The sequence below is a fragment of the Methylosinus sp. is20ea genome, from assembly GCF_059718135.1.
The window spans coordinates 509,440-567,110 of record NZ_AP046088.1 but is presented as its reverse complement, the minus strand read 5'-3'; the positions used below and the strand labels follow the sequence as shown (position 1 = coordinate 567,110).

The 57,671-nt window shown below is 61.9% G+C and carries 42 protein-coding genes and 3 pseudogenes (2 of these 45 only partly in view); 22 read left to right on the top strand and 23 right to left on the bottom strand.

Annotated elements, in window-relative coordinates:
* The 8 genes from AC6IY7_RS02560 to AC6IY7_RS02525 all read right to left on the bottom strand — a co-directional run.
* Positions 1-6,706, bottom strand: the 5' portion of a protein-coding gene (locus tag AC6IY7_RS02560) for an amino acid adenylation domain-containing protein (protein ID WP_497781447.1). 1,925 nt of this gene lie to the left of the window's left edge; only the first 6,706 of its 8,631 coding nucleotides appear in the window; its start codon is at positions 6,704-6,706; its stop codon lies off the left edge, out of view.
* Between the two features lie 52 nt (positions 6,707-6,758).
* Entirely contained in the window at positions 6,759-7,652 is an 894-nt protein-coding gene (locus AC6IY7_RS02555) for a cupin-like domain-containing protein (protein WP_497781446.1), read from the bottom strand.
* Positions 7,653-7,897: 245 nt separating this feature from the next.
* Positions 7,898-8,122, bottom strand: coding sequence for an MbtH family protein (locus AC6IY7_RS02550; RefSeq protein WP_497781445.1), 225 nt, complete (start codon positions 8,120-8,122; stop codon positions 7,898-7,900).
* A 56-nt stretch (positions 8,123-8,178) separates the two neighbouring features.
* Positions 8,179-9,699, bottom strand: coding sequence for a diaminobutyrate--2-oxoglutarate transaminase (locus AC6IY7_RS02545; RefSeq protein WP_497781444.1), 1,521 nt, complete (start codon positions 9,697-9,699; stop codon positions 8,179-8,181).
* Between the two features lie 505 nt (positions 9,700-10,204).
* Positions 10,205-10,699: an RNA polymerase sigma factor gene (locus AC6IY7_RS02540; RefSeq protein ID WP_497781443.1), complete on the bottom strand. Its 495-nt coding sequence runs from the start codon at positions 10,697-10,699 to the stop codon at positions 10,205-10,207.
* 673 nt (positions 10,700-11,372) lie between these two features.
* Positions 11,373-12,617, bottom strand: coding sequence for a PepSY-associated TM helix domain-containing protein (locus AC6IY7_RS02535; RefSeq protein ID WP_497781442.1), 1,245 nt, complete (start codon positions 12,615-12,617; stop codon positions 11,373-11,375).
* Positions 12,618-12,691: 74 nt separating this feature from the next.
* The gene (locus tag AC6IY7_RS02530) at positions 12,692-14,914 is read right to left on the bottom strand and encodes a TonB-dependent siderophore receptor (protein WP_497781441.1); all 2,223 of its coding nucleotides are present in this window, start codon (positions 14,912-14,914) and stop codon (positions 12,692-12,694) included.
* An 81-nt stretch (positions 14,915-14,995) separates the two neighbouring features.
* Positions 14,996-15,343 (bottom strand): hypothetical protein, encoded by a 348-nt coding sequence (locus AC6IY7_RS02525; protein WP_497781440.1) that lies wholly within the window; start codon positions 15,341-15,343, stop codon positions 14,996-14,998.
* Between the two features lie 598 nt (positions 15,344-15,941).
* On the opposite strand from AC6IY7_RS02525, the gene AC6IY7_RS02520 reads away from it, so the two are divergent.
* The gene (locus AC6IY7_RS02520) at positions 15,942-16,619 is read left to right on the top strand and encodes a response regulator transcription factor (protein ID WP_497781438.1); all 678 of its coding nucleotides are present in this window, start codon (positions 15,942-15,944) and stop codon (positions 16,617-16,619) included.
* 413 nt (positions 16,620-17,032) lie between these two features.
* Positions 17,033-18,019 (top strand): sensor histidine kinase, encoded by a 987-nt coding sequence (locus tag AC6IY7_RS02515; protein WP_497781437.1) that lies wholly within the window; start codon positions 17,033-17,035, stop codon positions 18,017-18,019.
* Between the two features lie 312 nt (positions 18,020-18,331).
* Here the strand turns inward: AC6IY7_RS02515 and AC6IY7_RS02510 are convergent, their stop codons facing one another.
* Together AC6IY7_RS02510 and AC6IY7_RS02505 are read right to left on the bottom strand one after the other, a co-directional pair.
* Positions 18,332-18,595 (bottom strand): integrase core domain-containing protein, encoded by a 264-nt coding sequence (locus AC6IY7_RS02510; protein ID WP_497782765.1) that lies wholly within the window; start codon positions 18,593-18,595, stop codon positions 18,332-18,334.
* Positions 18,544-19,092, bottom strand: a pseudogene (locus tag AC6IY7_RS02505) (IS3 family transposase); the annotation flags it as partial. The gene AC6IY7_RS02510 and the pseudogene AC6IY7_RS02505, both read right to left, overlap by 52 nt.
* 437 nt (positions 19,093-19,529) lie before the next feature.
* Between AC6IY7_RS02505 and AC6IY7_RS02500 the strand changes: the two are divergent.
* The 3 genes from AC6IY7_RS02500 to AC6IY7_RS02490 all read left to right on the top strand — a co-directional run bounded on the left by AC6IY7_RS02500 (position 19,530) and on the right by AC6IY7_RS02490 (position 22,874).
* The gene (locus AC6IY7_RS02500; protein ID WP_497781436.1) at positions 19,530-19,964 is read left to right on the top strand and encodes an Rrf2 family transcriptional regulator; all 435 of its coding nucleotides are present in this window, start codon (positions 19,530-19,532) and stop codon (positions 19,962-19,964) included.
* Between the two features lie 142 nt (positions 19,965-20,106).
* The gene (gene hcp, locus AC6IY7_RS02495) at positions 20,107-21,771 is read left to right on the top strand and encodes a hydroxylamine reductase (protein WP_497781435.1); all 1,665 of its coding nucleotides are present in this window, start codon (positions 20,107-20,109) and stop codon (positions 21,769-21,771) included.
* A gap of 74 nt (positions 21,772-21,845) precedes the next feature.
* Positions 21,846-22,874, top strand: coding sequence for a 2Fe-2S iron-sulfur cluster-binding protein (locus AC6IY7_RS02490; RefSeq protein WP_497781434.1), 1,029 nt, complete (start codon positions 21,846-21,848; stop codon positions 22,872-22,874).
* 71 nt (positions 22,875-22,945) lie between these two features.
* Here AC6IY7_RS02490 and AC6IY7_RS02485 read toward each other — a convergent pair whose 3' ends face one another.
* From AC6IY7_RS02485 to AC6IY7_RS02475, 3 genes are all read right to left on the bottom strand, one after another.
* Positions 22,946-23,812 (bottom strand): phosphate/phosphite/phosphonate ABC transporter substrate-binding protein, encoded by an 867-nt coding sequence (locus tag AC6IY7_RS02485; protein ID WP_497781433.1) that lies wholly within the window; start codon positions 23,810-23,812, stop codon positions 22,946-22,948.
* Positions 23,769-24,872 (bottom strand): fatty acid desaturase, encoded by a 1,104-nt coding sequence (locus tag AC6IY7_RS02480; RefSeq protein WP_497781432.1) that lies wholly within the window; start codon positions 24,870-24,872, stop codon positions 23,769-23,771. The genes AC6IY7_RS02485 and AC6IY7_RS02480 overlap by 44 nt, the downstream gene beginning before the upstream one ends.
* Positions 24,873-25,291: 419 nt before the next feature.
* A complete protein-coding gene (locus tag AC6IY7_RS02475; RefSeq protein WP_497782764.1) occupies positions 25,292-25,735 on the bottom strand; it encodes a ribbon-helix-helix domain-containing protein in 444 nt (147 codons plus the stop codon).
* A 128-nt stretch (positions 25,736-25,863) separates the two neighbouring features.
* Here AC6IY7_RS02475 and AC6IY7_RS02470 point away from each other — a divergent pair, with 128 nt between their 5' ends.
* The 14 genes and pseudogenes from AC6IY7_RS02470 to AC6IY7_RS02405 all read left to right on the top strand — a co-directional run bounded on the left by AC6IY7_RS02470 (position 25,864) and on the right by AC6IY7_RS02405 (position 48,462).
* Complete coding sequence (locus tag AC6IY7_RS02470; RefSeq protein ID WP_497782763.1) at positions 25,864-26,211, top strand: type I restriction-modification enzyme R subunit C-terminal domain-containing protein; 348 nt, start codon at positions 25,864-25,866, stop codon at positions 26,209-26,211.
* A 39-nt stretch (positions 26,212-26,250) separates the two neighbouring features.
* Entirely contained in the window at positions 26,251-26,538 is a 288-nt protein-coding gene (locus AC6IY7_RS02465; protein ID WP_497781431.1) for an antitoxin, read from the top strand.
* A gap of 8 nt (positions 26,539-26,546) precedes the next feature.
* Entirely contained in the window at positions 26,547-26,954 is a 408-nt protein-coding gene (locus AC6IY7_RS02460; RefSeq protein ID WP_497781430.1) for a PIN domain-containing protein, read from the top strand.
* Positions 26,951-28,432 (top strand): restriction endonuclease subunit S, encoded by a 1,482-nt coding sequence (locus tag AC6IY7_RS02455; RefSeq protein ID WP_497781429.1) that lies wholly within the window; start codon positions 26,951-26,953, stop codon positions 28,430-28,432. Before AC6IY7_RS02460 ends, AC6IY7_RS02455 begins: the two co-directional genes overlap by 4 nt.
* On the top strand, positions 28,332-31,787 hold the full coding sequence (locus AC6IY7_RS02450; protein WP_497781428.1) for a hypothetical protein: 3,456 nt from the start codon (positions 28,332-28,334) through the stop codon (positions 31,785-31,787). Before AC6IY7_RS02455 ends, AC6IY7_RS02450 begins: the two co-directional genes overlap by 101 nt.
* A gap of 261 nt (positions 31,788-32,048) precedes the next feature.
* Positions 32,049-34,028: a hypothetical protein gene (locus tag AC6IY7_RS02445; protein WP_497781427.1), complete on the top strand. Its 1,980-nt coding sequence runs from the start codon at positions 32,049-32,051 to the stop codon at positions 34,026-34,028.
* A gap of 19 nt (positions 34,029-34,047) precedes the next feature.
* Positions 34,048-35,082 carry a M12 family metallopeptidase gene (locus AC6IY7_RS02440; RefSeq protein WP_497781426.1) on the top strand — a complete coding sequence of 345 codons (1,035 nt, stop codon included), beginning with the start codon at positions 34,048-34,050 and terminating at the stop codon, positions 35,080-35,082.
* A gap of 36 nt (positions 35,083-35,118) precedes the next feature.
* Complete coding sequence (locus AC6IY7_RS02435; RefSeq protein ID WP_497781425.1) at positions 35,119-35,430, top strand: hypothetical protein; 312 nt, start codon at positions 35,119-35,121, stop codon at positions 35,428-35,430.
* A gap of 250 nt (positions 35,431-35,680) precedes the next feature.
* Positions 35,681-38,560: a S8 family peptidase gene (locus AC6IY7_RS02430; RefSeq protein WP_497781424.1), complete on the top strand. Its 2,880-nt coding sequence runs from the start codon at positions 35,681-35,683 to the stop codon at positions 38,558-38,560.
* Entirely contained in the window at positions 38,557-40,593 is a 2,037-nt protein-coding gene (locus tag AC6IY7_RS02425; protein WP_497781423.1) for a trypsin-like peptidase domain-containing protein, read from the top strand. The genes AC6IY7_RS02430 and AC6IY7_RS02425 overlap by 4 nt, the downstream gene beginning before the upstream one ends.
* Positions 40,590-43,790: an AAA family ATPase gene (locus AC6IY7_RS02420; protein WP_497781422.1), complete on the top strand. Its 3,201-nt coding sequence runs from the start codon at positions 40,590-40,592 to the stop codon at positions 43,788-43,790. The genes AC6IY7_RS02425 and AC6IY7_RS02420 overlap by 4 nt, the downstream gene beginning before the upstream one ends.
* A 35-nt stretch (positions 43,791-43,825) precedes the next feature.
* Positions 43,826-44,887, top strand: coding sequence for an NlpC/P60 family protein (locus AC6IY7_RS02415; RefSeq protein WP_497781421.1), 1,062 nt, complete (start codon positions 43,826-43,828; stop codon positions 44,885-44,887).
* Between the two features lie 46 nt (positions 44,888-44,933).
* Entirely contained in the window at positions 44,934-47,003 is a 2,070-nt protein-coding gene (locus AC6IY7_RS02410) for a hypothetical protein (RefSeq protein ID WP_497781420.1), read from the top strand.
* 274 nt (positions 47,004-47,277) lie between these two features.
* Positions 47,278-48,462 (top strand): annotated as a pseudogene (locus AC6IY7_RS02405) (IS3 family transposase).
* A gap of 78 nt (positions 48,463-48,540) precedes the next feature.
* Here AC6IY7_RS02405 and AC6IY7_RS02400 read toward each other — a convergent pair.
* From AC6IY7_RS02400 to AC6IY7_RS02385, 4 genes are read right to left on the bottom strand one after another with little or no spacing between them, the layout of a single operon-like run.
* Complete coding sequence (locus AC6IY7_RS02400; RefSeq protein WP_497781419.1) at positions 48,541-49,122, bottom strand: ISAs1 family transposase; 582 nt, start codon at positions 49,120-49,122, stop codon at positions 48,541-48,543.
* A 52-nt stretch (positions 49,123-49,174) separates the two neighbouring features.
* A complete protein-coding gene (locus AC6IY7_RS02395) occupies positions 49,175-49,660 on the bottom strand; it encodes a sigma-70 family RNA polymerase sigma factor (RefSeq protein WP_497781418.1) in 486 nt (161 codons plus the stop codon).
* A 45-nt stretch (positions 49,661-49,705) separates the two neighbouring features.
* On the bottom strand, positions 49,706-50,053 hold the full coding sequence (locus tag AC6IY7_RS02390) for a cupredoxin domain-containing protein (RefSeq protein ID WP_497781417.1): 348 nt from the start codon (positions 50,051-50,053) through the stop codon (positions 49,706-49,708).
* A gap of 10 nt (positions 50,054-50,063) precedes the next feature.
* Entirely contained in the window at positions 50,064-50,993 is a 930-nt protein-coding gene (locus AC6IY7_RS02385) for a metallophosphoesterase family protein (RefSeq protein ID WP_497781416.1), read from the bottom strand.
* A gap of 208 nt (positions 50,994-51,201) precedes the next feature.
* On the opposite strand from AC6IY7_RS02385, the gene AC6IY7_RS02380 reads away from it, so the two are divergent.
* Positions 51,202-51,849, top strand: a complete 648-nt coding sequence (locus tag AC6IY7_RS02380) for an outer membrane protein (RefSeq protein ID WP_497781415.1) — start codon at positions 51,202-51,204, stop codon at positions 51,847-51,849.
* Between the two features lie 50 nt (positions 51,850-51,899).
* Here the strand turns inward: AC6IY7_RS02380 and AC6IY7_RS02375 are convergent, their stop codons facing one another.
* The 4 genes from AC6IY7_RS02375 to AC6IY7_RS02360 form a co-directional block, all read right to left on the bottom strand.
* Entirely contained in the window at positions 51,900-52,655 is a 756-nt protein-coding gene (locus AC6IY7_RS02375; RefSeq protein WP_497781414.1) for an HvfC/BufC N-terminal domain-containing protein, read from the bottom strand.
* Positions 52,652-53,476 (bottom strand): MNIO family bufferin maturase, encoded by an 825-nt coding sequence (gene bufB, locus AC6IY7_RS02370; protein ID WP_497781413.1) that lies wholly within the window; start codon positions 53,474-53,476, stop codon positions 52,652-52,654. Before bufB ends, AC6IY7_RS02375 begins: the two co-directional genes overlap by 4 nt.
* Before the next feature lie 118 nt (positions 53,477-53,594).
* A complete protein-coding gene (bufA2, locus tag AC6IY7_RS02365; protein WP_497781412.1) occupies positions 53,595-53,852 on the bottom strand; it encodes a BufA2 family periplasmic bufferin-type metallophore in 258 nt (85 codons plus the stop codon).
* Positions 53,853-54,098: 246 nt separating this feature from the next.
* Complete coding sequence (locus AC6IY7_RS02360) at positions 54,099-54,644, bottom strand: class I SAM-dependent DNA methyltransferase (RefSeq protein ID WP_497781411.1); 546 nt, start codon at positions 54,642-54,644, stop codon at positions 54,099-54,101.
* A gap of 3 nt (positions 54,645-54,647) precedes the next feature.
* On the opposite strand from AC6IY7_RS02360, the gene AC6IY7_RS02355 reads away from it, so the two are divergent.
* Positions 54,648-54,926 carry a hypothetical protein gene (locus tag AC6IY7_RS02355; protein ID WP_497782892.1) on the top strand — a complete coding sequence of 93 codons (279 nt, stop codon included), beginning with the start codon at positions 54,648-54,650 and terminating at the stop codon, positions 54,924-54,926.
* A 77-nt stretch (positions 54,927-55,003) separates the two neighbouring features.
* Here the strand turns inward: AC6IY7_RS02355 and AC6IY7_RS02350 are convergent.
* A pseudogene (locus AC6IY7_RS02350) lies at positions 55,004-55,294 on the bottom strand (tetratricopeptide repeat protein); the annotation flags it as partial.
* Here AC6IY7_RS02350 and AC6IY7_RS02345 point away from each other — a divergent pair.
* Positions 55,264-55,620 carry a hypothetical protein gene (locus AC6IY7_RS02345; protein ID WP_497782891.1) on the top strand — a complete coding sequence of 119 codons (357 nt, stop codon included), beginning with the start codon at positions 55,264-55,266 and terminating at the stop codon, positions 55,618-55,620. The pseudogene AC6IY7_RS02350 and the gene AC6IY7_RS02345 overlap by 31 nt on opposite strands.
* A 79-nt stretch (positions 55,621-55,699) precedes the next feature.
* Here AC6IY7_RS02345 and AC6IY7_RS02340 read toward each other — a convergent pair whose 3' ends face one another.
* Positions 55,700-57,671, bottom strand: partial view of a TonB-dependent siderophore receptor gene (locus AC6IY7_RS02340; protein ID WP_497781410.1) — the 3' portion only. The gene runs 131 nt beyond the window's last position; 1,972 of the gene's 2,103 nt are visible here — the last part of the coding sequence; the start codon falls outside the window, past its right edge; the stop codon is at positions 55,700-55,702.

The following is a 57,671-nucleotide window of genomic DNA, read 5'->3' as shown; positions in this document are numbered from 1 at the left end:
CGTCTGCGACGAGACGATCGCTCTTTGCGATCAGCTCTTCGAGCGCATGCTTGAAGTGCGCAGCCATGCGCTCGATCGTCGCGCTGTCAAACCGCTCTCGATCATAGGTCAGGCGGAGCGTGAGCGTTTCGCTCGGAATGGCGACGAACGTCAGCGGATAATTCGTATGGACGCGCAGCTGCAGCAGATCGATGTCGAGAATGCTCTTGTCGCCCCGCAAGCTGGGGTCGATAGGCGCATTCTCGAAAGTGAGGAGGTGCTGGAAGAGGAGCGCGTTTGCGCGTGGAATAGCGCTCCAGCTCTGAATCATCGATTGCGATACGAATTCATGTTGACGCATTTCCAGATTGTCGGACATCACGTCGCGCAGCCAGTCGACGACGGGCTGATCGGGTCTGATGCGCACACGCAGCGGCAACCCATTGATGAACAGGCCCAACGCCGATTCCGCGCCGGGAAGGTCGGTCGGACGGCCCGCGACCGTGACGCCGAAAACGACCTCGTCGATGCCGGCGTATCGGCCGAGCAGCAGCGCGAGCGCGCCCTGCACATAAGTGTTGACGGTCAGGCGATGCCGGCGAGCGAGCGCCTCGAGCTTTCGCCAATCATCCGTCGACAAGGTCAAGATCACGTCGTCGACATCAACAGCGGCGTCGGCGGAATTGTCCGCGATCTCGGCGCCCACGAGCGGGGTCGGCTCCGAGAAGCCGTCGAGGTAGCGCCGCCAAAAGCTCTCGGCGGCCGTCATGTCCTTGGTGCGCAGCCACGCGATATAGTCCCTGAATTGCCCAGCCGGCTCGAATTCGACGGATTCTTCCGCCAATCCGGCAGCGTAATGCTTGCGAACGTCGAGCAATAGCGGGGAGGTGCACCAGTCGTCCATGATGATGTGATGAAAGCTCCGCACGCAGATGTGGCGATCGTCGGCGACTCGAACGAGTCGAATGCGCATCAATGGCGCTCGAGAGAGATCGAACCCTCGCTCGCGCTCTGCGTCAAGGAGAGCGTCGATGTGCGTCGACTGCTCGATAGACGACAAATGTCGCAGGTTGAGCAGATCGATAGGCAATGAAGCGCGACGATGAACCACTTGATGAGCGCGGCCCTGCACGTCCCACTCGAAGGATGTGCGCAAGTTGGCGTGACGACCGACGACGTCGCGCCATGCGGACGAAAAGGCGGCGACGTCGAGCGGTCCCTTGATTTCGTAACGCTCCTGCATGTGGTAAAGGCCGGATCCCGTCTGGGACAGGGCATGAAACAGCATGCCTTCCTGCATCGGCGTGAGCGGATAGACGTCCTCGACGTCGGCATGCCGACGCAAGACGCGTTCGAGATCCTCGGCGTCCAGTTGCGCTAGAGCGAAGGGCGCCGCGAATTCCGCGACAGCGCGCGCGACGTCCGATAGCGACGACGCGTCCTCGGGCGCCGTCAATGCCGGCGCCAGCCGCCCCGCGGTCGGATGCTGGAACAATTGGCGCGGCGTCAGTTCATGACCGGCTTGCCGGAGCCGGCTCGTGACCTGTATCGCGCGAATCGAGTCGCCGCCGAGTGCGAAAAAATCATCGTCGACTCCGACGCGCTCGAGGCCGAGCACCTCGGCGAAAATGTTGCATAGTGTCGCTTCCGTCGGCGTGCGGGGCGCGACATAGACGCCGCGCGCGATCGTCGCAAGGTCGGGCTCGGGCAACGCCTTGCGGTCGAGCTTGCCGCTCGACGTGAGCGGCATCGCCTCGAGCCGCACGAACAGTGGGGGGATCATGTAGTCCGGCAATTCCCGCCCCAGCGCGGCCTTCAGGGCGGAGAAATCCATTTGCTCTTCGCCTATCACATAAGCGACGAGCCGCTTGTCGCCGAATGCGTCCGCCCGCGCCGCCACTGCGGCGTCGCGAACCTCGGGCAGGCGCCGCAGCGCCGCCTCGATCTCGCCGAGCTCGATGCGGAAGCCCCGGATCTTCACCTGATGATCGAGCCGCCCGAGGAACTCGATGTTCCCGTCCGCCCGGAAGCGCGCCAGATCCCCGGTGCGATACATTCGCTCGCCGGACGCGTCGAATGGGTTCGGAACGAAACGCTCCGCGGTCAGCTCGGGGTGGCCGAAATAGCCGCGCGCGAGGCCCACGCCGGCGACGCAGAGTTCCCCGGCGACGCCGACCGGAACAGGCTCCGCACTCGCGTCGAGAACATAGAGCTGGATATTTGCGATCGGACGGCCGATCGGCACGCTCTGCGAGCCGTCGTCGCGTAGGCATTCGTATGCGCTGACATCGATCGACGCCTCGGTCGGGCCATAGAAATTATGAAGCTCCGCTCGCGACGCGGCATGAAAGCGTCGAACGGCGGCCGCGTGCAGCTCCTCGCCGCTGCAGAACGTCCGCCGCAGCGACGGCAACGCCGAGAGATTCGCGACGCTCATGAACGCCTGCAGCATCGACGGCACGAAATGCAGCGTAGTGACGCGGCGCCGCTCTATCAGTTCGGCGAGCCGCGCCGGCTCGCGATGGTCGTTCGGCGCCGCGAACACGAGGCGGGCTCCCGCCTGCAGCGGCCAGAAGAACTCCCACACCGAGACGTCGAATCCGAATGGGGTCTTTTGCAAGAGCGTGTCGTCGGCCTCGAGCCCGTAGCGCTTCTGCATCCAGTCGATGCGGTTGACCACGCCGCAGTGGGGCACGGCGACGCCTTTGGGCTTTCCGGTGGAGCCTGAGGTGTAGATGACATAGGCGAGGTTCTGCGGCGCGGCGCGGCGGCCGAGCGGCGCGGTGCTCTCGCGAGCGAGCGCCTCACGCTCCGCGTCGAGAAGCAGCACGGGCGTTCCAGAGGGGAGCCGGTCCGCGAAACGCTCCTGCGCCAGCACGAGCCGCGGCGACGCGTCGGCGATCATATAGGCGAGGCGCTCGTCCGGATAATCGGGGTCGAGCGGCAGATAGGCTGCGCCGGCCTTCAGCACGCCGAGCAGACCCACCACCATGTCGAGTGAGCGCTCGACGCACAGGGCGACGATCGTCTCCGGCCCGACGCCGAGCCGGACGAGGCGCCGCGCCAGCCGATTGGCGCGCGCCTCCAGCTCGCCATAGGACAATTCTTCGTCCCCGAACACTGCCGCCGTCGCTTCCGGCCGCCGCCGGGCCTGCGCCTCGAACAGCTCGTGGATGCAAGCCTCGCGCGGAAAATCCGACGCCGTATCGTTCCACTCCGCCACCAGCCGATGACGCTCGGCGGCTTCCAAGAAAGGGAGGTGGCCAACACGCGTCCGCGGATTTTCGAGAACTCCCTCGAGAAGCAGGCGATAGCGCCGCGCCAAGCCTTCGACGCTGGCTGCCGCGAACAGCTGCGTCTTGTACTGGAATGAGAGGACCAATTCTTCGCCGACCTCGGCCGCCATCACTTTGAGGTCGAACATCTCGACGCGCTCGACGAGGCTCGAGGATCTCGCCGATCGGCCGCAGAACGAGAATGGCGCGCCGTCCTCGCCGAGCGCGAGCGCGGCGTAATCCGCCGGCGCGCTCGATTGCGCCTGCTGCAGCACGAACCATGTCTGGTAGATTGGCCACTCGTCTTCACGACGCTCGGGGCGCAATCGCTCGACGATGAGCGGAAACGGGAATCTCTGATGTTCGAGCGCGCCCTTGACCTTCGCCTGTGTCCGGCGCAGCAGATCGTCGAAATTGTTCTCGATTCGAGCATGCACCCGCAAGGCGACCGGATTGACGCAGTTTGCGACGAGGTCGACGGTCTCCGCCGCCATTCGCCCGCTCGTCGGCGCGCCGACGACGAGATCGGATTGTCCAGTCACGCGATGAAGAAGGGCGAAATAGGCGGCGAGCAGAAGCGAAAAGAGACTGACGCCTTCGCTCTCGGCCAGGCCTTTCAGCCGGCGTGTCGTCTCGGCGTCGAGCCGCAGAGGCGCCGATCTTCCTCTATAGTCGGGAACGGAAGGCCTAGGAAAATCGGTAGGCAATTCGAGCGCCGGCGTTTCGGCTCCAAGCTCTTCGCTCCAATAAGTCCAATCCCGCTCCGCGACGGGGGAGGCGAGATAATCGATCTCGCGGCGAATGAAATCGCCATGGTCGCCGCTCGCAGGCGGCGTGACACCGCTGCGCGCCTCGGGCGAGAGATAGTCGGCGTCGAGCTGGGAGATGAGAAGCAGCAGCGACCAAAGATCGACTGCGATGTGGTGCGCGACGAAAAGAAGGATTGGACCGCGCTCGCTTCTACTATAGACAGCGACGCGAAACGGAGCCTGCATTTCGAGATCAAACGGGCGCCGCGCGTCCCGAGACAGCGCGTCGTTCAACTGCGCCGCTGTCCAGCTCGTCGCGTCCACCTCACAAAACCATCTGTCCAATGCGTCTGCCGGAAGCGTTTCCTGCCCGACGCCGTCGGGGCCGGAGCGATAGCGAGTCCGAAGCAAAGCGTGTCGCTCGATCAGTTGCGCCAGCGCGCGCCGAAAGCGTTCGGTGTCGAGGTTTTCGTCTAAATCGAGGGCGAGATGCAAATTATAGGCGCTGCTCGACGTGTCGAGCTGATGCACCGTCCACATTGCCCTCTGGCTATGCGACAAAGCATGCGGATCCAGGGCGCCTCGAGCCTCGCGCACGGACGAAGCCTCATCGGACGTGGCCCGAGCGATGGCGACGGCGGCCTCCGCAAAGCTCATCTCCGACAGAAGAACGCTGATCGGCGTTTCCGCTCCGAGCACGGAATCTAGTGCGTGCTTCACTTCGATAGCGCGCAAGGAGGAGAGCCCGCTGCGAGAGAGCAGCGTCGCGGGGCTGAAATCACTTTCCGGCGCCTTCAACGCGCGCGCGACGGCGGAGATCAGAAAACGGGTGAGAAGAGCCGTCTTTTGTGAGAGATCGAGATAGGAGAGCGCCTCACGCAACAAGGGATCGAACTGCTTAGGAACGGGCCGCGACGATGCATCCGAGGTAGAGCGTTCAACGGCAGACGCGCACACGAGCGTCCGCAGCGCTCCCGAAGCATAGTTTCTCCGGCACTCCATCCGCCGAAGCTTTCCACTCGACGTTTTCGGGATGGAGCCCGGCTCCACAAGCACGATCTCCCACGGCTCGACATCCGCCTCATTGGCGACGCAAGCGCGAATTTTGTGAATCAACGCTTGGCCGTCGCCTTTTTCCAATGCCACGAGGAGAGAGCGATCCGGCTCCGTGACGATGACGAGATCCTCTCGATCCTCGACGGTCACTGAAAAGGCGGCGGTGCAACCACGCCGCAAACCGGGGATCTGCTCCTCGATCGCACTCTCGATGTCCTGCGGATAGACGTTTCGGCCGGCGATGATGATCAGATCCTTGAGTCGGCCGGTGACGAACGCCTCGCTATTCTGGATGAACCCGAGGTCGCCGGTGCGCAGATAGGCGCGGCCGTCCTCGTCTCCTGCGATCGTCGCCTGAAAGACGCGCGCGCTGTCCTCCGGCCTGTTCCAATAGCCGCGCGCGACACCAGGCCCGGCAACCCAGATCTCGCCGATTTCATTGGGAGCGCATGGCATCCTGGACGAAGGGTCGATGATGCGCACGTCATATCCGGGCCATGCATGCCCGCAACCGACAATGCTCGCAGACTTCTTACCCTGCGGCAACGCGACTCGTCCCGCCTCCAGCGCCTGCCGATCGACATCCTTCACCGAAAGCGGTCGACCTCGCGTCGGCGCGGTCGCCACCAATGTGGCTTCCGCCAGGCCGTAGCAAGGCAGGTAGCTGTCTCGCCGAAAGCCGCAGTCCGCGAATGCTCGGGCGAAACGATCCAGAGTAGATGCGCGCACCGGCTCCGCGCCGCTGAAGGCGACGCGCCAGCTACTCAAATCGAGATGACGCTTGTCCTCGTCCTTGATCTTCCGCACGCAGAGATCGAAGCCGAAGTTCGGCCCGCCGCTGGTATGCGCCCGATAGGTCGAGATTGCGTTAAGCCAACGCAGCGGCCTTTCCAAGAAGGCCATCGGCGACATCAGATACGCGGTCGCGCCGACATAGAGTGGTTGAAGCACGTTCCCGATCAGTCCCATGTCGTGATACAGGGGAAGCCATCCGACGAGATCGGAATTCTCGTCATGCATAAAGCTTTCACGGATGAGCGCCTGATTGCTGAGCAGATTGGCGTGAGTGACCATGACGCCGCGAGGATCGCCGGTCGATCCAGATGTATATTGTAGAAACGCGATCTGATCCGGCTCGGGCGCGTAGGCATGCCAGGAGTCGGCATCCTCCGACGCGATCTGGTCCGTCGCGACCCATCGACAGGGAATACGCAGCAATTCGTTGCTTGCCTCTCTTTCGAAGCGCTCACGCAAGGAATGCGTCGTCATGACCACGGCGGGCGATGCATCTCCGAATATCGATTGTAGCCTCTGTACATGGCGGCCGGACGGAGGATAGGCCGGCACGGCGATGACGCCGGCATAGAGGCAACCGAAGAAAGCCGCGATGTAATCGAGCCCGGGCGGATAGAGCAGCAGCGCGCGCTCACCGCTCAGTCCGAGCGTGCTCAAATGCGCCGCGATCGCCCGCGCTCTGCGATCGAGATCCGCATAGCTGAGACGCGCTCCTTCCCTCTCGCCGTGGTCGAGAAAAACATAAGCCGGCTTCGTGGCCTGCGCGGCCGCGCGCATGCGCAGAAGATCGACGAGATTCGGAGCGGCAAAGGGAAAGTCCGTCCGCTGGACGCCGGCGAGAGCGAGTGACATTATGCGTCGTTCCTTTTGTGTTTTTGTCCGATCATGCGCGCGGTGCGATCGGTCAGGACACATAGTTGAGATAGGATTTGTAGTAGGGCATGATTCGTTTCGACGGGACGCCGGTCCATATCGCGCAGGCAATTAGCGCATTGTAGTAAGCGGTCTTGAGCGGCATGCCGCGTGCGACCGCCAGTACCCCATTCACGGAGCTGCCCTTCGTGTGCCAATCGACATTGAAGGACAGCGCACAATCGAGGCTTCTGACATGATGCAGCGTCCCGGGCGGCATGTAGAGAAGGTCGCCAGGACCGACGATGACTTCGACTTTTCGCGCCTCGCGGTAGAGCGGAAAACGCTCGTAGTCTGGCGCTTCGACGTCGACCTTGCACCAGCGCCAATTATAGGGATAGCACCGCCAAAGCTCCTCTTGCGGCAAAAGCGTGAAGCGCTTTCTTCCCGAAATTTGAAAAAACAGATTGTGCGTCAGCAGGCAGTCGAAATGGAGCGGTGTGAAGCTGTTCGACGGGCCGAGAAACATCTGGGCGAATTTCGGCCAGTCGGCGCCGTACCATGATGGAAAGAAGTCTCGCGGAAAAGTCTCGAGCTCGGTGTCGGCGTAGCGAAATAGGCTGGTCAGTGGAATGTCGTGCAGGTAGGCGGGCTGTTCCATGTCGTCCCGTCCTCCTTCTCGATTCTTTTCATAAAGCTCGAGACTTTCCAGATACTCCGTCAAAGGCTGGTGGAACACATGAATTCCCAGGTCCGTCCACTTCTTGAGCGGAACATTCGAACAGCCGGCAAGGTTGCGCAGATAATTGAATGTCCAACCCGAGTAGGCCGCGCATTCCTTCAAAGCGCCCCTCACGATGACTGGCCTTGCGCGGCGCACGTAGGACTCGGCGAAATCGTGCGCCGCCAGACGGTCCAGCTCGTCGACACTGTATACTTTCGACATTCGAGCCTCGAACTCTCGATCCGCCCCGCACGGAGATTCGCGTGCCGCACGAAAACATATCGTCCCGACCTGGATCACTGCGAGCGATCGATCCGTCGCCACTCGCCCGAAAACTGGCGTTGACAAGCCGAGATTTCGATGCGGCGGGCAGCTTCCGCCGTTCGCATCCGAACATCGTTTGCAACATCGCGGGGAGCCGACGTCTGGTATGTTCTTTCCGGAAAGGCCATGCCGGCTTCTAGGCCTCAAGAAGCGGCCGACTCTTCCTCCGCGACCTGTCGGCGCAGACTCAATGGGCGCATGTCCGTCCAGACTTCTTTGATATGAGCGAGGCACTCGGCCTTCGTCCCGGTCTTTCCGACGGCTCGCCAGCCCCCAGGAATATCCTTGTATTCTAGCCAAATCGAGTATTGCTCTTCATGATTGACGACCACTTTGTAGATCGTTTGATCTTCGTCGGTCCAAGCCATGGTTGTCCCTCAACTGTGTTTGCGTTTTTCGAATTCCGCTTCCGGTAGACAGAGCGCTACTCGCATGCGGACATGGCTGGTGCGCGCTCCGCGGCTTTCACCGCCGCGTGAAGCCTGTCGAGAATGGTGTCGATCACGCCGGCGCTCACGATGAGCGGCGGGAGGAGTCGCACGACGCAGCCGAATCGTCCGCCCAACTCCAGGATCAAGCCTCGGCGCAAACACTCATGCTGGATGCGTCGCGCCAAGTTGGAAGCAGAAGCCCGCGAATATCCGCCGGGCTCGTCTCTGTCGACGATTTCGACGCCAGCCATGAGCCCGCGCCCACGCACATGGCCGATGCAACGCACGTCCACGGCAATTGCCTCGAGCCCTTTGCGCAAGCGTTGGCCCATCTCCGCCGCATGGGCATCGAGCCTCTCGCTCACGACATGGCGGATAGTCGCCGCGCCGGCAGCAAAGGCCAGCTGATTGCCGCGAAATGTGCCTGCGTGCGCGCCGGGTTCCCATCTGTCCAGATCGCGTCGATAAATGACAACTGACAGCGGAAGCCCGCCGCCGATCGCCTTCGACAGGACGAGCACGTCGGGCGTCACGCCGGCATGCTCGAAGGCGTAGAGCTGCCCGGTGCGCCCGAGCCCGGTCTGCACCTCGTCGATAATTAGAGGAACATTGCGCCGTTTGGTGATGTCACGAATCTGCCGCAGCCAATCATCGGGGGCGGGATTGACGCCGCCTTCACCTTGAACGACCTCCAGGATCATGCCCGCGGGAAGGAGGACCCCGCTGTTGGGATCCTCGAGCAATGTTTCGATGTATCGCACTCCCATAGCGGCGCCCGCTTCGCCGCCGAGGCCGAAAGGGCACCGATAATCGGAAGGAAAGGGCAGAAACTGAACCTCGCCTCCCAGCCCTCCGATGGCTTGGCGGGGAGTCGGCTCGCCGGTCACGCCGAGCGTCGCGTGCGTCATGCCGTGATAGGCGCCGTGAAACGAGACAATCCCTCGACGTCCTGTCGCTGTCTTGACCAGTTTCAGAGCGGCCTCGATCGCATCCGCCCCGGACGGCCCGCAAAACTGGATCTTGAAATCTCGCGAAAACTCGGCGGGAAGGCTGTCGAACAATTCGCGAGTGAAGCGATCTTTCAGAGGCGTCGGCAAATCCAGCGTCTGGAAAGGCACCTCTTCGCCGAGCGCAGAACGAATGGCTTCGACGACCACCGGATGGCTATGACCCAGCGCCAACGAGCCTGCGCCTGCGAGGCAATCGATATACTCGCGGCCTTCTGTATCCTGCACGATGACGCCACGGCCAAACCGCAAGGCCACCGGCAAGTGCCGCGGATAGGTCCTCGCATTCGATTCGATGTTCTCCTGCCGCGTCAGATATGGATTGCCGAAAGGCCCGTAGAAAGGATGAGGCGCGCGCTGATCGGCGATCACCTCCTCATCGTGCAGGATAGGTTCGATCGGGCTCACGGCGGCGAGCCCTACGACCAAACCGACTTCCGTATCGGACTGCGCGACGTACGAGACACCGATGTTGCTCGAATTTGATCGTATCGCCTTTGATGACATCTTGCGTGCTCCCCTGTCACAATTGGCGCGATAGCTGCGACCGGTTCTGGCTCTCGTGGAGTAATACGAATGAGGCTGTCGAAAGATGCCAATATTTTTTGCTGACGTTTTCGTCTGCCGCGGACATTGCGCCTCTGATCGGCTCGTCGAGCACGGGAGGTGCGGTCGGCTCCGAAACCGATAGGCAGGCGGCGCATGTCGTTGTCCGCTCGCTTCGTGCAGGTTGACGCGCAGCAGCTCGATGCGCGCTCCTTCCTGCGCGCATAGGCGTCGTCAAATGACGGCGAGGGTCTCCAAATCGCGGGCGAGCTGGCTCCGCGGCGCTTCGCGCTTCTTTCTTTTGTCCGGGATGCGCTTGCTCGCTCGAATAAACATTCGGCCGCGCTTCTGCGCAGCGTTTCCCTCGATCTGTCGACGAGGTGCGTTCGACATGGACGCAAGTCTCGTTTCGCCAGCGTCCATGTCGAGTCGGAACAGGCAGGTTCGAGAATGTTCGAAAATTCAATCAGAGCGCGGCGTGAAGACGCTCGACGGCCCTCGCCATGTTGCGATTGACCGTCCGCAACGATATGCCCAGACGCTCCGCGATTTCGGGATAGGTCATTCCATAGATTCGGCTGAGCAGAAACGTCTCGCGGCAGCAACGAGGGAGTCGTGCTAGACAGAGCTGCAAGGCGTATATCGTGGCGACATTCCCGGGAGCGGTGGCATATGCGCCTTCCTCGGAGCCGATACCGTCGAATTTGATATTGTCGACGAAATAGGCGAAACGGGTTTTCCGCTTCCGCATGCAGTCGATCGATACGCTCGAAGCGAGGCGAAAGAGGTAGGCCCGCGCTTGTGCCGGCTCAACATCGTTTTCGAGCTGGAGCAGCCGGAGATATGCGTCCTGGACGACATCTTCTGCATCTTCCCGTCCGACCCGGCGACGTGCGAAGCTGTTGATCGAGCGGTTGCAGGTTCGAAATAGGTCCTCGATCGTTTTTTCTGAGATGGACATTAGCGACTCCCTGGGCTGATTGGACGTTCTTCGCTCGTTCGGGAGGGCCCGCCAGCTGACGCTGGCGTAAATCCGATGCTCGACGGATTGCGCCCGAAGTCGCCGGAAATTTGCGAGAGGCCAACAGCTGGAAATGCGAAGGCAGTTGGATTGTCGAAAGTGATTTCTCTGGGATCGTGAGGCACGTCTCTCTCCCATCGCCGCGCAAGCGGGCGTGAAATTGACAACAATGCTGAGCGCCTCCGCCCGTCGAGGCGGAAGAGAAATAATCAGCAGCGAATATTCAAAATTAAGACCGCTTAGACTGGGGGAGCGCGCGTGCGATAAGCGCAGCAGCGCGTAGTTCTATGGGAGTTGATCCAATCTCGTTCGAGCCGCGTCGATACAGAAAGCTCGAATTTAGAAGCGTAAAAGGCGACGACGACAAACCAAAACCCATCGCATCCGAAATCGCAGGTAAAGCAATATTCGCACAGCGGGCACGGGATCTCGGGCGCGTGATGACTTGCTAGAAGGCCGTCGCGGATGCAGATTTGGGTGGACGAGCCATGATTGAACGGCGCGCCAAAAGCGTCCATATGTCCACTCGAGGGCGCGAGCAGTGGAAGAAAAGCGGCGAGGATGACGAGTAGACGACAAAGCACGCTGAAACGAGTCCTGTCTTGCCGACTGTCTATCTGTTTCGGAACATAGTCGCGGAGGCAGACTTACGAGCTGGAACGGTGAGGCGCGCTCGAAGCCGGCGGGCGCTTCGCTTCTTCCACCAGATATAGACGCCTGTCGCCGACAGCATGACGAGCGCGAGGCCGAGCGCGCAGACGAATAATCGATAGGGCGTCCCGAAGACGCGCGCCATGTGGAGCGCGTAGAGCCAGCTCTCGATCGTATTGCCCACATGCTCCCCGGTCGGCTGCGACAGGGCAATGAGCCTGCCATCGTCACCGTCGAAGATCACCGAGGTGCCGCCGCCTTTAGGCGAGCGCTCGAAGAGGTCGTGGCTGCCGCGCACCTCGTACATGTAGGCATTGGCGTCCTGCATATAGGAAAGCGCCAGCGCTCGGTCGAAGGTGAATCCGAGCTGTGCCGACTGCTCCGCCAGGATTCGCTCGCCGGTGGCCTGCGCTGCGCGCCAGTCGAGCTTGGGGATCCGATAATCGGCGCGTTTCGGCAGGCCGTCGTAGAATTCGACCACGGAGCGAAAATCGAACAGCGCCTTCATGATCGGTTCATATACATAGGGACGCAAATTCATCATCACGCTCGACCAGGCGAAGACGAAGAGCGTCACCCATAGCCAGAGTCCGCCTGCACGATGGAGATCGAAATTGAGGCGATAAGAGCCGGCGCGGAGCTTGACGAGCCAAGCGGGCTTCCAGCGCCTGAGAAAGGAATTCGTCGTCGGCGGAAACGTCAGGTAGAAGGCGATGAGACAATCGATCGTCCAGATCGTCGCAACAATGCCCAGCATCGATTGGCCAAGGTCGCCGAGCGCGAGCCGCCAATGGAGCTCATAGAGAAAAGGCATGAGATTCACGAGGCCTTCGGAGAGGTCGGCGCGACGGCGCCGTCCGAGCTCCACGCCGGTCCAGGGGTCGACGAAGAACTCGGTGAAGCCGAGCTCGAATGCTTCGTTCGTCTGCGGATCGTGTCGCGGCGCGAAGGTGACCGCGACACGATCCGGCTCCGCATAGGTCACTGAGAGGACTCGGCCCCGCGGAACGAGCGCCTCGGCTCGAACGGCGAGCGTCGCCAGATCGAGCGGGGCTCCGGCTCGCGGCGTCGCGAAGAGCTGCGGCGCACAGAGGCGCTCCAGCTCCGTGTTGAAGGCGAGCAGGCTGCCAGTAAGGCCGACGCTGACAAGGAACGCCGCCATTGCGAGCCCCGCCCAGCGATGCAGAAACACGAAGACGCCGCGCAAATTCCTCTCCTCTCGCCGAAAGGCTACGGCGGCCGGCGCTTTCGAGCCGACCGCCTTTGCTTTGTCGGGCGCGTTCAGAACTCCACGCGAATGGATGCGAGGAAGGTTCGCGGCGCGCCGGGCGCTATGCTGAGACGATTGTAGGAATGGAGATAATAGGTCGTGTCGAGGAGATTTTTCACATTGAGCTGGAGAGACGCCTTGTTCGCGACGGGCGTCAGATACGACGGAATCTGATAGAGAATCATCGTATCGACTCGCGCGTAGGCCGGCAGCTGGAAATCATTTTGATTGTCGCCCTGTCTTTCGCCGACCGCGAAGACGCCGGCGCCGAGGCTGAGGCCGGCGAAGTCCCCGACGGCGTCATATTTGAGCCAGAGGCTGCCGGCGTGTTTCGGCACGTTCTGAAGACGATTGCCGAGCTGGCCGCCCGTGAGCGGCGATCCATTGGCGTCGGCGATGATTCGTGCGTCGTCATAAGTGTAATTGCCGATCACGCTCCAATTGTCGTCGATGCGGCCCGACACGTCGAGCTCGACGCCGCTGCTTTCAACGAGGCCGACGGGTCGCGAGAACTGGGCGCCGGGGATCGATTGGACGACGCCGGATTTGGTGATGTCGTAATAGGCGAGCGTCGCGACGAGGCGCTTGTCGAAGAGCTCCGCCTTGACGCCCCCTTCCCATTGCAGGCCGCGCTCCGACGGGAAGGGAGGATTGCCGGGGACGGGGATGCCGTTGCTCGCGCCGAGGGAGCGCGTGTAATTGGCGTAGAAGGACAACCAGGGCTCCGGCTGGAGCACGAGGCCGACACGCGGGCTCCAGGCGTGATCGATGGCGTTCTGGAAACCGGCGCCGGTGTTCGGGTCATAGACGCCGCGCGCCTCAGGATACGAATTGGAGCTATATCCATAGCCATAGGACGCCCAGTCGTGGCGCCCGCCGAGTAGAAGATGCACACGGTCGTCCAAGAAGGAGATCATGTCCTGGCCATAGATTCCCTTCCAGGACTGGCGGAGGTCCCAGTAGAAATTGTTCGACGGCTTAGTGTAGCCCATCGTCGCATAGGCCGGCAGATAGGCGTTGAGCGCAGGCAGGGACGAGCCGTCGCAGCAAAAGCCGAAGTCGTGATTTTCGTCGTAGCGATAGTCGCCTCCGAGCAGGATTTGATGGTGGAACGGCCCCGTCTCGAACCGACCTTTCAAATCGAGATTGGAGTTGAGCAGGTTGCGATGAGCATTGACGTCCCAGAGGGACATTTGAACGTCGCCCGTGGAGGGGTCGAATGACGATATATCGGTGATCCGCTGCGCCCATTGCAGATCGGAATACATGAAGCGGTTGGTGAGACTCCAGTCCTGGTCGAAGTCGAAGGTCCAGTCATACGCGACGAGACCTCGTTCCATGCGGCTCGGATTGGCGCTTGTGACGGCAGGATTCTGCAGATAGCGGCTGACGGGGAGCGGCGCAGGCCGGGAGCCGATCGCGGGCAACGCGGTGTCGGCGTCGGCGACGAAGATCGTGTTCTGATATTCGACGTCGAGATTGAACCGCAATTGCTCGGTCGGGCGCCAGCTCAGGGTGGGCGCGACGAATGCGTCCTGGTTGGTCACGAAATTTCGAAACGAGTCGCTGCGGTTGAACGAAAGGTTCAGCCTGTAGAGCCAAGTCTTGTCGTCGGTCAGCGGGCCGGTGGCGTCGACGCTCGTACGCGTGAGGCCCCAGGAGCCGGCCTGCTGTTCCAAGGAGAAGTAGCGATAGTCGAGAGGGCGCTTGACGATCAGATTGACGGCGCCGCCCGGCTCGAGACGGCCGTAGAGCATGGCGGCCGGCCCTTTCAGCACTTCGATCGTCTGCAGATTCGATGTCTGCAGATGGGTGATGTTGGGCGTCGCGAGATTATTGCGGAAGATGCTCGAGCTGTCGAACCCGCGAATGGTGAAGCCGTCATACCAGGTGTTGCCGGCCGGCTGCACGCCGGAGACATTGCCCACGATGGAGTCCTGGACTGAGATGGCCTGTTGATCATCCAGAACTTGGCGCGGAACGACTTGCACCGAGATCGGGTTCTGCATGATCGCGATGCCGTCCTTGGTCGAGCTCGCCGGCCGATCCGCCCCGGAGGCGTAGCCTGTGAAGCGGTCGCCCGGCCCTTCGTCGCGCCGCGCCGGACCACGCTGTCTGGACGCGTCGGCCGCGATGTCGATCGTCGGGAGAGCCTCCTGCGCGAGGGCGGCGAAGCCGGAAAGGGTGACGGCAATAGCGGCGGGAACGCCCCGCAAAAGGGTCGTGTTTATCATATGCGGATTCTCCTGGCGCGACGCAGGTGGCCGCGCGAAAGCCATGGAAAGAGTGACGCGGCGCAGCGGCCGCTCGGGGCTTCAGGAGAAAAGGGGCGGTGCGCGCGGCGACCAGGAGCTCTTCCAGCCGATCGGACGGTCGCCACGCTTGCCAGCGGCGGCTTCCAGACATTGGCCCGTCGGGTAAAATTCCGGCCATTCGGCGAGGGACGCGACGATTAGCCCGAACCCTGCCTGGGCCGCGTGGCAATTGCAGGTGCCGAAGAACAGACAGCAGGACTCTCCCTCGTCGTGGTCGGGGACCGACGAACGATGGCCTGTTCTCTGCTCGGCGCAGGAGAGGAATGACGGCGGCGCGTCGATCACGGTCGACGCCGAGTGTTTGGACGCCACGCCGAACGCGACGAGGCTCTGAAGGATGAAGGACAACGCCGCTACGCTGATGAGGAGCGGTCGGAGCCACCGTGTTCTATGTCTGTGCTGCCCCCAGGACGCCGCCACCGCCCGTCACTCCCACCTCGTTTATCGTCCTGGCCGAGTCGCCGTTCGGATAAGCTAAGCAAACTACGCGCAGATGCTCCCCTTAGTCTCACGTCCGGACGTATGGGCCCCAAAATCGTATCACTGTAGCTTCCGAGCAACAGGTGCAGGTTCAAGTCTGAGATCATCGACGATTTATCGACCTGTCGGCATCGGTGACACGCGGTCGGTTCACGTGAGGAAGGTGCGACAGTTTCCATGGACGCCCGGGGGCGCAGACGGCCATAGGAACGCGCATCATCGAGGAGGACGCCGATCATGTGCTTTCGCCGAAAAGCCGATCAGGCGAGCCCGCACGACGCGCCCGGCTGCTATTCGCGGATACCGCCGCCGCCTGTCGGCCCTCTATTGGGCGAGGGATGGGGGCGCTATTTGCGCGTCTTATTGATCTCTCGTAGAGTTTTCGCTCGCGCGCGAGAGCGGCGCGTTTCGTCTTTGGACAACCGCCGATTGAGGCAGCTTTCTTTTACGCGGAGTATGTCGCGCCATGCGTATTCTCCTGGTCGAGGACGAGTTGGACATGGGACAACTCGTCGCCTCGCTCGTCGCGGGGGCCGGCTTCGTCGTCGATCGCAGCAGCTTGCTCGAGGAGACGATCGAAGCCGCCACTCTGGTCGATTACGATCTGATCCTTCTCGATCGTCGCCTGCCCGACGGCGATGGTCTTTCTATCATTGCCGATCTCCGCAGGCTGCGGCCCGGCGTACGAATCATGATGTTGACGGCGCTGGATTCGTTGGATGATACGGTCTCCGGACTCGAGGGCGGAGCCGACGACTATCTCGCCAAGCCGTTCCGAGGCCCGGAGCTGATCGCTCGGATCAGGGCCTGCCTGAGGCGTCCGGGACCCGAGCCGCAGCCAGCGCTCGCTGTCGCCGATCTCGCCATGGACCTCGTCAGACGCGAGGTGACGATCAGCGGACGGCCCGTGTCCTTGCATCGGCGCGAACTCGCGCTACTCGAAGCGCTGATGCGGCGCGCCAATCGTGTCGTCGCGCGCGACGCGTTGCTGGAGGAGGTTTATGGCTCCCAGGTCGAAATCTCGCCTCATACGCTCGACACTCTCGTCTGGCGGTTGCGCAAGCGGCTCGAATCCTTCGACGCCTGCGTGACGATTCACCTCGCGCGCGGCATCGGCTACATGCTGAGGGAAAGCGCGCAGTGAGCCGAGATCGTTCGCTGGCGTTTCGGGTCGCGCTCTATCTCCTGGTCGCACAGTTCGTCGCGATCGCCGCCGGATGGGGTTGCGCGCTCGTTCTCGGCCTGCTCAAATTCGAAGGGTTCGCGACCTCCCTGGATGAAGTCGCGCTTCCTCGCACGCGCGCGCTAATCATCGCGGCTGTCACGCGCGGCGCGGACGGGGTGTTGCGCGTCGAGCCCACGCAAGCGCTGCGCGACGAATTGACGCATAATTCCAGGTTGAAATATGCGGTGTTCGAGCCCGCGGAGATGCGGCCCTTGCCGGGCTCCTCCCCCGAGCTCGTGACGGCTTTGGCGGGCGCCCGCGCCATTCATCCGAGCTGGATTGCATTCTCTCTCGAGCGGGAGCCACAGGACCGACCGACTGGCATTCTTCAATTGCGCGAGACGCCCTATGGCCTCCTGTCGATCGGCGTCCACGGCTTTGCTTTTCATTGGCAGGACATATTTCTCTCCCTCTTCGACGATGCGAAATGGATGAGCGCCTACTTCGGTCCGGCCGTTCTGATTTCGATCTGCACGAGCTGGTTCGCGGTGCGCCGCGGGCTCGCCCCCCTGCGGGACGTCGTCGACAAGGCCGCGCGGATCGACGTAGACTCACTCGAACAGCGTCTTCCCGCCGCCGAGGCACCCTCTGAGGTCCGGCCGCTGGTCGTCAGTTTCAATCAAGTGCTGGCGCGCCTCGACGCAGGGGCCGCACAGCTGCGCCGATTTACCGCCAACGCCGCACATGAGTTACGCACTCCTGTCGCCATTTTGACGGCGCGCCTCGACGCGCCCAAGCAACCGAGCTTCTTGATCGATCTACAAAGCGACGCTCAACGTATTCGCAATATCGTCGAGCAATTGCTCGCCACGACCCGCCTTTCGGAACGCCCCGCGGACGCCGTCGATGAGGTCGATCTCGTGGCGTCGAGCCGGCGCGTCGCGGCCGATGCGCTGCTGCTTGCCCTTCAGAAGGGGCGTCAGATCGAATTCGAGGCTCCCGAGTCCGCAGTCTATGTCCGCGGAAACCATTCGGCCATCGAGTCCGTGGTCTCCAATCTCCTCGACAATGCGCTTCGCGCCGAACCCGACGGCGGAACAGTGATCGTCCGTGTCGGCGTCGACGCGACGGTTGAAGTGATCGACCACGGCGAAGGGATCGCCGAGGCGGATCGCGACCTCATTTTCGAGCCTTTCTGGCGCAAGAACGGATCGACGCCGGGCGCCGGACTGGGCTTGCCGATCGCGAGAGAGTTGATGACGCGTCTCGGCGGCCGAGTCGGCGTCGGCGACACCAGAGGCGGGGGCGCGACTTTCAAGCTTGTCTTTTCGGCAGCCGTGCCAAAAGGGAGTGAGGCAGAACCGGCGAAACGCCTATGAATTCGATGCGAGCGACCTGGCGTGGCTGCGGTTGGGGCGGGGCGCGCTGAGGACGAGCCACGCGCAGCACCGAAGAGCCTCTCGGTTTTCAAGCCCCCGATCGATGAGCGCAAGGCCGACGCTGGCCGCGTGCGGATTCCGACGAAGGCGCCCGTCTGTAACGGGATAATGCCGCCCGGAGTGGCTTGCTACGATTTTTTCTACTTCTAATAAATATTTGTTTTCACACTATAAAATAGATCTGTAATTCGCGACTGAAACCGCGGTTTTCGGCTAATCGGTCATTCCTCGAATTGACGTGCCCCCGAAGTTTCATCCAGCGGCGAGTTGAGTCCCGGCGGTAGATACGCCCGCGGGCGTAGGGTGAGCAACAGGCGATCGGCGGAGCTGGTCCGGGTTGCGCAGCCGATCGCCTGTCGCGGTGAGCGCGGCCGCATAGTCCGCCGGCGTCGCATAGCCGAGGGAAGAGTGCGGGCGCCGGTGGTTATAATCATGAATCCAAGAGCGGATCTTCTCTCTCGCGTGCGGAATCGTCGGCCGCTGGCGAACTGGTCGTGCACGAAGTCGAGAGACCATCGGGCATTCGGCTTCGCCTCGACGAGAATCGGCGCCCGTGTTCCCACGGCGCGGCGGCGCGCGCGGCGCTTCCTCACCGTCAGCCCTTCCTCGCGGTAGAGCCGATAGATGCGGTTCTTGCCCGAACGCTCGCCCTGCTGCCGGAGCAAGACGAACAGTCGCCGGTAGCCGAGCGTGAACACCGCGACGGCCGGTTTGCGGATCGCGAAGGCGGGCGCCGCCACGACGGGAGGAAGCAGTCCTTCGAACCTCTCTCCTGTCTCGGGCAATTCCGCCGAGACACGCGGCGAGCCCGGATGCACCTCGGTGCCGACATGATGGGCGACGAGCCGCACGATGCGCTCGCCGTCGGCCATCGACATTCTGCAACCGCTGTCCTCGAGACCGCTCGACAATCTGTCGATCCAGAGCCTGCCGTCCGGATTGAGCATGACCTCGAGGACGGAAGGGTCTTCGAGAAAGCTCGCGACGGCTGGTCCCAGCGCGGTGCGCAGCATGCGCGCGCCGCGCGCGTGAGCCTGTGAATGGAGAGGAGAAGCCACCAAATCCGCCCCCGCTTCAGTCGATCGCGCGAAGGCGAACGGCTGCGGGGATGATTAGAAAAGGCAAAGAACCGGCGTAATCAACAAGACTTCGGTCCTCGTAGCAGTCGGTCGTAGTCCAGCGAAAAAATACTTGCTCGTATTCGCGAGGCAGCTCTCTCTGTGCGAAGACCCTTCCATCAGTCCGCGTCGATCTCGGCGAAGCGTGGCTCGATCTCGACCTTTTCTTTCGCGAAGCTCGGCCTTATGGGCCCCGCATAGGCTGAATCGATTTGAAACGACGACGGCGAACTGGAGAGCGTTGAAAGCATTCCACTCTTGGGCGTGGCCTCGATTTTGGCGCGCTGCTGCTCGAATTTACGAATTTCTGATACCGTGTTAAAATCCGTTCCATGAAACTTACGACCTTCACCGACTTCGGCCTGCGGGCATTGATCCTTCTGGGCAGCCGGAAGGACGAGGTGTTGAGCGCGGCGACGATCGCCGACTATTTCAGCGTGTCGCGGCACCACATGGCGAAAGTGCTGCAGGAGCTCGCCGCTTCCGGCTATGTCGAGGGAATCCGCGGCGCACAGGGCGGCGTTCGTCTTGCCAAGGACCCGCGCGACATCCGCATCGGGGACGTCGTGCGCAGCCTCGACAAGGATCAGGCGCTCGTCGACTGTTTTCGCGACGGGTGGAATGACTGCGCGCTTTTGCCGCGCTGCCGGCTGAAGGGCATGCTGGCGAACGCACAGCAAGGTTTTCTGCGGGAGCTCGATCGCTTCACCATCAGCGACTGTCTTGAAAAGACGGAAGCTGCCTCGATTCCCGATCTCGCCGAATAGAAACGGCGGGCGTCCCGAAAGACGGCGAGGCTCTTTGGAAGGCTTCTTGACGCGCGCGCCGATTAATAGGTAACTGATATACTGATTTAGTGCCCCGAGCCCGGAGCGCTCGATCGGCATCGAAAGGCCGGAGGACGCGCAGATGTTCTGTTATCAATGCGAGCAGACCTATCATTCGGACGAGGGCGCAGGCTGCGCCGGGTCGAAGGGCATGTGCGGCAAGGCCGCCGCGACTTCGGATTTGCAGGACGTGCTGCTGCATGTCTGCGAAGGGATCGGCCAATATCTGCATCGCGCCCGCGCGCTCGGCGCGACGGACGTCGAGGCTGATCGCTTCGTGCTCTATGCCTTCTTCACCACGCTGACCAACGTCAATTTCAATGCATCAAAATTTGTGCTCCTGATCCAACAGGCAGGCGAAATCAAGAAACGCGTCCAGGCGCTCTACGAAGCCGCTGCGGCAAGAGCCGGAAAGGCGCCTGAAGCCCCGGCGGGCGCCGCCGCTTTTATCCCAGCCGCCGAGCTGAACGGGCTCGTCGCCCAGGCAGCCGAGGCCTCGGTAAAGAAGGACGCGGCGGCGCTCGGCGAGGATGTCGTCGGGCTTCGATCATTGGTCCTCTATGGACTGAAGGGCGTCTGCGCCTATGCGCATCACGCCGAGGTGCTCGGCGAGGAGCGGGACGCCATCTACGAGGAGATCGAGCACGCGCTCGATCTCCTCGCCAGCGGGCCCGAGGAAATCGGCCCGCTGCTCGAAGAAGCTCTGGCGCTCGGCCGCGCCAATTTCGTCGCCATGGAGGCGCTCGACGCCGCGAACACCGGCCATTTCGGAACGCCCGAGCCGACGCGGGTCCGCGTGACGCCCCGAAAGGGAAAGGCGGTGCTCGTTTCCGGCCACGACATGAAAGATCTCTGCGCCATTCTCGAAGCCACCAAGGACAAGGGAATCGACGTCTATACGCATGGCGAACTGCTGCCGGCGCACTCCTATCCCAAGCTCAAGGCCTATCCGCATCTCGCCGGCAATTACGGCGGGGCCTGGCAGGATCAGCAAAGGGAGTTCGCCGAGTTTCCCGGCCCGATCGTCATGACGTCCAATTGCTTGATCGAGCCGCAACCGCGCTATCGCGGCCGCATTTTCACCGCCGGGCCGGTCGGCTGGCCGGGAATTCGGCATATCGAGAACGGCGATTTCTCCATCGTCGCGCAAGCCGCCGCCGCTCTGCCGGGCTTCGCCGAAGACGTCCCCGAGGAGACCATCACCATCGGATTTGGCCGCGACACGGTGCTCGGCGTCGCCGACAAGGTGATCGAGGCGGTGAAGGCGGGGGCGATCCGCCACTTCTTCCTGGTCGGCGGCTGCGACGGCGCGGCGCCGGGGCGCAACTACTATACCGACTTCGCCGAGCATGCGCCGCAGGACACGGTGGTGCTGACGCTCGGCTGCGGCAAATATCGCTTCAATCGACATGATTTCGGAACGATCGGCGGCTTGCCGCGCCTCCTCGACATGGGCCAGTGCAACGACGCCTATTCGGCTCTCGTCGTCGCGACCAAGCTCGCCGAGGCCTTCGGCGTGGGCGTGAACCAATTGCCATTGTCGTTGATCGTTTCCTGGTTCGAGCAGAAGGCCGCCGCCGTGCTGCTGACGCTGCTGGCGCTGGGCGTGCGCAATGTGCGGCTCGGACCGACGCTGCCGGCCTTCCTGACGCCGGCGCTGGTCGATGTTCTGGTCGAGAAATTCGGCGTGCTGCCGATCACGGACGCCAAGGCCGATATCGAAGCTTCGCTCGCGCGGGCGGCGTGACGTTCGAGCGTTGCCTCGCGCCCGGGCGTCGAGAGACGCCCGGGCGAAGCGAAATCCCACATCGGATCTCCCGCATGTTCAAGGTCAATCTGGTCACGCGCGATGGCGCGTCGCTCGCTTTCGACGCCGATCCCTCCGATACGCTGCTCGACGCGGCCGCGAAGGCGAATATTTTTCTACCGGCCGCCTGCCGCGAAGGCGGCTGTGGAACCTGCCGCGTGACGCGCAAGGCGGGCGTCGTGGCGCTCGGGTCTTACAGCCGGTCGGCGCTCACCGACGCCGACCGCGCCGCCGGCGACATTCTGTTGTGTCGCGCCGCGGCGCATAGCGATCTCGAGCTGACAGCGCCGTTCGACAAAGCCGTCATCGGCTTTTCTCACATTCCCGAGCGCCGCGCCCGCATTACGGAGGTCGGGCCCGCGGGCGCCGGCGCCGTTCGGCTCGTTCTTCGGCACGAGGACGATCCCACGTATGGACGGGCGGCGGAGTTCATTCCCGGGCAATTCATGGAGCTCACGCTTCCGGGAACGTCGATCACCCGCGCTTATTCGCTCGCCAATACGCCCAATTGGGAGGGAACGCTGGAGTTCTCGATTCGGCTGCATCCGCAGGGGGCATTCTCGGCCTATCTCCGGGGCCGGGCCGAAATCGGCGACGCGCTTTGCGTCAGAGGCCCGCAAGGCAGCTTCGTCATCGACGAGGCCAGCCACGCGCCGCGTTGGTTCGTCGCCGGCGGCACGGGGGTTGCACCGATATTGTCCATGCTGCGTCAAATGGCCGAATTCGGCGACGCGCGCGAGGCGCGCCTGTTTTTCGGCGTCAACACGCAGGACGAACTGTTCGCGACCGATGCGGTGGAAGAGTTATCGAAGTCGCTACCCGGCTTCGACGCGATGCTCTGCGTCTGGAGGCCGGGGCCGGATTGGTCCGGCTTTGCCGGAACGCCGGCGGAAGCGCTCGCCGCCGCCCTCGCCGACAGCTCCACGCGGCCCGACATTTATGTCTGCGGACCGCCGGCGCTCATCGAGGCGACGGAGGCCGTCGCTCTCGCGGGAGGCGTCCCTCAGGACCGCATCTTCAGCGAGCGCTTTTCGCCGGCCTGATGCAGTAGGGGAGCGAAAATGGCCCTGCTTCATGCGCGCAAGATCTTCGCTCAAAATTCGGCTACTTTTGCTTATTTTATCTCGGGAAAGCCGAGATCGGCGGCTTCGCGCTCGAATTCCGTCAGACGTTCGTAGGCGTCGACATCGGGCGTGGAAAGGCCAGCGAGTTCCAACGCTCCGCGTATGTCGGCCGTCTGTGGATCGTCCATGATCTCATGCAATGTCTCGGCAATAGCCGCCGCATCGGATTCGCTCGTGTTCATTGCAGTCACAAATGGCAATGACGGGCTGGCTACGGTCTCGCCGAGTATCCGGTATCGTTCGGAGGCGACGGGGCGGAACTTCTTGAAAAATCCCCACGTCACATTGTCGATCGAGCAGATATCGATGCTGCTCTCGTCGAGGCGTTCGAGACTCGCGACATGCCCACCGGTCATGACGACGGAGGAAAAGAAGGGCTTTCCGCCAGCAATCCGCGCGAGCGACAGTCGCGGCAAGTTCATACCGGAGTTCGACATTAAGCTGTTGCACCCGAATATCCGCCCGCGCATATCTTCCAGGCATTCGGCGGGATCATCGCTTCTGACCATGAAGAAGGCGCGATGAGTGGATCCAACGCATCCAGGGGTCGAGTAATGCGGTGTTTCAAGAACGCGTCCCTTATCGCGGTAATGCTTGAACAGCGGATAGCCGCACATCTGGGTAAAGAATACCTCCGGCCCGACGCCCTCCGGAGTCGCACATCCGCCGCTATACAACTCGATGTCGGCGGTTTCGACGCCCTTGGCGCAAAGCCCGAGTTGCAAGGCCGTCCAGAGGGCGGCATTAGCGGCGGCCATCTCGGGAAGACAGTACATCGGCAGGCTGGCCGTCCGCCGCGACGGACGTGCTGCATCATGTCGCATGCGTACCCAACGTGATGCGCGGCTGCGTTGCATAACCGGGCTCGAGCATAGCCGCATCAGACAATGAATTCTTGCTGGCGAGGCCAGGCGGATGGATCGGGATGAAATTCGGCGTGGTGAGCCATCGCCGAGCGATCTCACCATAACCTCGAAACACGAAGCCGCCGTTGTGCGCCTGAATGCGTTCACGATGCTGGCGCCAGACACGAGGTAATTTCCACCAGGATAACGTCGGGAAAAGATGGTGAACGGCGTGGAGGTTGTTCCACAGAAACAGAAGACCGAACACCCAATTCGATTCGACGACTGCAGTGCGTTCGCTCGGCCGCTCACCCCAGCGGTGCTCGGTGAAGCTGCGCGTCATGCCAAAAACAAAACCACTGTAGACGAACTCTACAAGGTACGACCAAACGGACATCTCGAATACGCGCATCACGAGCAGCAGCATCAAGGCTAAGCCGATGCAGTGGCGAAGCCATATGCCGGCATTTGCAGTGTCGCCGGCGATCATTTTGCCGACTTCCTCGATAAAAAGGCGCGACGTTTGCAGGAAAGGACCGATAAGCAGCCTTCCCAAGAAGGTCTGATTGACTGTGAGAAGCCACCTCCACAGATCGCTACGCTCTTTCCAGTCCTCTTCCTTGCTATAGTAAGATTCTGGATCCTCCCTTGGATAGGTGATATGGCGGTTGCGATGATGCTGTGAATGCGATCTCCGATAGAGTTCGAAGGGATACCACACACCGATCGGCGCCCAGACGAGCGCGCGACGTAGCCACTTCGGTATCCCGCGCATGCCGTGAATTGCTTCGTGTTGCAAAGAGGAATGCCACTGCACGATGTAGCCTGCCAGCGGAGCCGTGATCCACCAAGGAACGTACTCATGAGAAGCGAGCAGCAGTATCCAGCTGGCGTAGATCACTGCCGCAACCAGGAACGTCGGCCCTTCATGCCGCTCGAACCACGAGGCAGAAGCCGTATTTCCGGCAAGGGCGAGCATCAAGCCTTGCGCAGCTCCCACCGAGCCGACTCCGGATCTGTCGCCGCCAATTTCGCCTTCGAGATATGGAATGAAGTGCGATCCGTCAAGCACATGCCTCCCGTTTCATGGCGATGTGATTCAGCAGCGGCGCAGGCCATTTCGTTGTAGCGATGAGCCCCGCATGGTGAGGTTTTGCAGAAGCCTGCTTTCCCGGTGCCCGCTCGGCGCTGTCGGCCTGTTCCCGGACGCCGCTTTCGATACGGCGCACCAGGATTTCAGTAGTAAATCGATGGACTTTGTCATTTTAATGATTTGGCGCAAATTGGCAATCCGGCGCGTCTGTTGATTGGCAGGGCGATGTCATGTCTGGACGGCGCCTTCGCGTCGAGGCGACTTTGAAAGCATTGCTATGGTTCGCGAGCGCGGTCATGTCTTCGGCCTATGGTGGCCGCAAAGCGCCCGCCGGTCCTGATGTTGTCCGCTGATCCCTCGCCCCGATCACATTAGCCTGGCGAAAAAATACTTGCTTTCTATTCGTGCGAGTCGGTGGCGTTCTCGTCTGCTTGGTTTCCCCGGAACATGTCTCTCGGAATCTCGTCCAATAAGGTCCGTCCCTGATTGAGTCGTCGCCCCAGCGCCTCGATGAAGCCCTCGTAGCGTTCGCGCCCTTTCACCTGGGCGCTCGCCTGCGCCTCTGGCGGCAAGGGCGGCGTGACGGTCAGCCAGAACCGAACGAACAGCGCGAGCGCTTCAGTCGAGAGCCCGCTGTTGCGTTCGAGGCGTTGAACTTGGCGGGTCAACCTGTCGAGGCGGCGGGTGAAGGCAGCCTCCATGCGATCCGCGCCGTCGGGCGACAGGAAGGACCCGACCGCAGCCTCGACGATGGCGGAACGCGTCAGACGTTTCTGCGCGGCGAGTTCGTTGATCCTCGCGATCATCTCCACGGGAAGCGAAACATTGAGGCGGTCGCGCATCATGGCCTCCTACAGATCGAGGCCGTCGGCCGGGTCCATGGCGCCCTGGCGGGCGAGGCCGCCCATGCGCTGCCGGATGATTTCTTGCTGGCGCGCGGCCTGCTCGGGCGTGTCGTCGACGATGGCGAATTCATTCGCATCCCGACGCGACGGCGCGCGTTGGCGAGATCGCGCAGCTCGGCTCGAAGCTCGGCGTCGGCCGGGCGCGTCGACGTGTAGCGCGCCGTCTTGCGATCGATGGCGACAACCTGTGGCTCGGCCGCGAGGAGAAGGCGGGCCGCCTCTATAGCGACGAGCAGAGGGAATGGCTCACAGCGATCCGCGATCATCTTGCGGTAAATATCGAGATCAGGCAGCAGGACGTCATGGATGCGCCGGACTTCGCCGCCCGCGGCGGAATCGTCCGGGCGCGCGCTTTGTTCGGTGCCCGCCTGCCTGCGCTTCTCGACGAATTGACCGATGCGCCGGTCGCATGATATCTATCACAGATAGATAACATTCAACCGAGACGCGAGATGACCGCGAGCGCCGGCAAGCCCGTCGAAGGGAAAGCGACCGCCAAGCTGTTCATGCATGGCCGCAGCCAGGCCGTGCGCCTGCCCAAGGAGTTCCGCTTCGAGGGGAAAGAGGTGCGCGTCAGCAAGGTGGGCGACAAGGTGATCTTGGAGCCTTTGAAAAAGGAGCCGTTCGACGTGGAGGCCTGGCGCACGCGGCTCGACGCCTTGGGCGCGAGAGATTTCTTGCCGGACGGCCTGCCCGACGATCCGCCGCTCGAGCCCGACGACTCGATTTCATTCGATTGACGCGGACGATGTTTTGTCTCGACACCAACATCGTCATCTTCGCCTTGAACAAGCGGAAGCCCTGGATCGCCGCGAGGCTCGAGAATGAGCTGAGGGCGGGAACGGCGCTCATCGTCCCCGCGATCGTGCTGTTCGAGCTCGATTATGGAATCGTCAAGAGCGACAGAGCGGAACAGGCGCGCGCCCTCCTCGAGGGCTTCTTGTCCGCCGGGATCGGTCAGCCGGCGTTCGACGCCGAGGATGCGCGCGAAGCGGCGGACATAAGGGCGTTCCTCGAACGGCAGGGGACGCCGATCGGCCCTTTCGACTATCTCGTCGCGGCGCAGGCGCGGCGGCGCGGCGCGGCGCTGGTGACGCTCAACCGTCGCGAGTTCGAGCGCGTGCCGGGGCTGCTGGTGACGGATTGGGCGGCATGACGCTCGTGGAGGCGAAGGCGGGAGGCACGGGCGGCGATGTGACGTGCGCGGATGGGCCGTGGGAGCTGCCGGAAGGATGGGTGTGGGCCAAGTGTGCGGAGATAGCCAACATTAACCCGACCACGAGCCTCGACTGCCTCTCAGGAACGGAGTCGATCCGCTTCGTGCCTATGGCGGCCGTATCAGAAGAGACAGGCCAGATCGACCTCTCTATCCGTCGGCCCGTCAATGAAGTTGCGAAGGGCTACGTCCGTTTCATGGAAGGTGATGTGATCTTCGCGAAGATCACACCCTGCATGGAGAACGGTAAGGTGGCGCCCGTGACGGGGGTGCCTTCGGGGTATGCCGCAGGCTCGACCGAGTTTCACGTCTTTCGTCCGAAAGCTGTCGAACAGCGCTACCTCTGGTACTGGTTGGTCAGCCGCGCTTTTCGGGGGCGCGCTAAACGAAATATGAGCGGATCGGCGGGTCAATTACGAGTGCCCGTTGATTATTTGCGGGATGCGGACTTCCCGCTCGCCGAGCAGCGGCGCATCGTGGCGCGGATCGACGAATTGTTCGCCGAGATCGCCGATGGCGAAGCGGCGTTGCGCGAGGCGCGCAAGGGTCTCGATCTGTTTCGCCGCGCGCTCCTCAAAGCCGCCGTTACCGGTGAGCTGACGAAGGATTGGCGCGAGGCGAACAAGGCAACCGAAACCGGCCGTGACTTGCTCGCTCGCATCCACGCTGAGCGCACGACGCATGTTTTCACAAAAGGCCGTTCCAGGCGCGTATCCAATTCGACGGTGCTGGATACGCAGAATCTGCCCGACTTGCCAGATAGTTGGGTCTGGGGGAAATTGAGTGAGCTTGGTGATTTTGGGCGCGGCAAATCTCGACATCGGCCGCGAGATGACAAGCGGTTATACGGTGGGGTGATGCCTTTTCTACAAACGGGCATTGTCGCCAACGCTGATGATTATATCCAATCGTTTCATCAGACATACAGCGAAATGGGTGTTGCGCAGAGCAGAATTTGGCCTGCTGGAACGCTTTGCATAACGATTGCCGCGAACATCGCTAAAACCGCTATAACAACGTTCCCGTGTTGCTTTCCGGACAGCGTGGTAGGCTTAACTCCGACCGCACAACTCGACCCATATTGGGTCCACACATGGCTTCAGACCATTCAGCAGCGGTTGGAGCGATTTGCTCCGGCGACTGCGCAAAAGAACATAAATCTTGAGGTTTTGGACGCTGTGTTGGTGCCGATTCCACCAGCAACAGAAGTGACCGAAATCCTCTGCCGCGTCTCTGATAGAGGGTCGACGGGGCTCGACAACCAGAGAGAGCGAATTATCTGGCCAGCGTCGCGGTACCGAAGGTCGGAGTTCGCTCATGACCGAGAACGAAAGCAAGCCGCAGGGCGGCGCTCTCGCCGGCAACAGCATGATTGTCGCCGCTCTGGTGATGACAGGTGCGGCCTTCTTCTATCGTGAAGCGCCGCTCCTGCCTTCGCGTCCGACATCGACTGAATCGGTCGTCCGCGAGGCTGGCCCGCAAGTGGATGCGAGATTATGGCAAGACCCCTTCGCCGCGGTCGCGCAAGCGACAAAGGCGAAAGCCGACGGCAAGCAGGACGCCTGCGACAGGAATGTCAATTCCGGACCACCGAACTGCATCCAATCTACCATTCAGGGGACCATTCCGATCGCCGTGACAGTGTCTGGCGGGCCCAATTATGACGACGGGGAGTATCGCCGTCGGTTACGCTACGCCGTTTTCGCGGGTCTGGATCGAGCCGGGTTTCGGCCGATCGACCCTGGACATCTGAGCTATTTCATCCCCGCAGCTACTGACGATACGCAGAATGACCGGCTACCTTGCGTCATCCCCTACGAGCAGTTCGAGCTCCAGAGCGCCGAAGGCTCATTCGATCCATCGGTGCGCAAGAAGGTCACGCTCCTGTGGTTGAACGAAGACGTGGTCGCCAGCGCGCCTTTCGAGAAGCTCGCCGCGCTTCGGAGGTCGGTCGCGATACCGCGAGACGCGCAGCTCTTCATGATTGGACCCCAAACCTCTGGCACGCTCGCCAGGATAAACGACGAGAGCGTTCACGCCCCGGAGCCCGAGCCCTTGCAGATCGTCTCCTACGGAGTGACCGCTGAAAAACGCGGCGAAGAGGTTCCTCAGCCGAGGAATGTCATACTCCGTCGGGCGATCGCGTCGGACGACAAGCTCGCCGAGGTCGTCCTCGACGAATTGGACAGGCGGGGCGTTGCCCCCGGCGATCGCCAGCATGTCGCGCTCATCGCCGAATTGGACACGATCTACGGCCAGAGTCTGGCGGAAACGTTCAAGCGTCGTCTCACGAAGGGAATCGGCGACCGCCGCGACTGCTGCCGCGAGCCCTTCGTGCACAGGCTCGGCTATTTGCGCGGATTGGACGGCGCCGGTCCGAAATCCGAGACTGGCGGCGAGCGCAAGGACGAAGGCGCGCCGTCGCATGCGAAAGACAGAGACACCGCCAAGACGCAGATCGATCCTCGCGCCCTCGATCTGCCTTATGGCCAGAGCCAGTTCGATTATCTGCGCCGCATCGCCGACAAGCTGCGCAGGATAGACGACGGGCTACGCGAGCGGGGTAAGGAAGGCATAAGGGCGATCGGCGTGCTCGGTAGCGAGGCCTTCGACAAGCTTCTCGTGCTTCGCGCGCTGAAGCCGGCGTTCCCCAACGCACAGTTCTTCACGACGGATTTCGACACGATCTTCATGACGAGAAGCGAGCTCGAATGGACGCGCAATCTTCTCGTCGCCTCCAGTTTCGGGCCGGAGCTCGACGAACGTCTTCAGGGCCAGATCGCGCCTTTTCGCAGCGTCTACCAGACCGCGGCCTTTTTAGCGGCGCAACTCGTCGTCGCGGAAGCGAAGGTCGAGGACATTTCGCGGGCTAAGGCCAATGCGCGGCGTGAAAGCGAGCATCGTCAGGAGCCGCGAGGCCTGGGCGAGGCCGCGAGTCCGAAGAGCCGCCAGGGCCGTGCAAACAAGTCTATTCCGGCGAGCACGGCTTCGACCGCAGCGCCGAGCGCCGCGATGCTCGCGCTCGATCGCGGCTCGACAGTCTCGTTGGATTCGACAGTCCCGTTGGATCATGACGCGGGCCACATCGCGGACTGGTTTTCAGAAGCGCAGATTTTCGAAGTTGCGAGAACGGGCGACATCCTGCCGCTTCCGCGCCATAGGACCGATTATGAGACGAAGCGGGCTCCCTGCGACGGCGACCATCTCCTGTCCTGCGACAACATCCAGCCGGACGCGCAGCGGCTCTATCCCGCGATTGGAGTCCCGGCGCAGATCGGCTTGGCGATCCTGCTCGGATCGGCGGGAGCCGCCATTCTCGTCTACGCCTATATCCGCCGCGAGCGATTTCGCAATTGGGGCAAGCCGGATCAATATTCCATCGACTTCGCTTGGCTCGGGACGCTGCTCATTTTGTGGGGCCTCGTCGCATTGTTCTGGGAGTCTTTCGCGCGCGCTGTGACGGAGGACGGCGCCGGCGAGCGAATCGCCTTCTTCCAAGGCGTCAGCACTTGGCCGTCAGTGGTGATCGCCTTCCTCGCCGTGCTCGTTTCCATTCGGCTGATCGCGCGCGCCGGCGCGGAACTCGACGCCAATATCGACGAAATCGCGACGCATATGAGGTTGCCCGAACGCAAAAAGCTGATCGAAACCGAAGAGGAGAGGACAAAGCAGAATAGCGGCTGGATGAACTTCAAAAGAATATTTTTTTACCGTCTATCGGAATTGGAGGTGAAACAGGCAGAGACGAAAATCGATACGGCGAAGACGAAGACTCAGATCTGGCCTTGGATGCTGTGGCTGGACTTCCTCCGCGCCTTCATGCGCGCCTTCATGACTTCTGACAAATCCGCAGGCGACACGGACGACGACAAAAAATCGAAAGAGAAACTCGACGAGCTTCCGTATGAGGTAGCAAAGGCCTGGGAGACCTATGTGGTCCAGGGTCGTCGGAAGGCCCGACTTCTACGCAGCGGGGTCGCCAGCGCCATTCTCACTCTCACCCTCTTCGTGCTGGTGACGTTACTCGGCGCGCCGAGGCCTCCGATCCGCGGCGATCTCGCGAGAACTGCCTCGACCTTCGGCGTTCTCGCCGAGGCGTTCTTCATTTCCATGCTCATCTTTATCGTCTTCGACGCGACTTTTCTCTGTCTGAGCTTCATCTGGGAGCTCGCGCGAGGCCGCACGCAGTGGCCGCAATCGACTGTGGCGCTGTTTGAGAAAAAGCTCGGAAAATCGGCAGGTGAGGTTTCGAAGACAAGCGAGGTCGGCAGCTCCACGCCGGACCGCATTCTGAACGATTGGATCGATCTCGTCTTCATCCAGCGGCGAACCGAATGCGTCAACGCGCTCGTCTATTATCCCTTCTTCGTGATCGCTATCGTGATACTCGCGCAGAGCGGCGTGTTTGCTCCTTATCCCGTCAGCGGCCTCGTCTTTGCAGCGGAGGCGGCCGGGCTCCTGGCCGTCTTCTGCTGCGTCTGGGCTTTTCGGCGCGCCGCCGAAAAGGCGCGCACGGAAACGCGCAATCACATTTCCGACGTCGACATCCGAGCTAAGGCCGACAGTGGCAAGGGCTACTGCGGCATGGGCGACGGCAGGACAAAGGACTGGTCGGCTCCCCAGCTCGATACGCTCCGCGAGCGCGTCGAACGCATGCGCGGCGGCGCCTTCAGTCCCGTGCTCGAACAGCCTGTCATCCGAGCGCTATCTCTTCCCTTGGCGAGCATAGGCGTTACGAATTTAATTCAGTTCAAGCTGCCTTTCGGCCCATAGCTCTAGGCGATCGCCGTGCTTATTCCATGCCGAGACCTGGAAACCGGGCATTCGTCACTTTGGGATTGCGTAGGCAGTATTCGCGCACGCAACAATTTAATGCCTGCGAGTCGAGCTTATGCTCAAGGGCTTTCGATCAGTCGATCTGGCCTTCGGCCTGACCACTGTCCTGGGTCCATTCGCGGGTGACGATTTCAGTCGGAACCATCATCGTCATTGCGGCAATGCTGTTACCCCACTGAGACCGAGGCAAGAAAGGAGATGCTCGATGTCGCGAATTCCAAAGTCACGGCGAGGGACATTGAAAGGAAAAGGGGCACGGAATTGAAGGCCGAATTTCGAGCGCGAAGCGAACACACCGCACCTCGTTCCCCGGGAGCGACGACGCAAGACGTTGTCGGCACGACCGCGACCGGAGCTTATTTTATCGTCGATCCGATTTTTCTCGATTCCGCGAAGGCTGCGCCCTATCGGCGTCAATTAGGAGATCCGCCTTATCGTCCGCTGCGAATCTTCGCTCTCGACCCCTCCGCAAGCCGGCTGGACGGAGCGATCGCCACCATCAAATTGCCATACGAAAGGCTCTCGCCGGGGCCACGCAGTGTCATCCTCGAAGTGAAAGAGGACCTCGAGGATGCGAGCAGCGACCAGCTCGACCTCGATGACCCGAAGGCTCTAATCGGCAATGGACGAGATCCGTCGATAACGGACATGCTCTTCCACCAGCAAATGGTCTATGCCGTTTGTGCTTCGACCTGGAACATGTTTCGTGAAGCGCTCGGCCGCGATCCGTCCTGGGGTTTTCACGCACGGACAGGCGAATCCTGCGCCACGCTCCGTATCCGCCCGCACGCCTTCAAAGAAGCGAACGCCTATTATCAACCGGGCGCCGGCGAATTATGTTTCGGCTACTATGACGCCACTGCTTCAGTGACCGGCCGAAATCTTCCTTTCGGCCGCATCTACACATGCCTCTCCCATGACATCATCGTTCACGAAACGACGCATGCCCTGCTCGATGGGCTGCGGCGACATTTTCTCTTGCCTGCGCATTCGGACGTTGCCGCTTTTCACGAGGGCTTTGCCGATCTGGTCGCCATATTCGCGCGCTTCTCCTATCCGGATGTCGTGCTCGCCGCGATCGAACGATCCGGGGGCGATGCGCTGCGTGATTCGTTGCTTCTCTCTATCGCTGCGCAGTTCGGACAAACAACGGGTCAGAACGGGCCGCTACGAAGCGCGATTAACGCGGAGGGCTTCCGGACGGGCAACGAAAATGTACTTCCCAAATCGTATGCAGAGGCAGGTGACGAACCGCATGCTCTCGGTTCGGTCCTCGTCTCCGCGGTGTTCGAAGCATTCGAGACTGTTTTCCGGCGCAGGACCGCAGCGTATCGGCGCTTGTCGAAGCGTTCCGCGAGCGTCGGCGAGGATCCAGAATTCTGCAATCTGATGGCGCAGGAAGCGAGCCGATCGGCGCGCCAGTTCTTCTCGATTTGTGTTCGGGCCATAGACTATTGCCCGCCCGTCGATCTGCGCTTCGGCGAGTTTCTGCGCGCCATGATCACGGCGGATTTCGATCTTGTACCCGACGATCCTTTGGCCTATCGCGAAGCATTGATCGACGCCTTCGCCCGGCGTGGTGTCTATCCCGACGATGTGCCCGGCCTTTCGGAGGACGCGCTGCTCTGGCGACCGCCGCAAAAAAGCCTCGCGCCAATCCTCGAGCTTCACTTCGGCAATCTGAGATTCGCCGGCGACCCTGGCCGCGCCGCAGACGCCGTCGAGCTCCGCCGCCAAGCAGAGGCTCTCGGCGCCTATGTCATGAGGCCGGACATCGCGTCAGAGTTCGGTTGCGCCATCCCGGGCGATCCCGATCTGCGCGGCGATCGGGTCGACCCTGCCGAAGTGTGCTCTGTTCGGTCGCTTCGACGCGTCGGACCTGACCAATCCGTCGTCTTCGATATCGTTGCGGAAATTGTGCAGCGCCGTTGGTTGTCGGCGCCAGGACAAGCGCCGATCGAATTTCTCGGTGGCGCGACGGCGATCATAGGACCCGATGGCCACGTCCGCTACGTGATTCGAAAACGCCTTACCGACAACGTGCGTGCGAGAGCGCATCGTGAGCGGGCGGACGAGAAGGAGAATTGGACGTTGCAAGGCGGCAGGCGCCGCCTGCGACGCGCATCTTTGCGCGAGATGCACCAGCGTTCGGACCGGCGCGGCTCTGAAATCGGCTGACGCAATAGAGGGAATAGAGATGGGAAACAAAGAGAAGGACATGCTCCGAGCGCTCGTCGAGATCGCACGTATCGCGGACAATGCATCGGACCATTTCGGTCGAAACCGGCCCGGAGGCGATCATTGCGCCGATCATAATCGTGACAAGAGCGATTCGCCCGTGGATTTGGGCTGCACGCCCAAGATGCTTCCGGAGCGGGTTCGGCTCGAGGCGGCGAAGACGGCAATGCGGATCAATCCGGTGAACGGTTTGAACATGGCCGCCATGGCCTCGTTGGGATCGGCAGTCGACGTCATCCAACCCGAACATTTGACGCTTCTGACCGCGAAATACTGGGGGCCGCAGCCGCGGCGCTTGACCGTTAGTTTTATGGAGCCGACGGAGCCAGATCTGCGCAAGCGTATCATCGACCATATGAATGCTTGGACCCAATACGGCTGCATCTCCTTCGTGGAGACGCGCGGTGTCGGCCATGTGCGCGTGTCGCGCGGAGGTGGCGGATATTGGTCCTATCTGGGGACCGACATCATGCACATTCCGCAAGATAGGCAGACGATGAACCTGCAAGGATTCACGATGCAAACGCCGGAGAGCGAGTACCGACGCGTCATCCGTCACGAGACCGGCCATACGATGGGCTTTCCGCATGAACATATGCGCAAGGAGCTCGTCTCGGCGATCGATCCGCAGAAAGCCTACGACTATTTCTTGCGGACGCAGGGCTGGGATCGCAGCATGGTGAACCGGCAGGTGCTGACATCGCTCGATGAGAATTCCATCATGGGTACGCCGGCAGATCAAGATTCGATCATGTGCTACCAGCTTCCGGGATCGATCACGCGGGACGGGGGGCCAATTCGCGGCGGTATCGATATCAATGCGACTGACGCCTCCTTCTGCGCGCGAATCTATCCGCGTGCCCGCGCGGCGACCGAATCCCTGCCGAGCGGGCGCGGAGACGAAAAAGACGTCCACGACGCTCACGCTCTCTCCCTGAGCGGAGATTGGAGTCCGGAAGAAGATGTGCATCCAGACGAATCGTTCTTCGATTGAGCTCCCTCGACAATCACTGTGTCGGTAGCCATGCCAATGGCCCGTCTGATTGACGTCTCGGCGCTTCAGCCCATGCCTGCTGCCATTGCTCTAAGAAAGGGAGACCTGCTGATCGTACGTGCGACCGGCGGCTGTGTCGTCGAGGGAAGCGCCTTCATGGAGCAACTCGGCGTTTTCGCCGCTGCCGCTCTCGCGCCGGACGGAAGAGTTCTGGACGCCATGGGCAGTCCGGACGCCGTGGCTTTCCTCGCGCGCGACGTCGGACGGGCGAAACTGAAGCTGATGCGCGGAGATCCTTGGCGCGGCGAGTCTGAGGCGGCAACCATGTTGGTGATGGTCACAGATTGATAGCAAAATGTCGTGAACGATGTGCCGCGCGTTCGTGCCAGAGCCGCAACGTGAAGCTGATCACGGTCTGCTAGAGAATTTCTCACCCTTCTGTGCTTCAGTTCCGCTCGTGGCCAGGACTTGGTCTCAACGGTTGCCAAAGGGGGTGAATTGGGCAATTCTTACGTCCAATTTCTTGGAAGCCAGCAAGCCTCGATCATCTCATTCGTCAACACGTCCTTAACACCTTGATTTGGCATGGAATTGCGACATGATTGCTACAAATTCCCCTGCGCTTGGTGCCCAAATTGAGATCACCCTGGAAGGTCGCTCGGACGGGGAGCGTTCTAAGACCCCGCCTGCGCGCTTTCTCGTCGTTCCCGACGAAGGCGGTCTCGACGCGGCGCGTGAGGCGCTGAAGCGGCACTTGCTTGACGAGCCGTTCACCCTCACTCCGTTGCCGGAGGGAAACGGCGTGCTCGAATTCGCCCAGCGGGCCTTCTCGCTTGCGCGGGCCTATCAGCGACCCGACGAAGCGCATGAACTCGGGCGCGCTTTAGCCAGGGCGACGGGAGCGCGTTTCGTCGAACCCGATTTGCCGCGGGTCGCCGCACCCGATCAGACGCCGCGCGAGCCTGGTCAGGAAAATCTCGAAGGCCTCGATAACTTTCCACCGGGGTGCTGGAGTCCAGCGGAGCCGGGCCTCGCGCCGCGCTGGGCGCTTGAACGCATGAATCTTTTCGCCGCCTGGGCGCGTTCCGAAGCGCTCGGCCGGCCGGCGCGCGGCGACGGGATTATCATCGCCCAGCCGGACACAGGGATAACCAAGCATCCACAACTCGAGGGCGTCGCCGTCGTCGATGCTTTCAACACTTTGGGCGACGGCCCGGCGAATGACGCCACCGATCCGCTGCAATCTGGTTTTGCGCTCAATCCTGGACATGGGACCGGCACGGCGAGTGTCGTCGTCAGTCCGGAGACCGAGGCGGGCGATCAGGTTCTCGGCAGCGCACCGAAAGCGCAACACCTGCCGATCCGTGCCATTCGCAGTGTCTGGCTGCATGAGGAGCTTCCAATCGCCGCGGCGGTCGACAAGGCCGTCGAGCACGGTGCGCATGTGATTACTATGTCGCTCGGCGGTCCGCCTTTGCCATTTTCGCCCCTGCGTGAAGCGATCGAACGTGCTGTAGCACGCCATGTGATCGTTATGGCTGCTGCGGGTAATTGCGTCGGCCTCGTCGTGTCCCCCGCGCGACTCGAGTCATGCATTGCGGTCGGGGGCATCGATGCGCATGATCGGAAATGGCCCGGGTCCTCGTCGGGACCCGAAGTCGCATTCGCCGCGCCAGCGCAGAATGTTTATCGTGCGACGATCGAGACGCCGGGCGGCGTTGGCCAGGGCCAGGGCACGAGTTTCGCCGTCGCTCTCTCCGCCGGTGTGGCGGCCTGTTGGATCGCGCATCACGGCCGCGACATTCTGATCAGAGAGGCCAACGCCCGAGGGGAGACGCTTCAGACCATGTTCCGCCGCATCGCTCGGGCCAGCGCCAGGCGACCGACGGACTGGGATGGCGTCAATATGGGTGGTGGCGTAATCGACGCCCGTGCTCTGATTGATGCGCCTCTCGATCTTGGCCGCGGCGTCGAGGCTCCGGTCGAAGGAACTCCCCGTAATTCGGCGGAGGATATGCGCGTTTTCCTGGCAGAGGCGATCGGGGCCGACCCGCGGATGTCAGACGAGTCCCTGCTGACGCATGGGGGCGAACTTGCCGCAGCCCTGCTGGCGCGCAGGCTCGACCCGACGGCGCCTGTCACACTTTCGAACGGCCTGGAAGCGGTCCTTACGGCGCCTGCTCGCGCAGTGCTCGGCAAGCCTCCGATAGCCAGCCTCAGCACTGAGCCTTTTCTTGCCGCGCCGACAATTCCACGTCCAAAGGCGGAGCAAGTCGCGTCCCTCGTTTCGCGTATCGATGCGGTGAAGCGTGCGCTCAGCATGGGCAAGGCATTGTCGTCCGGCGCGCAGGCCGAGCGGGCGGCGTTAGAGTCTACGGGCGAGGATCTGCCGAGTGTCGGCGAACTCGAAAACGTAGTCGAGCGGCTTTTCAAGGACATGCCAGCGTGTGAAATCGCCGACCGCGCAGATTTCGAGAAGGCACTCGACATCGTCCGCGTGCATGGCGCGGTCGGCCTACGCAAAGTGATTGATCCAGCTTCTGTCCTGTCCCACGACGACGTTGCGGCGATGGAGGCAGTGATCAAGGCCGATGGGTCGCGGCCGAGTTTTATGATCAGACAGGACTGGATCGACGAAGCAAACCCGCTGATCGGCGGGTGGCGCAATGACCTCATCGGTGGGCGCGACGGGCTGAAAGCCGTGGCCTCGCTGGTTGGCCGAATCCAGCCGAGCGGTGGGCACGCCAATCGTTTCTGCGGGACGGGAACGCTGGTCGACGCGAAGGGCCCTTGGGTGTTGACCAACTTCCACGTGCTCGCGATGGCGCGCCGGCGCTATCCCGTCCTCGCCATTGACAAGCAGGGCAAGACCATCATCGAGAGCGGACTCGAAATCGATTTTCTCGGAGAAACTGGAAGAGCCGAATCCAATCGCTTCAAGATTGTCGAGGCAGTGTACCCAACGCGCGCCGGCGAGGGTTTTGGCTTCGTCGACGCCGTATTGCTGAAGCTCGGCGACCCGCTCGACGGCAAGGAGCTGCCCACCGGCGGGCCGGCTGCGCCTTATACACACGTCAAACTGTCGGCAGCGGACGAATATGCAACGGGGGAAAAACCGACGCTGGCGACGATCGGCTTCCCAGGACCGCCGGCCCAAAGCGCCGGCGTTGCGGACGGGATCGACTGGGGCTTTGTTGCGGCGCAGTTGTTCGGCGGGCGTTTCGGTGTCAAGCGTCTGGCACCAGGCGTCTTCTCCCGTGCGCTCGGCACTGACTACAGGGATACCCTCAAAAACACCTTCGGTCACGACGCCACGACGCTGAAGGGCGCTTCCGGATCGTTGCTCATCGCGTTCAAAGACGCCGATACGCCCGGTTTTGGACTCCATTTCACGGGCTATGACAGCGACACCAATTTTGCGCTTTCGGGCCCCGCGCTGAAAGATGCTTTGTTGGGATTCGACGGCCTGTTCTCATGAGTGACTCCTCGACGATCAATACCGGAATGCCGGCCGCCTTGTCGGACGACACACGCATTCTCGCCGAGTGGACGCGACTTGACCTGTCGATCTTTCGGCCGATTTACAGGACGTTGCAGGGTCATTTCGCAGAGATGCCGACTGTCGAAATGGCCTTGCTCAATCATCCCTCCAATCCGCGTGGCGAGCCTTTCGCCTCGATACTGGCGCTCTGTGTCGCTGTGCGGAAATCACGTCGTCTAGGAGAATTGTGTGTCGCGGTCGCCAATGCTGAGGTCGACGATTATAACCGCGACAAGGCAGAAGCTGATGCGCTCGTCGAGCGCATCGGCGGCGGAACGCCGCACGCAGTCATCAACTCGGCGAGAGGTCTCGCAAATCCGCGGATTCTGAGTAAGCTCTCCGAGATATTCAAGGCAACAGCACGCGTAAGGCAGAACGGCCAAGACCTCGGGACAGCCTTCCTCGTCGAACCGGATGTGGCTCTGACTTGCGCCCATGTCGCGCTAAAGGAGAGCGCGGCCGGCGGCTACAACAAATACGAATTGCTCGAAAGCCTTCAGTTCGTTTTTCCTGAAACCGATGGCGGCGAGCAGATCGCGTCTGCTAAAAAAAAAGAAAACCTGCTCGCCTATTCGCCACCTTATCTCAACGGTGAGCACAAACTGATTCCGACCTATGACCCTCCATACGAACCGCAGAAGCATCTCGATTTCGCCCTGCTGAGACTCGATAGGGCCATTGCCGGCGCGAAGCCCGTGAAAATTGACGGCGTTGAGAGCCCGGCGACGGGCCCGCTTTCTTTCGTAATCGGCTATTGTGGCGGCAGCGCTCCGGCAATGGACGCGGACTCGCTCAAGGAAGTCATCCCGGCAGGCTTCCGCGTCATCCATTCCATGAACGCCGTGCCTGGCATGAGCGGCAGCTGTTGCTCCGGCGAGGGCGCACTTCCTATCGGCCTGCATGAAGGCTCCATCCCACGAGCGGGCGTCGGCGGTGGACAGGCCAACCGCGCTATTCTTCTTTGGGCAATCAAGAAAGAGATCGCGAGGCAGACCACCTCGGCGGCAGCGCAGGCCGCGCCGAGGCTTTTCATACCGAAGGCATCGCTAGTGCAGCAATTGGGACGACGCGGACAGCAGCTTTGCGGTGAGGCCCTTGGGTCGGCCTGGAGCCTCGCCTTCGAAAGGATCGTCGGCGCACGTCCCGACGCAGGGACGGTTCCGTTTATACGCCACCCGATTCTGGGCGCTAAAGACCCCGCGCGGCGCAATCTCAACAAATGGTTCGAGAAAGCGATCGTTTCAGGTGGGTCGTCGGCGGACAGGATCATGGCGGTTCTCGGCCCACGGGGCTGCGGCAAGAGTTTCTCCATCAACCTCCTCGAGGCTGTTCTCGAGAGCCCCGAGCGCGATCTGCTTAGATTGGAGGGCATGTCGCCGGACGAAAGGCTGCTGGATATGGCCAAGGCTCTGGCGGTGTTGCTACCTGCCGAAGACGGAACGCGCACGCGCGTCGGCCAGGTTCGGTACGACACGGTTGAGGATCTGGTCGTAGCGCTCGCTCGATGGGGCCAGCGGGACCGCGCGTCTGATCGGCAGGCGCATCCGCTCTTCGTGGCCATTGACGCGGGCGAAAACGCTGACGCCTTCGTCGATGACGGCGAGGGTTGGTTGCATTTCATGCTGGCCCTAGCGAAAGCCCCTTGGTCGCGCCTTCTCATTTGCGGCCTGTCGCGCGACAGCCTAGTGAGGCTAGACGACGCTCTAGAGGCAGATCCCGATACTAGGGGCGGGATCATCGGCATGACGCCCCTCGATCATCTCGGGCGGCGCGACATCTCCGATTTTCTTCAGGCGAACGGTCGGCTCGACGGCGCAGCGTTCAGCGCTGAGGAAGTTGCGCAAGCGGCTCGGGCTTTCGACAGCCAGTCGATGCTGCATGCAGCCGCGCCGAACATCGCGACGGCTGAAGCCGCACTTCTTGTCATCGGCATGCTCGTCGCCGCCGAAACGGATAGGTCGGCCGCATGATTTTCTACCTCAACATTTTGGAGAGCATCGCCGAAAGCCGACTCGAGGGGGAGGCTGGCTCTTCGGCGGAAACACCGCTGGCCGAGGCGACGGTCGAGCGGCTACGCCTTGCCATGGCCGTCCGCGGATGGACTGATCCGCGCAGACTCATGCCCCAGGTGAGGGAGGAGACGCTGAAGGTGCTCTCGCCTGATGTCGAGACCAACATCGTCCATCCCGGCAGATGGCGCCTGCGCGACGCGGTGCGACGAAGGGCGCTCGAGGCGGCGTCGGCAACGGATATTGAAACGGCGCTGCAGCCCCTGCCAAATGATAACGACGACTCGACGTTCAAGGCGCTTAACGCGCGTCGTGATCCATCGGCCGACACCATCGATCGCCTGGACGAGGACAGTCTGTCGGCGCTGCTGGCGTCGCTGGCTTGGGCGCCCGCCTTCGAGGACCATGGAGATCCGCAACATCTGCGCGAACGCGTTGCTGCGCTTCTTGCAAGGCGTTACCGAGACGTTGACATTGCTCGCATGACTTCGGCGCCCTTTTACGGGCGCGAAGTTGAACTCAATCAGCTCGTCGACTTTGCAACAGCGCCAGTGCCTGCGCGTTTTCCCTTCGTTGGCCGTTACATCTATGTTTGGGGAGTCGGAGGTGCCGGGAAATCGACTCTCTTCGCTCAGTTGGAAAAACGCTTCTGCGCCATGCCTGCGCCGCCGCTGCTTGCGCATATCGATTGCGATCAGCCGGGCTTCGATCCCGCCGATCCGGTCGCACTGGTGACGACGCTGTTCCGTCAGATCAGTCTCGTCGCGTCGCCGGAAGAGGCGAAGGCGCTTCGCGAAAGGTCTCGCATGCTGGCGCGCGCCGCAGAGGACGCCATCGTCAGTCACGGTGAGCGCATCAGTGCGCGTCGCGGACGGGCCGCTAAGATCGCGGCCCGACAGTCTCTGCCACAGGCGGTCGCGCCTTCTTACGAGAGCCTAGAATCCGTCGCGACGGAAACTCAAAGCGTTCTTCACTCAGTCGTTTTCGATGCGTTGCGTCGCGTCTGCTCGCCCGGTCGGCCGCTCGTGTTGCTGATCGACACAGCGGAGTTAATCTTCGCGCGCAGACCCGAGGACGCCCTCGTCGTTCGCGATTGGTTTGAAACCGTTGGCGGGTCGATGGGGGTGGCCGATCTGCGCGTCATTCTCGCCGGACGCACACCCGCCGCTGAGGTTGGCCCTCAGACGTTGGCGACGTCGCTATCTTATCTTTGGGACGTCTCGCCGGCAATCGAACTGGCGGAACTCGACGAAAAAGACGCAGTCGAGATGCTACAGGCGCTCGGCATCGACGATCCGAAGATAACCGCGACGGCTGCGCAGGTCCTTCCTCGATCGCCGCTCGTTCTTCGTATCGCCGCAGGAGTCTGGGAGAACAAAGAAGAGCGCGCCGGTTTTGCCGAGGCGGTTTCGCGAGGAAAAGTGGATGGCGCCGTCGCCGAGCGGTATCTGACCGAACGCGTCGTTAGGCATCTTACGTCGGTCGTTGCAAGGCCCTATGTGCTCGCTGCCTGCGTACCACCTTTCGTCACACGGGACATTCTCGATGTGGTGGTGATGCCCGCCGTCGCGGATGTGCCCTGTCAAGTTTCCGCGGAGGCTGTTTATTCTGGCCTTGCGGCGGCGGGCTGGCTGACTAGAAGGGATCTGTCAACCAACCGGCTCTCCTACCATCCGGAAGTGCGCCGGCTGATCCTGTTGATGATGCAGGCGAACGCCCAACAGACCATACTTATCGATAAGATTCGTCGCGCCGGGCTCGCTTATCACAACAGCAAGTCGAATGAGGTCGACCGCACGCTTGCCGTCTACTACGCTGAAATGAGCGGAGAAAAGCTGCCGCGTCGCGGTAGAAAGAAGCTGGCGGCCTCGGCGCTGGGTGCGGCGCTGGAAGATTTGTCCGAAGCGGCGCGCGCGCGCCTTTTTAATCGGGAGTCGAGCCCGGAGGGCGTCGAGGGTATCGAGAGTGACGCGAAATGGCGGCTTCGACTCGAGGGCGACGGCAAGTCCAACGGAGAAGGCGGCCGCCTTGTCCAACGTGCGCGCGCGGCGGATGCATTAGCGCTTTATCGGAGCCGCCCGACGCGGGAGAAGGGCCTGCCTCCGACCTTCGTCATTCAGGCCCTCGCCGACGACGCGCAATGGGATACTGATGACGTTGACTTGGCGTCGGCGATCGACGCGCTAGCACCAGAATTCGCTAAGGGTGACCGCGCGTCGCGCAAGAACATCCGCTCACGCCTCTACTGGCTAACGCGGCTTGCGTTGCTCGCCAGACCCGGGCCTCTTACCGAGCCGCATCGGCGCCTCTTGCAAAACGCCGTCGACGGGATCAGCGTTCATGGGCCTGTGCTGCTTTTTCCCTCGATCCTCGCGGTTGCAGAAGCCTTCTCGCCTGAGCGCGGCCCGCTGACACCGCCGGCTTGGCTCGAGGCGACGGGAGCCATTGAATCGCAGGTGCGCGCCTATCTCACGCATTGCTTATTGTTTGGCTTCGCAGGAACTTTTCGTCCCAATGTCGAGGCGCTATTCATAGCGCAGCCCGATTGGCCAGTGCTTTTCGCCCAACTATTGCAAGCGGACGCTGGCGCGCCAAAACTGTCACTACTCCTCTCCCAGCTGTTCGATCGGGTCGACGACATTGTCGGCTTCAACAAGCGGCTGAGCGAACTACGGGCTGAACGCGTCAAAATCGGCCCAAGGGCGGATCCGGCAGAAACGATCATCTTGTTGCGCGGGGAGACGACCGAGTTTCATCGGCCATTGAAAGCAGTGATTAGGCGATTGCTGAAAGCCGAACCGTCGAGCCGAACCCAACTCGTCGAGATCGCGCGCGAAGTTCTCTTGGGCATGGAGTTCAGAACGCGCGAGTTCGGCGAGGAGTTCGTCGCGCGTATGGAGCGCGATTTGTTCGGAGCATGGACGATTCTCGTTCCATTTGCCGACCGAGCGCGCCGCTTGCCGACGATGTGCCGACTACTGAGCCAAATCGACACGCAGACCGAGGCGCGCAAAATGGTCGTTCGCGTGGCCCAGGCCTTTCTGGCGTGGGACGCCGCGCTCTGCGCTGGCGCCACGTCGGACTGGGGCGGTGAACGGAGGCGGGCGGCGGTTCAGTCGGAACCTGAGCAGCGCTATCGCCAGGAAGGCCAGGAATAACAACGAATTTTGATTTAAAGCGGGGAGGGACGCCAATGACGCCTCAGGACATGTGGGGTTATGCCGAGCAATATTTGGGATTGCCCTACATTTGGGGCGCCGATGGCCCGGACGCCTACGACTGTTCCGGATTTGCGCAACGCATACTCGCCTTTCTCGGTGCCGATCCGCCCGGCGATCAGACCGCCGCAGGTCTCTTCGAATGGTTTTCGCGGTCCGGGGTTGGCCGCGCGGTAGTGCAGTCGCAGGCGCACTGCGGCGTTCTGGTCTTTTACGGACGGCCCAAGCGCATTGGGCATATCGCTATCTGCCTTGATACAGTTCACATGATCGAGGCGGGCGGCGGCGGGCCTGAAACGACGACCGTCGCAAAGGCGCGTGCGGAGGGAGCGGAAGTGCGTGTGCGGCCGATCAACAGGCGCACCGACATCGTCGCCTTTCTTCGTCCGCTCGCTCTTCCTTGGGATGAAAATGCCACTGATCCAAATCTGGACGCGCATGGCGCGCTGGAATCTGCCCTCGAAGGCGCTGGAGTCGAACCATCGCCGCGCGAGGTCGCGTATATCCGCTATTGCCGCGACTGGATCCTAGCCGCCGCGGATCGCTACAAGTGCGACGATCCTTACATCCTCGTAAGGATTGGTTCGCGCGAGTCGAATTGGGGCACGAGCCGGGTACTGCGGCCGCAAAGTCCCGCTGGAACAGGCGACTGGAAGCCGCGACGGCCGCGTCCGCCATTGCGTCCCGACGCATTGCCGCCGGACGGATTGGGATTCGGGCGCGGCCTCATGCAGATCGACTGGGACGCGCATGAATTCGCGCGCTCGGGAAACTGGCGCGACCCTGAGGCCAGCATCAATTACGGGGCCTCAGTGCTGGCGCAGAGCGAACTCGCCCTTTCGCGCGCTTTCGGGAATAGGCTCGGCATCGACGCGCTGCGCGCTGCCGCGATCGCTGCCTACAACGCTGGCGCTGGCAATGTCAGAAAGGCGATCGAGGCCAGCGCCGATGTCGACTCGGTTACGACGGGCGGCGATTACTCGCGCGACGTTCTCGAACGCGCTGAGGCGTTTCGCGCGCTTCGCCTGCTGGGCTGAGACGAACTTTTCACCATCCATTCGACAATCGATTTGGGTCGACGCCATGTTGCAGAATCCCAGAAATGAGCCCCTCGCGATCGTAACGAAGCCGCTCGGGAAACCGATCCGGTCGCATCGCCCCATCGAAGGGATCTGCCTGGCTGTCGCGCTAACGGCAAGTTGTTCCGCGCCGTCACGTGCGGCTCCGGCGCCGACCGTGGCAAATCCGCCGGCGCCGGCCGTGGTCCTCCCGGCCGAAGCGCGAAGCTTCACGGCGGACGATGGCGCGTTTGAGGCGGAAATTCCGTTGGAGAAAGCTGCCGCGAAGGGCATGAAATTGCGGCTCTGGATCATCTCCGCCGCTCGCCAGGCGGACGGCCGTCCGATTTCCGCAGGGCTGAAGTCGCGCGGCGCCGGCGCGACGGCAGAGGCGCTCGATCTCATGATCCCGGCGCGGAGCGGCGCGCGCGTCCTTTTGACGGCCACGCTTCCGCGAAGCGGCGGCTACGAAATCCAGATCGGACGGGAAACGATCGACGAGACCGGCGCGGTCACGCGGCTTACCAATTTGCAGGTGACGGTGACGCGCGAAACCGTGCCGATCGACGCGGATCTGATTTTGCCGCTGCAGCCCCTACAACTCGACCGCCCGCTTTTCGCGTTTTGGTCGGAAGCGAGAAAGACGCTTGCGCCGCTACGTAACGCCAACAGTAAGACTGTGGAGTTTGCCCCGCCCGCCATCACGGCGTTCCGGCACGCAGAGGGTGGCGCGGGCGTCGCCGAGGCGCAGGCGGCGACGATCGGCCAACCTGGCGAAACGACGACGACTCGCTTGCCGCCACTCGCCGCGACGGATTACACGCTGACTCTTCCTGCGGGATTGCCGCCCGGTAAATATACTCTCACGCTGCTCGCGGCGGGTCTAGGCGGCGGCGTATCGCAACGCACGCTTGAGATCAGCGTGCGTGCGTCCTGGATCATCGCTTTCCTGTGTTTTCTGCTCGGCGCTATCGCTGGCCACGTCGTGTCCGAATGGCGGGCACGCGGAAGACTCGTCGTTGATCATCTGATCGGCTTGACGGGTTTGCGCGAACAGCTTGCCGCGCTCGGCAGGGACACTGCGCCGGCAGTGGCCGTGAAGTCTTTCGACGACCTTGGCCGCCTGTTTGTCGCAATCGAGACGCGCGCGCGCGCTGGCGCCAATGTCGCCGACGATCTCGCCGACGCGGAGGTCAGAGTGGGCGCTCTGCGCGGCTTCGTCGCGCTCTTGCGCAAAACCGAAACCGTCGCTCTCTTCAACGGCGATCTCCGTCCGGAAATCATCGAGCAAATCCGCGCTGGTTTCGCCGTGAAGACGTTCGACGCGGCGTCGGTCGGCGTGTTGCTCGACAAGCTCGCCGATGAGACAACGAACGTGCCGCCGCTCCTCGATCTAGTCGATCGGGCGCAAAAGCTCGGGGATTTTTGTGCGCAACGGCTGACGAGAATGCCAATCCTCGCGGAAACGGCCGCCATGCAGACGGCGTTCGAGGCGCTGCGGGCACGACTCGACTCCGCACCGCGCGCCGCCGAGCCTGCCGCCGAGCAGCGACGCAAGCTAGAAGTGCTCTACAAGAATCTGCAGGACGCCGCCGACGAGGTCGCAGTTTCTTATCGTCGAACGATCGTGGCGCAGCTCGAAGAACGGGCCAAGAAGCCAACGGTGCCGCCGGTGGAACTCGACAAGATCACGATGCAGCTGCGTGTACCTGTCGGCGCCGCTGATCTCGACAGGATACTCGCCGCCGCAGCGGCGGTCGAAGCGCTCTCCAAAGTTGAAGGGGCGCTCGAGTTGCCGCAGCCCGGCGCCTTGACGCCGTTTCCATCGGGGTTGCCTTCGTTGCCGCTCGGTGGGCTCGATGCTTTTCCTCTGACGCCGCCTCCCAACATGTCTCTCGGCGCACTGCGAGCCTGGCGTGCACGCTGGCAGTTCTTGACCAATGCGATCGCGCTCGGCTTCATCGGTCTCGGCGGTGTATGGGCGCTTTGGTTGAACAATCCGACATGGGGCGCGCCCGTCGACATTTTGACGGCGCTGTTTACCGGCGCGGCGACGCGGCTGGTCGTTGGCGAAGCGCAACAACCAAAGAGTTAAAGAGTGATCGAAATGCTTTTGGGGTGCGTTTATCACGGCTAATTCGACGCGGAATGAGTGACGCATCCGGGGTTTGGTCGCGCGCGCTTCGTAGCGCTCCGATTCTACGCCGGTTTATTTGGACGACAACGCAGCGAATTTTTTTATCACGTCAAAAGCGTGAATGTAGGGAGGAGCAATCATGGCTGAAGCGACGACGCAGACCGGCGATGACGTGCCCCTGAAAAATCCCACCAGCATCGATTAGAGTCCGACCGATTGCAGGACGGACACGATGAAGAAGAAACGGTTCACGGAAGAGCAGATCATCGGGATTTTGCGGGAGCAGGAAGCCGGCGCGAAGGCGGCGGACCTCGCTCGCAAATACGCGGTTTCGGAGACGACGCTCTACAATTGGAAGGCCAAATTCGGCGGGATGGACGTTTCCGAGGCCAAGCGGCTGAAGGCGCTGGAGGAGGAAAATGCCCGTCTGAAGAAACTCTTGGCCGATCAGATGCTCGACGCGGCGGCGCTTCGCGAGCTCCTGGCAAAAAAATGGTAGGGCCCGCCTCGAGCGCGAAGCCGTCGCGCACCTTCAGGCCGTCATGGGCCTGTCGGAACGTCGGGCCTGCCGGATCGTCGCGATCGATCGCAAGACGGCGCGCTACACGTCGACACGCCCGGCCGACGCCGAGCTTCGAGCCGAACTGCGCGATCTCGCCAATGCGCGGCGGCGCTTCGGCTATCGGCGGCTGTTCATCTTGCTCCGGCAGCAGGGCGAGCGCTCGGGCAAGAACCGCATCTATCGGCTCTACCGCGAGGAAGGGCTGACGGTAAGGAAGCGCCGCGCGCGCCGCCGCGCCATGGGAACACGGGCGCCGATTCTCGTCGAGGCGAAGCCGAATGCCCGATGGTCTCTCGACTTCGTGCACGACCAGCTCGCCAGCGGCCGACGATTCCGCATCCTGAACATCGTCGACGACGTAACGCGTGAATGCCTGGCGGCGATCCCGGACACGTCGATCTCCGGCAAGCGGGTGGCGCGCGAGCTGTCCGCGCTGATCGAAAGGCGCGGCAAGCCCGGCATGATCGTTTCCGACAATGGGACGGAGTTCACCTCGAACGCCGTCCTGTCCTGGTCGGAGGAGAACAAGGTGGAGTGGCATTTCATCATGCCGGGCAGCCGATGCAGAACGGCTTCTGTGAGAGCTTCAACGGCCGCATGCGGGACGAGCTGCTCAACGAGACGCTGTTCTTCGGGCTCGACCACGCGAGAGAGAAGATCCGCTCTTGGATTCACGATTATAACCACCGGCGCCCGCACTCTTCCCTCGGCTATGCGACGCCGGCGGACTATGCGGCCGCGCTCACCGCAACAGGCGATCGGCTGCGCAACCCGGACCAGCTCCGCCGATCGCCTGTTGCTCACCCTACGCCCGCGGGCGTATCTACCGCCGGGACTCAACTCGCCGCTGGATGAAACTTCGGGGGCACGTCAGCGACGTGTTCGCAGTGTTGCAGCAGGCTCGGCTGATTGCCTTTGACTTGCACGATGAGATCATTGCCGGTCGCTTTGGCGATCTCGAAGGTTTTTTTGGCAGTGCATGGCGTCGAGCGTGAAGACGCGCTCTTTCAAGCCCATGGCGGCGATCAGCGCCTGCGCGGCGGGGATCTCGTTCGATTTCTCGTCGATGACTTCATGCGCGAGAATGATCTGATGATCGACGGCGAAGGCACTGAGCACATGCGCCGCTTTGCGATCGGCGAAAGCGTCGAAGCTCTGCCGCAGGGTCTTTCCGTCGATGGCGATGAAGCGGGACGGCGCGCCCGCGCAGGAGCTGTCGAGGCTTTCCGCATGACGACGGAACGCCTTCTCGAGCTCGTCCGGATCGAGCTGCCGCAGGATGCCGCGCACAGAGGTGTAGGCCGGCGCCCGACGCAGCGCCGCGTCCGGAAACGCCGCGTTGAGCAAGGAAAGCCTGGCGCGGATCAGAGCGTGAATTTGCCGATACGACCGAGCGCCACTCAGCATGGCGAGGATCGAGAACAGGATGACGCCGACTTGGTTGTAAATCTTTCCTTCGGCGCGCCGCCGATCGGGGATGGCGGCAAGGCAGGATGCAAGATCGATCGTCGTCATGGGGCAACCTCCGATTCGGGTTGCTCCCCATAGATTCAGACACTTCTGAAACTTAAAAGCGAAAAATCGTGCCCTCGTTCAGCCCGAAGCACAGAGCGTTGAACAGCCCTGTCGGCGCTCCCGTGGCGTCGGCAATCTCACGGTAGGACAAACCGTTGACTTCGCGCATAACCAGAGCCTCCCGAAACGGGATCGGCAAGGCGGCGATCGCCGCCTCGACGCTACGCCGATCCACGGCCTCGATCAGCGCAGCCTCCGGAGACGGCTCATCGTAGTGGGGAGAGGCGCCGTCATGTGTCTCGGCGTCTTCGGCCCCCCCCCCCCCGGCCAGCACGAGGTCGCGGGGCTGATTCTTGGCGAGCCTAGTGAAGGCGACATTGCGCGTGATCGCCAGCAGCCAGGCGCGAGGATGCGCCACCTCGGCGCGCTCCAGCGCGGCGAGCGCGCGCAGGCAGGCGTCCTGCACGACATCCTCGGCGTCCGTCGCATTGCCGGTCAACCAGCGCGCCAGCGAATAGGCGTCGTCGAGATGAGGCATGATCGCTCGCGTGAAGCGATGTCGCGCGTCGTCGCTCGTCACGAACTATCCTTGTCGATCACTTCGAGGAGTCACGATGACCTTGCCCGTCATCTGCGGATGAAGGCCACAAAAACAGGTGATTTCACCCGGCTTGTCGAAGACGATCGAGAAGCTCTCGCCGGTGTCGAGCGCCTTCGAACGGAAGGCGCCATTCCGGTCGACGACATTATGCGGCGTATCGTCGTGATTGACGAAGACGATTCGCGTACCGGTCTCCACGCGAATTTCCGAAGGCGCAAAGACGAAGTCGCCGATATCGATCGTCCGCTCGTTCCCGGCATGAGAGATCGAGGCGATGAGAACGCCGACGAATGCGAGAGCAGAGGCTATCGCAAAAGCAGGTTTCGACATGTTGTCCTCCTCATCGAGCCAGCGTTGTGTCGGCGATGGCCAGCCTATGTGCGCCGCCGCGAATGGTCACGCTGGTCAAGCCCAAAAAGGAGCGCAGCTGTTCCGCGGGCACGATCTTTGGACCCGGCGCCTTGGCCGTTCCCGGCTCAGGTTGCGGAAAGGCCGTCGAGCGCGCCGTGTGGAAGACGAGATTGCCTTCGACCTTCTGAGCGATCTGATGGATGTGGCCGTTGAGTATCGTCACCGAGCCGAAGCGCGTCAGCAATTGAAGCGCTTGCGCGCTATCCTGCGTGCCCCAACCCCATTCGCTCGCGATCGACCAGAGCGGCATGTGAGCGAATATGACGATCGGCGTCGACGCGCTTCTCGCAGCGAGATCCGCCGCGAGCCAAACGAGCTGTTCCGTTCCGAGACGGCCGAGCCCCGCGCCTTCGAGACGCAGGACATTCACGAGGCCGATGAAATGCGCGCCGCCGGCGTCGAAGGAATACCAGCCATCCCCTCGTGTCCCTTTCCCATAGCGCGCGAGATAGGCTTCGCCCGTTCTCTCATCGAGGACGTCATGTTCTCCGGGAACGCGATGCACGGCGAGGCGCGACGCGCCGATCAGCTGATCCGCATCGTCGAACTCCTTCGGCTTCGAAAGATGCGTAATGTCGCCGGTATGAAGCAAAAAAGCCCGACGCTCGGACAGTCCGCCAATTTTTGTGAGCGTCTCGTTCAATGTCCCGGTGACGTCGTTGTTGGCCGCCTTGTCGAAGCCGATATGCGTGTCGGAAATCTGAACGAAGGAAAAGCCCTTTGTCGTCTCTCCATGCGCCGCGCCGACGAGCTTCGACGCCGGCACGCCGCCGACGAGAGTCCACAACACGCCCGAGCCTCCCCAGGCCATGCATTTCAGCGCACGGCGGCGTTCTGGTGAATGAAGATCATTGATCATCTCTATCTCCCTCGTATCCGGCCGAACCACCGGATATCGGAAAGACCCTTTCCGTCGCCCATTTATTCCCGCTCGAAGATCTTTTTTCGAACTCACAGTCCGATGACCGTGCGGCGAGAAGCTCGTGTAACGATTGCCGCGCATTCGACGAACAATCCTCGGGACGCTGAACGCCAGCATCTGCGCCAACTCGTCGTGGAGCCACCGAATGAAACACAAATTTACGGTCAGCATCAGCATGCTGCTGTCGTCGACCATTGCAAATGCAGCCGATCTGCCTTCCCGAAAGGCCTCGCCGGACTTTGCGGCCCCTGCTTTGGCTTTTCTTTGGACCGGACCCTATGCCGGCGAGAACGTCGGATATGGATTCGCCGACCGCTCAGGCTTCGACGGCGTGCTCGGCGGCGGACAGCTCGGCTATAATGTGCAAGCGACGCCCTTGTTCGTACTCGGATTGGAGACCGACTTCCAGGGAACCGACATTTCGGAGCGGAGCGGCGGTCCATTCTCGAGGCGTCGGCGCATCGAATGGTTCGGCACGGTTCGCGGCCGGATCGGCGTCACGCCTTTCGCCGTTCCCGCGCTCTTCTATGGAACGGGCGGATTCGCCTATGGCCGCGCGCAACCGAGCTTCGGAGGCGATGGAGTACGAACCGGATGGACCGCGGGCGGCGGAGTCGAATGGGCGTTCCGTCCGGATCTCTCGGCGAAAATCGAATATCTCTACACCGACCTTTCGGATGAAGCAGGCGGCTGGTGGGCGGACGCTCAGCGAAACCGGTTCCACACGGTGCGCGCCGGCCTCAACTACCATTTCGACCTGTTCGCGCAGACACCGGTCGTCGCAAAATTTTAAGACCGCGGGGACCCGGCCTCTGCTGCCGGGTCCCGATAGCGGGAGGCATTTCAATCCGTGAGAGAAATCGCAGAGACCAACTCGTCCGCGAGCCATCGCGACGAGTACACCGCAGACCGCCGGTCGACGCCCTCTCCATTCTCACGAAGGGCGAGCAATTCGCAGAGGTCGCCAAAGGACTTTCCCTCGCGCGCCAATGTCAGCGCGAAGCTCTCGTCCTCTTCGAGCAGTCGATAGAAGCAGTCTCCGCTCCTTCGCCAGATCAAGACAGATTCATGGTCTTCCCCGCACCGGGCGGGCTCGTCGCCGCCCGACAAAGCTTCATAGCGGCCGCAGGTTCCGCTCTCGAGCGTCAGCAGACGAAGGCTCGGTTGGAACTCGAAGCGCAGACGAAACATGTCTTGCGGTCCGAGCGCGGACAGCGCGTCCGCCGAGCCGATTGCCGCGTCGGCGGCGTCGAACGCGTCGTCGAGCGCGCGCTCGAGACAGGCGAGCGAGGATTCTCGGGTGAGATGGCGCCAACGCGCGCTTTCCATCATGAATTCGGGGATTGCTCGCGAATACGAGCGCAGATTCGGCGTCGTCGATCGCGTCGACTCGACATAAGCGAGGACGAGCGCTTCGAATTCGCTCTCTCCCATCGAGTCGCGCAGCGCCGAATAGTCCGAGGCGACAGCCGACGCCAGCCGCAGACGATAGGCGTCCACATAGACGCCAATTCCCATCGATTCCTTCTGTGACTGCGCGCCGTCCATTCCTGCAAGGATGCGGTTCTGAAACGCGCTCTGAAAGTCGGCCAATGTCATGACGCCTGCTCCAAGACCAGGATTTCGCGTTCGATCCTCCGCGCTCGATCGAGCTCGCTCACGAGCTCGGACAACGCCGGAAAATTATCGTCGCGCTCGATCAAGGTCGACGCGCTCATGAAGCGGCGCTTCGCTCGAGCATAGAGTGTCCAAACCTCGTCGCAGATCGGCGAGTCATGCGTATCGATTTTCATGACGCCATTATCGCTGTGACCTGCGAGGTGCAGCTGAATGATCAGCTCGATTGGCAGCGCATCGATATAGATCTCCGCCTCGAATCCATGGTTGCAAGCGGACACATAGACATTATTGACGTCGAGAAGAAGCCCGCAGCCGCTTCGCCGCGCCAGTTCCGACAGAAAGGTCCATTCTTCCATTTCTGACGAAGGCGAGCTCACATAGCTCGATATGTTCTCGATGACGAGCCGCCGCTTCACAATCTCCTGCACGCGCCCAATTCTCTCGATCACATGCGTCAGCGCCTCTTGCGTGAAGGGAAAGGGCAGAAGGTCATGGAGATTGACTCCATGAACGCCCGTCCAGCAGAGATAGTCCGAAATCGACCATGGCTCGAATCGATCGGCGAGTCCCTTCAACGCATGCAGATAGTCGAGATCGAGCGGAGCAGTGGAGGCGATCGACATCGAAACGCCATGCATCGCGATCGGATAGTCGCGCCGGATACGCTCCAATGTGGCGAGTGGCCGGCCGCCGGGAATCATAAAATTTTCGGTGATGACTTCGAACCAGTCGATCTTCGGTCTGGTTTCGAGGATTTCGCCATAATAGACCGGCCTCAATCCGAGACCGAAGCCCGACATTCCTCCGATCGGTATTTCAACGACCTCCGAAGCTGATGGGCGTTTCTCGGTCAGAGACCGCCGCGCATCGAGAAGCGGATGGGCGAAGATCTCGCCCATCCATTTGCCGAGCGCCGATTCAGCCCAGAGTGCCGCCCTGCGCTTCGCAAGCCGCTTTGGACTTGGCCGGCAGCCAGCCATGGCCCTTGCAGGAATTCTGCCCTTTGCAGCTGTTGTCCGCCGTCTTGCATTCCGAGTGGCCGCGGCAGGAGTTCACGCCGAAACACTGCACAGTCCTGTGCGCCTTTTTCGCCGAAGCCGGCGACGCCGCGCCGGCGAGGGCGAGCGCGACAGCCGCAGCGGCGAGCGAGCCGCCGGAAACGATGGTCAATTTCATCTCGATCTCCCGAGTGAGAGCCGGCCCAATGGAGGACCGCGACAAACCAGGAAATGGCTTGCTGAACTCAATTCGTTTCGTGGGCGATCGGCGTTACGCAGAAGCCGCAATAGGAGGAAATTTCTACCGTCCGTCATATTGAAGCGTCTCGAGCTTGCTGCGCGGCCGCGAGTGACGTCATAAATGCGCGCAGATCGAAGAGCGATCCGAGACTCCACTCGCGCATCCGACACGATCGTCGCTCGTCTACGGCTTGCCACGCAGAAGGACGATATGACCTGGGACCGGCGCATTCGCCTCTAGCCGCTGAGACGTCTCCAGATTGGCGATCACGTCGAACGCTCCGGCAGCGAGGCGCTCGATATAGGCGAAACTATGAGCAAATCGGCCTGTCGGCTGAAGCCTATATGTTTCTCCGTCTCCGCGCTCGAAGCTGATCGCGAATATGCCGTTCGGCGCGAGACGCGTCGATACGACTGAAATCAGTGGTTGCAGATCTCCGATATAGACGAGCACGTCCAAGGCGACGATCAAGTCGAATTGTCGGCCGTTCGCCTCGAGGAAGTCGACCGCCTCACATTCGAACAGCTCGTGATAGGAGCCGCGCGCCTTGGCCTTGTCGAGCATTCGTGGGGAAAGATCGACACCGACCCTTCGCTCGCTCAACCTCTCGAGAAGCGGTCCAAACAGTCCGGTGCCGCAGCCGAGATCGAGCGCCGAACGAAAGGACTCGTTCAGCGCTGCGAGCAGCGCATGGCATTTGGCGGGAACGTCATATTCCAGCGCCTTCACCAGATGCTCGTCGAAACGATCGGCGTATCCGTCGAAGCATTCGACGATATATGGAGCCGGCGCCTTTGCGTGCGACCGGCCGCGGACAGCATCGAGATGATAGGCAATGACCCCGTCCTCCGGGAATTTGCCGAGCAGCGCGCTTCCCAATCGAATCGCCGCGTCGTGATGACCAAATCCGATGAGCAATTGGAAAGTGGCGCGGCCGACGCTGTCGATATCCTCCGCCGCCGACCCGGCAACAGCCGAATGTCTTCTGCCGCGACGTTCAGCGATCCCTGAAGCGACGACTGGAGGAAGCGCGCTCGCGCGAGCTTTCTAATAAGTCCGACGTCGCTCGGACAGGCGGCGACGGCCTTTTCGAAGGCGTCGAGCGCCTGCTGAAATTCGCCGATGAGGAACAGGGCTTGACCGAGGCATGCGCGCAGATAGGGGGCGTCGGCGCCGAGGTCCAGCGCGGACCGAATGAGCTCCGCCGCGCTCGCGTAACATCTAGACTCGATGCGCAGCAGCCCGAGAGCCGTCAGAGCTTCTTTGGAGCGGGAGTCGAGCTTACCGCTTTCGTGGATCTTTGCGTGTCGTCTCCGAATGAGCCGGTCGGCGACGGCACACGGAAAAAATGGACGCGGACAGCTTGCGTCGAACACCATCGGCGAGGACCATTGCGTGCCTGATGACGAACGGCCGGAACGCGCTGTCGAAGACGGAGACTTTGACGATCGGAGCAATCGAGGACGCTGTCTGGGCGCTCGTTGAAGCACGCGCCGCTGTCGCCGCGTTCCAAGCCATGATCCGCGAGAAGGCCGGGGGCGAACTCGACGGCTGGATCGACCTCGCAAAAGCCGGTCTTCTAGCATCGAGCGGCGTGATAAAGGACCGCTGCTCCGCCGTCACAGCGGCGATCACGAACGCCTGGTCGAATGGCCAGACTGAAGGCCAGATCACCAGATCGAAACTGATCAAGCGGCAGATGTGAGGGATCGCAAAAATTCGACGTACTCGAGGCCCGCCTTATCGGAGCCGGCAGACGGATTCCGTATGAGAGGATTCCTGCGTTACCAACGAAAGGTGAGGCTCCCGATCACGGTGCGCGGCAGTCCCCAGGTACAATTCGTCGTCGCCGTGCAAACGAGATATTGATGGTCGAGCAGATTGTTGAAATTGACTTGCAAACGCATGCCGTCGAGCTCGGGGATCAGCTTGCCGACATCATAATGCACAGTCGCATCGACGAGCGTGTATCCTGCGTTTTGGATCGTGTTCGCGGCGTCGGCGTAGGTCGGGCCCACGAAGCGGACGCCGGCGCCGAGACCGAAGCCTCTGAAATCGCCGTCTTGCAGTGTGTAATCGGCCCAGAGCGAAGCCATGTTGCGCGCGACATAGGCCGGTCTCTTGCCGACATTGCTCGTTCCGCTCGACGTCGGATTGTCCTTCGTCACATGCACGGGATTATAAGTGTAAGCGGCCACCATATCGAGGCCGGGCGTCGGATTGGCGACGGCTTCGAATTCGAAGCCGCGAGAGTTCACCTCGCCAGTCTGCACCTTGTAGGTCGTCGCCGGCCGCGCCGGATCCGGGGTGAGGACGTTCTGCTGAGTAAGATCGAAATAGGCTGCTGTGAATGTGGCCGGAAAGAACTGCGGCTGATATTTGACGCCGCCTTCGAACTGCTCCGCGATCGTCGGCTTGAACGCATTGCCATTGAAGTCCGTCCCAGTGGTCGGAAGAAACGATCGTGAATAGGCGACATAGGGCGCGACGCCGATGTCGAAGACGTAGTTCAGGCCGGCCCGATAGCTTCCCTGCGAATCGTCTTTTATGGCGACGGAGCCGGCGCGAATATTTGTCGTGGTCGAGCGCGCATCGTCGAAACGGCCGCCGAATGTCAAAATCCAATTATCGAACTTCGCTTGCTCCTGCGCATAGACCCCGAGTTGTGTCGCGGTCTGATGGCTGTAGCTGGTGATGGTCGACGGCGTCGTGACGATCTGGCCATAGACGGGATAGTAGAGATTGAGGCTCGGGCCGACGCCTCCACGCGTGCGCGTCGTGTAGGTCGCCGATTGATAGTCGACGCCGATGAGAACCGTATGCGTCACCGGGCCGGTCGCGACCTTGGCCTCGCTCTGCGTGTCGAGCGCGAAGGAATAGAGTTGCTCGTCGATGGCGGTGGCGGTCCGAGCGATGGTTCCATTCGCCGAAATGCCCGAGGCGGTCATATTGTTGTAATCGAAATCGAGGGCGCCGTAGCGCAGGTTTTGTCGAACCGTCCATGCCTCGTCGAACTTGTGCTCGAACCGGTAGCCGATCGTTCCCTGCGTGAAATCACTCTTGTTGAAACTCGGCTCGCCGAGCATGACGTGCGTTGAAACCTGGTTTGCCAACGTCACAGTGAAAGGGCCGGCGGTGCGATTGTGCAACCAGTCGCCCAATAGTGTGAACGACGTCGCGTCCGTCGGCCGCCATGTGAACGAGGGCGCGACATATTGGCGGATGTCGGGCGCCGAATCGCCGGAGCCATACTGGAACTGAGTGCCGCTGTCACGCGCCATGAAGACGAAGCGATAGAGCAGGCGCTTGTCGGTGTCCACGGGACCGCTGACGTCGAAGGCGCCCTGAATGCGGTCCAAGGAGCCGCCCTGGACATAGGCCTCGCCGCGCGCTTCCTCTGTCGGCTTCTTCGTGATCTTGTCGACGATGCCTCCTGGGCTGCCCTGGCCGTAGAGGACGGATGAGGGACCTTTGAGCACGTCGACACGCTCGAGGCCATAGAATTCGGTGATGAAGCGCGACCAGACGCCATTGGCCTCGCGCAATCCGTCGCGATAGACTCCATTCGTGCTGACGTCGAAACCGCGAATATAGGGCGCGTCGAAGGTCGCGCGCGGATCGCCGCCATAGGGCTCGGAATAGACGCCCGCCATGTAGCGGAACGCCTCGCCCTCGCGCTGCACGTTGCGCGCGTCCATTTGCGCGCGCGTGACGACGGAGATCGACTGCGGCACTTCGAGGAGAGGTGTATCGGTT

Bases quoted from the DNA above. Each gene is read 5' to 3' on its own strand.
- AC6IY7_RS02555 (WP_497781446.1), bottom strand. From the start codon at position 7,652: ATGTCGAAAGTATACAGTGTCGACGAGCTGGACCGTCTGGCGGCGCAC.
- AC6IY7_RS02550 (WP_497781445.1), bottom strand. From the start codon at position 8,122: ATGGCTTGGACCGACGAAGATCAAACGATCTACAAAGTGGTCGTCAAT.
- AC6IY7_RS02545 (WP_497781444.1), bottom strand. From the start codon at position 9,699: ATGTCATCAAAGGCGATACGATCAAATTCGAGCAACATCGGTGTCTCG.
- AC6IY7_RS02540 (WP_497781443.1), bottom strand. From the start codon at position 10,699: ATGTCCATCTCAGAAAAAACGATCGAGGACCTATTTCGAACCTGCAAC.
- AC6IY7_RS02530 (WP_497781441.1), bottom strand. From the start codon at position 14,914: ATGATAAACACGACCCTTTTGCGGGGCGTTCCCGCCGCTATTGCCGTC.
- AC6IY7_RS02520 (WP_497781438.1), top strand. From the start codon at position 15,942: ATGCGTATTCTCCTGGTCGAGGACGAGTTGGACATGGGACAACTCGTC.
- AC6IY7_RS02510 (WP_497782765.1), bottom strand. From the start codon at position 18,595: ATGGTCTCTCGACTTCGTGCACGACCAGTTCGCCAGCGGCCGACGATT.
- AC6IY7_RS02500 (WP_497781436.1), top strand. From the start codon at position 19,530: ATGAAACTTACGACCTTCACCGACTTCGGCCTGCGGGCATTGATCCTT.
- hcp (WP_497781435.1), top strand. From the start codon at position 20,107: ATGTTCTGTTATCAATGCGAGCAGACCTATCATTCGGACGAGGGCGCA.
- AC6IY7_RS02490 (WP_497781434.1), top strand. From the start codon at position 21,846: ATGTTCAAGGTCAATCTGGTCACGCGCGATGGCGCGTCGCTCGCTTTC.
- AC6IY7_RS02485 (WP_497781433.1), bottom strand. From the start codon at position 23,812: ATGCAACGCAGCCGCGCATCACGTTGGGTACGCATGCGACATGATGCA.
- AC6IY7_RS02475 (WP_497782764.1), bottom strand. From the start codon at position 25,735: ATGCGCGACCGCCTCAATGTTTCGCTTCCCGTGGAGATGATCGCGAGG.
- AC6IY7_RS02465 (WP_497781431.1), top strand. From the start codon at position 26,251: ATGACCGCGAGCGCCGGCAAGCCCGTCGAAGGGAAAGCGACCGCCAAG.
- AC6IY7_RS02460 (WP_497781430.1), top strand. From the start codon at position 26,547: ATGTTTTGTCTCGACACCAACATCGTCATCTTCGCCTTGAACAAGCGG.
- AC6IY7_RS02455 (WP_497781429.1), top strand. From the start codon at position 26,951: ATGACGCTCGTGGAGGCGAAGGCGGGAGGCACGGGCGGCGATGTGACG.
- AC6IY7_RS02450 (WP_497781428.1), top strand. From the start codon at position 28,332: ATGACCGAGAACGAAAGCAAGCCGCAGGGCGGCGCTCTCGCCGGCAAC.
- AC6IY7_RS02445 (WP_497781427.1), top strand. From the start codon at position 32,049: ATGCTCGATGTCGCGAATTCCAAAGTCACGGCGAGGGACATTGAAAGG.
- AC6IY7_RS02440 (WP_497781426.1), top strand. From the start codon at position 34,048: ATGGGAAACAAAGAGAAGGACATGCTCCGAGCGCTCGTCGAGATCGCA.
- AC6IY7_RS02435 (WP_497781425.1), top strand. From the start codon at position 35,119: ATGGCCCGTCTGATTGACGTCTCGGCGCTTCAGCCCATGCCTGCTGCC.
- AC6IY7_RS02430 (WP_497781424.1), top strand. From the start codon at position 35,681: ATGATTGCTACAAATTCCCCTGCGCTTGGTGCCCAAATTGAGATCACC.
- AC6IY7_RS02425 (WP_497781423.1), top strand. From the start codon at position 38,557: ATGAGTGACTCCTCGACGATCAATACCGGAATGCCGGCCGCCTTGTCG.
- AC6IY7_RS02420 (WP_497781422.1), top strand. From the start codon at position 40,590: ATGATTTTCTACCTCAACATTTTGGAGAGCATCGCCGAAAGCCGACTC.
- AC6IY7_RS02415 (WP_497781421.1), top strand. From the start codon at position 43,826: ATGACGCCTCAGGACATGTGGGGTTATGCCGAGCAATATTTGGGATTG.
- AC6IY7_RS02410 (WP_497781420.1), top strand. From the start codon at position 44,934: ATGTTGCAGAATCCCAGAAATGAGCCCCTCGCGATCGTAACGAAGCCG.
- AC6IY7_RS02400 (WP_497781419.1), bottom strand. From the start codon at position 49,122: ATGACGACGATCGATCTTGCATCCTGCCTTGCCGCCATCCCCGATCGG.
- AC6IY7_RS02395 (WP_497781418.1), bottom strand. From the start codon at position 49,660: ATGCCTCATCTCGACGACGCCTATTCGCTGGCGCGCTGGTTGACCGGC.
- AC6IY7_RS02390 (WP_497781417.1), bottom strand. From the start codon at position 50,053: ATGTCGAAACCTGCTTTTGCGATAGCCTCTGCTCTCGCATTCGTCGGC.
- AC6IY7_RS02385 (WP_497781416.1), bottom strand. From the start codon at position 50,993: ATGATCAATGATCTTCATTCACCAGAACGCCGCCGTGCGCTGAAATGC.
- AC6IY7_RS02380 (WP_497781415.1), top strand. From the start codon at position 51,202: ATGAAACACAAATTTACGGTCAGCATCAGCATGCTGCTGTCGTCGACC.
- AC6IY7_RS02375 (WP_497781414.1), bottom strand. From the start codon at position 52,655: ATGACATTGGCCGACTTTCAGAGCGCGTTTCAGAACCGCATCCTTGCA.
- bufB (WP_497781413.1), bottom strand. From the start codon at position 53,476: ATGTCGGGCTTCGGTCTCGGATTGAGGCCGGTCTATTATGGCGAAATC.
- bufA2 (WP_497781412.1), bottom strand. From the start codon at position 53,852: ATGAAATTGACCATCGTTTCCGGCGGCTCGCTCGCCGCTGCGGCTGTC.
- AC6IY7_RS02355 (WP_497782892.1), top strand. From the start codon at position 54,648: ATGCTCGTCGAAACGATCGGCGTATCCGTCGAAGCATTCGACGATATA.
- AC6IY7_RS02345 (WP_497782891.1), top strand. From the start codon at position 55,264: ATGGACGCGGACAGCTTGCGTCGAACACCATCGGCGAGGACCATTGCG.